This window comes from Niallia sp. FSL W8-1348 (assembly GCF_038006745.1).
Taxonomy (GTDB): domain Bacteria; phylum Bacillota; class Bacilli; order Bacillales; family Cytobacillaceae; genus Niallia; species Niallia alba.
Genome location: NZ_JBBOVV010000001.1, coordinates 288357 through 346027 on the forward strand (window position 1 = coordinate 288357; position 57671 = coordinate 346027).

The following is a 57671-nucleotide window of genomic DNA, read 5'->3' on the forward strand; positions in this document are numbered from 1 at the left end:
GCAATCGTGATTTGACCTGCATTTTGTGTATTTCCATCTGCGTCTACATAAGTAATACTTCCATCTGTACCGATACTGAAACTTTGGGCAGTAGCTGGGATGATATCTGCTCCTGCAAGCTTCAATCCACTAGAAGTAACAATGTTTCGGTTTTCATCAAAATAGAAGTTTCCAGCTCTAGAATAGAATTCTGAACCTGCACCATCTTCTAATACAAAGTAGCCTTCTCCAGAGATAGCTAAGTCAAGCACTCTACCTGTTGTTTGCATACTTCCTTGAGTATGAATTGTATCGATGGAAGCTACCTGTGCCCCAAGACCTACTTGTTTCGCATTAATCCCACCATTCCCGTTAGCTGGAGCAGTTGCACCAGATGTTGTTTGGCTAATTAAATCACTGAATGTAGTACGACCTTTTTTAAAGCCATACGTATTTACGTTAGCAATATTATTCCCAATAACATCTAATTTTGTTTGAAAGTTTTTCATTCCACTGATTCCTGAATATAGTGAACGTAACATTTATAATTATCTCCCTTCGAATGAACTGCCTCTATCGCTCAGCAGTTTTTGGCCTCCATTTTTGGTCCAGCCCTTTTAATTCATAATGATTGTTCCATTAATATTCGTAAAAATTTGATCTATTGCTTCCTCACGATCCATTGCCGTGATTACTGTATTATTTTTCGCGCTTACGATTAATGCAGCATTATTTAAAAGTACTAACGATTCTTTAATTCCCATTTTCTTTGCCTGGGTAACTTTTTCTTCAATCGCTTTCCATTTATCATCATCTATCTCAATTCCTCGCTGCTGAAGTCTCTCATTTGCATGTTTGCTAATATTCAGCGTATTTAAAGAAGAAATCGACTTTTGTAAATGGGTAGAAAACGATGTAATATTTTGCGCATTATGCGCAGTCGACTTTGATTTAATCGCCTCAATACCATTTTTAATAGCAGCATGTGATTTTATTGAAGGATAAATGGACTTATCCATCCAATCACTTCCTATTCAATTTTTATAATTTGTCCTGAGGTAATTTTGCTCCCTGCCTCATCGTCTAATGTTAATTGTATTTGTCCATTCTTTAATGATACAGATTGAACTTTACTATTTACTTCTTCTTCGTTTTGATTCAGATAAGAAACGGTTTTGCCAATTAATTGGCTTGCTAGCACGAGATTATTTTCCGATGAATTTGTACTCATGCTTGATATATTAGCAGGAGTAACTTTTGTACCGTCTTCTAGTGTGAATACTACACTGTCTTCTGTATAAGCAATAGAGTTTACTTTTCCGTTACCAGACGTTACTGTACTATTTCCAGCATTATCTGTTTCTATCTTACTCCAATTCACCTCTTGTCCAATAAATTGTCCATAAGAGATTAAATTGGATTGTGTTTGTAATGAAATTAAGTTTGTCATAGATGTATTTAAGTTCTGCATTTGTTCTAAGCTTGAGAACTGAGCCATCTGTGCAATAAATTCTTTATCATCCATCGGACTTGTTGGATCTTGATTTTGTAATTGCGTAATTAAGATTTTTAAGAAATCATCTTTGCCTAAAGCAGAACTACCTGTAGAAGCAGTTGATTTCTGATAGTCTGATAAATAAAGAGAAGAGTCATTTATTGTATTTGCCATCGTTATGTGCTCCTCTATACTTCAATATTTAATAGTTCCTCGATAAAGGACGTTTTTCGTTTATTATCATTATCCTCTGCATCTTTCTTGTCTCTTTGAGCATCTGATTGCTGTTGTTCTTGTTGCTGCTGTTGCTCTCTTTGAAGCCTCTCCTGTGGCTGAGAAGAAACAACAACATCCATTTTATCTATTTGCAGATTTTGTGCTATAAAGCCATGTTTTAAGCTATTAAGCTGTTTATCTAGAACTTCTTTCGCTTCTGCAGTTGTCGTAATAATTCTTGCAATCATACTACCTTCATTTTGCGTAATTTCGATTCGAATAGATCCTAAATGATCTGGTGCTAGACGAATGGAAAGCTTTTGCATGTCTCCTGTTTTCGTAAATGTGCTGTTAGCTAATAGTTTTACAAACTGCTCTTCCACATTTTTAGGTTGCACTGCTTCTCCACCATCAGTCAGTAACATAAATGGATGTTGCTTAACAAAAGTATTTTGTAGCGTATTGAATACTTTTGGATCCGTATCTCCCTGACTCACTTCGCCTGTTTCCTTTATTTCTGTACTTAATAAGGACATTTCTCCAGATTTCCTTAGAGAACTAACCATTATTGGATTGATTACTTTCTGAACAACCGTCGTACTCTTTTGCTCCAGTTGCTTATCTATTTTTGAAAGAATAGAAGAAATGATCGATTTAAGTTCCAAAGTAGCTTCTGTTACGCTATTTTCGGCTTGAAAAAGATCTGCTTGAAGCAATGGTGAAGCAGCAGGCTTCAGATTTGTTGTATTTGTTTCTTGTACTACTACATTTCTATTTTCTTGTAATATCTGATTTTGAACGGCTAATAGCTTCAGATTTATTGCATTTGTTTCTTGTACTATTGCATTTCTATTTTCTTGTAATTCCTGATTTTGAACGGCTAATAGCTTCAGATTTATTGCATTTGTTTCTTGTACTATTGCATTTCTATTTTCTTGTAATTCCTGATTTTGAACGGCTAATAGCTTCAGATTTATTGCATTTGTTTCTTGTACTATTGCATTTCTATTTTCTTGTAATTCCTGATTTTGAACAGCTAATAACTTCGGATTTGTTGCATTCGTTTCTTGTACTATTGCATTTCTATTTTCTTGTAATTCCTGATTTTGCATAGCTAATAGCTTCGGATCAACTGTAGAAACTCTGTTTTTGCTACCTCTACTTTCCGCGCTTTGCTCAGTTTTATTTAACAAAACTGTATCTTCTGGTATAGATTCACGCATGCTATTTTCCGAAGATAAGCTATTGTCCTTTTCACTTTCCAAATCATTTTTTGAAAGTTTTGTCGTCTGTGATAAAGGAATACCATCTTTTACTACTTCACTCGCAGATGATAACTTAGTAATTACTTCCCTATCGCTTTCCGTACGTGAAACTGCATCGATTGGTAAGTGATATTCTTTTTCAGAAGAATAACTAGAAAATTCTTCTGCCCCTGATTCAGAACTTAAATAATTATTTTGATCTCTTTCCGGGTTTTCAGCTACAAATGATATCTTAGAAACGTCCATTTCAGCCACAGTTTCCGGATTTGTTGCTGCTTCTTGTGATGTAGTTTTAGTCTTTTGTCCAAATCTCTGCTCTAGATTTGTTAACATAAATGGAATGACACTTTCTTCATTCATGGAAAAAACGCGCAAATCTTGTTCTTCTCCAGTAACTTGCTCTTTATCAATCTGTAGCATAGAATTCCTTGATGAAGATTGCTTATCAAAGCCGATGATAAAATTATTATTATTCATAAAAGCTTTGTTTACTTTTGTATATACGCCTTTTTCCACCGTTTTGCTATCATTAGAGGAATTTAACTCCAAGAATTGGTTCAATGAAACCATGAAACCTTGCAAATCTTGGATAGATTCAGCAATTTTTTCATTAATAGAATGATCCAATAACCTATTTCCTGTGTACTCTAGTAATTTCAAATCAGCAAGCAAGGAAGGTAACTTTGTATCATTAAACATATCCGGCTCTATCTTCATATTGATTGCTTTCTTTAATTCTTGAGTGATTTCATTCTCTAAATTAGCAAATGAATCAGCTAACATGGCGTCTATGTTGGATTCATCTAACACTACTATCTCTTCTCCATCCAAAAATTGATGGTAAGTGTTCACTAGATATTCAAGATTTATTCGGACTTGATTAGCGTTTATCCCGTCATTTATTGTTTCCATGTCCATATTTGGCTGGAGACTATCATCCGAAGAAGCATTAGACAATATAGCTAAAAGCCGATTTAAGCCTTCTTTATTTTGAACGTTCACTTGTATAGAATTACTTTGCTGATTAGTCGTTTTTAAGTCATTTATCATCAATAAAAACTGATCATTCATTTTTCCCCTTGTTATCCCTTGACTACCACTTGTTAACTCCATTTTCCTCAATGAATTCATCAGTCCTACTTGCAATTTTTCACCCCCTTTCAGATAATTAAATGTTATGTTAAGGATTCGATGCAGTAGATAATAGCTCGGTATATTTGGATGCTACAGATGGTTCCATTTTCTCTAATATCGACGCAAGTTTTGCAGGTTTAAGCTCTGCCAAAATTTTCAATGTTTCGCTTTCACTCATCTCTGACAGAATTGCTGCAGCGTTTTTTGCAGACATTGTCTCATATGTTTTTACTATCTCATCAACTGCCTTTTTTGTTTCCTCTTGGGCTGATTGAAGAGATTGTAACTCACTCTGTAATTTTTCCTTTTCTGAATTAACAGATTGGAATCTATTTTCACTATTTTCCAACTGTGACTCCAGTGTCTTTATTTGTTGATCGCGTTCCTTAAGCTTTGTTTGTAAAGAGCTGATTTTATTTTTATTATTTTCTAGCAATTGATCCGTCGTTCTTTTTTCTTCACTTAGAAAAGGAATGGTATTTAGTAATTCTTTCCCTTTCTCTGCAACGTCCACTCCAGAATACATAAGCAAAAGGACAAGAACTATAATTGCAAAAATGGTCGGAATAACTGCAACCATAAGAAAACGTTGAACAAAGTTAAATGGCTTCTTTTTTTCTTCCCATGAATTTTCCATTTAGCCACCTACCTTTTCATGTTGCATGTATTGTTGAAGCGAAATATCATCCATTTGTTTAGCTTCTTCTGCTCTTTCTATCGCTAAATAATTGGAATGATCTTTTTCCTTTATTTTCACAAATTTTTTCACTTCAAGATTTTTTTCTAACATTTTCTCTTGAAAATAAACCATAGAATTCCGAGCATTTTGGACCATTTTTTGAGCATGCTCAATCGTTTTTGTTAAATTGCCTACGAATTGCTGATGATGTCTAATTTCTTGAACAGATAATCCTGTCGTCATTTTTTCTGCTTGATAAGTTTCAAGATCTTCTTTTCTTTTTAGCAGTTCATATAGTTTTTCAGCAGCCTCTTCAAATCTATTTACTGATTGATTATAGTCAGAGCTTGCTTCTTCTTTTTCTCTTTCTCGAATGGTTAAAATTTTCTCAAACTTAAATTGATAGCTCATCTTTTTATCCCTCTGTTCCAACTAAAGTTAATAAGGAATGGAGGCTCTCCTCAATTGAAACCTTTTCGTCTGTTGCCTGCTTTATATAGGAAAGAATACTAGGATATAGCCTAATTGCCGTATCAATCTCTTTAGAAGAACCTTTTTTATATGCACCTATGTTAATTAAATCTTCCGAATTCATATAGGTACTCAATAGATCTCGTAATCGCTCTGCTGCTTTTACATGTTCTTTGGGTACTATATGATTCATCACACGACTGACACTTTTTAAAACATTTACAGCTGGGTATTGCCCCTTATTTGCAAGGGTCCGATCTAAGACATAGTGCCCATCTAAAATTCCGCGTACTGTATCTGCAATTGGTTCATTCATATCATCCCCATCAACCAACACTGTATAAAAGGCCGTTATACTTCCTAATTCATTTGTACCAGTTCTTTCTAGAAGTTTAGGTAGGATAGCAAATACTGACGGTGTATAGCCTTTCGTCGTTGGCGGCTCGCCAATAGCTAGTCCCACTTCTCTCTGTGCCATTGCTACACGGGTTACAGAATCCATCATTAACATGACGTTTAACCCTTTATCTCGAAAATATTCTGCAATTGCAGTTGCGGTGTATGCTCCTTTGATTCTCATTAAAGCTGGCTGATCGGATGTTGCGACCACAACAATCGATCTCTTCAACCCCTCAGGACCTAAATCACGTTCAATAAATTCTCGCACTTCTCTTCCGCGTTCTCCAATTAATGCGATAACATTTAAATCTGCTTTCGTATTTCTTGCAATCATTCCTAGTAATGTACTTTTCCCAACACCACTACCTGCAAATATCCCAAGTCTTTGACCTGTCCCAACAGTTAAAAGTCCATCAATTAGCCTTACGCCTACTTCCATAGATTGAGAAATTGGAGGTCTTGTCATCGGATTAGGAGGTTCTTGGTCAATCGGAACAGACTTTAACCCTTTTGGTAAGACTGAACCATCTAAAGGCATTCCTAAAGCATCGATAGCAGTTCCAATTAACCCTGGTCCTACCTTTATTTCCAACGGTTCAGAAGATGCTTCTACTAAACAGCCTGGTGAAATATCTTGCACTGTTGTATACGGCATTAAAATAATATTTCCATCATTAAATCCTACAACTTCTGCCTTGATGCTTCGCTTATGCTTTGTACCAATATGAATATTACAAACATCCCCAATAGAGCTTTCTGGTCCTTGCGACTCTATCATTAATCCTACAACTTTTTTCACACGGCCAAATTGCTTATAGGTATCAATGGACGATATGGAGCTCAGCAACTCTAGTGCTTTCAACCTTCCTCACTCTCCAATATTTCAAGTAACTTATTTTTAATCATAAGTAATTGTGTATCAACACTTGCATCTAAACGTCCATTTGCCGTTTCAATGATACAGCCATTCTCTTCTATTGTTTCATCAGGAAAAATAAATAGGTTCGGCTTAATCGGGAATAATTGCAATAATTCTTCTTTTTCCGCTACGACCATTTCGTAATGGATCGGATTCACATGTAACTGTATTTCTTTTTGTTTTCTGACTTCTTTTAAAGCCTGTTGTACGAGATGAATGAAATTTTGTTCGTCTTCTTTTATTTTGGTATTGATAATTTTTTCTGCCACTTCAACAGCCAACTCTAAAATAGTGCTTTCAGCAGATTGTAAATACTTAGCATAATCAGTCTTGGAAGCAACTACAATATCTTGCGCTTGTTGAATAAAATTCTGCATCTCCTTGTACCCATTACTTTGGCCTTCTTTATAACCTGCTTGAAAACCACTTTTCTTCGCTTCTTCTACTAAATTAGTTTTTTCTATATCCCAATTTTGTCTTTCTTCCGAAAGCTGAACTTGTAAAAGTTCAGCTTCTGCCTCAGCTTGGTTTTTAATTGTTTCTGCTTCTTTGTAAGCTGTATCTATAATCTTGTTGTACTCATCTTGCATAACTTCCTTTGAAGGATCCACTTCCGAATTAAAGGTATCAATATATTTTATTGAAATAACTTTCTCTTGCGTATCATCCGGCTTCGAATATCTTGACTTAATCAACCTAGACAATGATATCATCTCCTCCGCCACGGGCTACCACAATTTCTCCCGCATCTTCAAGACGTCTGATAATCGCAACAATTCTTGATTGTGCTTCTTCTACATCTTTCAAGCGAACTGGTCCCATAAATTCCATTTCTTCCTTAAAGGACTCAGCCATTCTAGTAGACATATTGCTATAAACAATTTCTTTAACTTCATCTCCAGATACTTTAAGAGCAAGCATAAGGTCTTCATTTTCACAATCACGAATAATTCTCTGGATTGCTCTATTATCCAATGTAACAATATCTTCAAAGACAAACATTCTCTTCTTAATCTCTTCTGCTAATTCTGGATCTTGTATTTCAAGTGCGTCTAAAATGGTACGTTCTGTTGCTCTATCGACCCCATTAAGCACTTCAACAACCGCTTCTATTCCACCAGTTTGTGTATAGTCTTGCGTAACTGTGCTTGATAGTTTTCTTTCTAAAATTTGCTCGACTTCATTTATAATTTCTGGAGAAGTACTATCCATTACAGCTATTCTTCTTGCTATGTCTGCTTGAACTTCCTGTGGCAGTTCGGATAGTATTTGTCCAGCCTGTGTTGGATCTAAATAAGACAAGATTAAGGCAATTGTCTGTGGATGTTCATTTTGAATAAAATTTAATATCTGGTTTGGATCTGCTTTTCTAGCAAAATCAAAAGGTCTTACTTGAAGAGAAGAAGTCAATCTATTTAAAATAATCGATGCTTGTTCTGCTCCTAGAGCCTTTTCTAATACTGTTTTTGCATACCCAATCCCACCTTGAGAAATATAATCTTGAGCAAGTGCGATATTATGAAATTCTTCTAATACGTTTTCTTTAGAAGTATTCTCCACTTTTCTAACTCCTGATATTTCTAGTGATAATCGTTCAATTTCTTCCTCACTTAAATGTTTATAAACCGAAGCTGCAACATCAGGACCTAGCGAGATAAGGAGAATGGCCGCTTTCTGTTTCCCAGATAACTCATTTGATTCTTTTCTTGCCATTTAACAACACTCCTTAATCTTCCGTAATCCATGTACGAAGTAATTTTGCAAATTCCTCTGGTTTTTCTTTTGCCATTTTTTCAAGCTGCTTTCTTCTAATTGTTCCTTCTGATTCTTGGTGTTCCTCATTGATATCAGCTACAGGAACAACTGGTTGGATAATTTCTTCTGCTTCTTCTTGTTTTTTCTTTCTCGCTCTCATAAATAAGAAGATTAATAGAATAATAATCGCAAGTAAACTTCCACCTACAGCGTAAACCCACCAAGGAATTGATGTTTGAACTATCTCTGTTGCTTGTTTTTTCCCATTAAACGGTTGAACAGACACAGCAATCTTACTTTGGATATCCTCAGCTGTCAGTTCTCCACCTGTTGATGTTTTATCAATCGATGTTCGAACGATCGTCCCAAGTATATTGGAAATATCATCAATACTTTCCTGCGGTATGGAAGTAGTATCATTAGCATCAGGTGGCTCCACCATTACTTGGATACCTAAATCACGAATTTTATATGGACTTTCAACAATTTGCTTTTTAATACGATTTACTTCACTATTAACGGTTTGTTCTACTTTTTCATAGTCACCATTCCCAGACCCTGTTTCTGAATTGTACGTTGTTGTATCTGTACCTTCTTCCGCCTGTACAACTCCACCAGCAGCATTTTCACCTGTATATGTTTCCGTGATATTTTGTGCACTTATTTCAATTCCCGCCATATTTTCTTCATCTACTGGCGTAACTAGGTTTTCTTCTCTGTTTTCTTGGGTAAAGTCTATATCAGCAGTTACAGATACAACGACTTTATCTTGCCCCATTAACGTTCCTAGCATTGTTTGTACTTGCCTTTGAATATCACGTTCAATTTGTTTTTTAACATTGTTTTGCGCAGTAAAAGTATCTGTCGCAGAATTATTTGAAGAATTTAAGTCAAAATACTCAAAGTTTTGATTCGTTATGACGATATTATCTGTAGGAAGGTTTGGTACACTTTTGGACACGAGTGTATATAACCCTTTTATTTGATTTTCTGAGAAGTTATAGCCAGGCTTTGTATTTAATACAATGGAAGCTGTAGCTTCTCCACCTTGATCAGAAACAAAAACACTTTCTTCAGGCAAAGTGATAACAACATCAGCGTTATTAATCCCATCAATGCCTTTTATTAAGTTAGCAATTTCTGTCTGTAGGGCATCTAATTTTAAAACATTAAATTCATTATCTGTCATTCCAAAACTTGCATTTTCACTGAAAAAGGAATAGTCTATGCTACCAGACTTCGGTATTCCTTCTGCTGCTAATTCTACTTTTAATGTATCGACTACTTCCTCTGGAACACTAATAACAGTGCCTCCACCAGAAATTTCAGAAGTTATACCTCTACTATCAAGACTCTCTTTAATAGCTCCTGTTTCAGAAGGAGTTAAATTACTATATAGCGGCACAAGCGTTACTCTCGTAAAAAAATAAGCTGCCAATACTCCAACCAGAATAAGCAAAAGTCCGCTACCTGTTATCACAGTCTTTTGCTTTTTAGAACGACTTTGCCAATACTCTTTTAAAGGATTAAATATTTTATTTAGATTCTCTTTCATTCTCTTCCCCCGGCTACCGTAATTTGTTAGGTAAAAACCGCCTATCGTTACTATTACTTGTTTTTAAATCAAGCGCGTGATTGCATGGACACTTGCATTCACGGAGAAGTAAATAAATTCCTACTCGTAAACAAGCAAAAATTTTTGAAAACTGTCTTTATGTTAAACGGACATTCTCATTATTTCTTGATAAGCTTCTACTGCTTTATTGCGAATTTCTAAAGTAGTTTGCATCGTAATACTTGCTTTTTGAGAGGCAATCATCACTTGAGATAAATCGACATTCTCTCCTCTTGCTAACTTATTTGTTAGCACATCTGATTCATTTTGCGCTTGATTAACATTGTTAATCGATTCTTTTAAAAATGAGGCAAAGCTATTTTGTGTATTTGCAACAGATGTCGCTTTACTATTAGCTGTCGTATTTGATAATGGCAATGCAGAAGAAACTGCAGAAAAACTTAATGGTTCCATTTAGATTGCTCCTTTTTGCTTTATTTTCCGATTTCTAATGTTTTCATTAACATACTTTTTGAAGCATTTAATACTGTGACATTGGCTTCATAAGATCTTGAAGCACTCATCAAATCTACCATCTCACGTAATGGATCTACATTCGGCATACGCACATATCCTGTTTCATCCGCCTCTGGATTTTCCGGGTCATAAACCATTTCGAAAGGTGTTTCGTCTTCTACAATCCTCGAAACCTTCACGCCTCCTGCTTGGTTCGATGTATTCCCTCGTGCAGTATTTAAATGAGAAGCAAACGAACCTTCTTGTTCTTGAAAAACAACTTGTTTTCTTTTGTAAGGCTCCCATTCACCATTTACTAGTCTTCCTCTCGTTGTATCAACGTTTGCCATATTAGATGAAATGACATCCATTCTTAGCCTTTGAGCAGTTAAAGCAGAGGCCGTAGTATTGATACTATTAAAAATAGTCATTCTTACTTACCTCCTCTTATTACATTTTCTAGCGAACTAAATTTTCCGCTAATCCGATCAATTAATGCATTGTAATATATTTGGTTTGTTGCTAGATCCGTCATTTCCTTTTCCATATCCACACTATTTCCGCTGTTATTGTATGTCACTCCATTTTTTGTAACAACTGCTGTCGAAGCATTGTTAGTAGCTGAAAAAGGAATATGTTTATTATTTGTTACATTTGCATTCATCGCAGAAGATAACGAATCTTTGAAAGTTACAGTTTTCGCTTTATAATTCGGCGTGTCGACATTTGCAATATTTTGGGCGATAACCTTTTGTTTCTGATTCGAATAATTTATTGCATTTTCTAAGGTAGTAATTGTATTAGAGAAAAGTTTCACTTGCCACACCTCAAGAAATCATATTTGGGAAATTTGTTGAATTTTGTTTTTTAATGACGTTTTTTTTACATGATAGGTTTAATTTTAATTAATTTGTAATAATATGTCCATGGAAAAGAGGAAAATTTTAATAATCCTTTTTACCTATTTTAGTTAACATTCGGTTTAAACCATCTTAATATTGGGTAAAAACAATAATTTCGCGCCAAAACTTGCTACTATTTACATGGTTATTACTTACTAATTTATGAAATATTTATTGGTTATGTGAACTAATATACCTTTTTTAATCTCTGTAATGTAAATGAAAAATAAATGGTAAATACGCAGTTTTTGTCGAATGAAATGTACATATTTTGTCCATTTCTTTTTATAACAAAAAAACTTTTCCATTGCTGGAAAAGTCAGACTATATACAAACTCCTGAATTCTAAAAATAAAAGTTTGTATATAGTATATTTATTGATCCCTTTGAATAGAGATGTTGCTTTCCGCTCCAGGGGTTCGCTTTCCGTGGGACGAGCGCCAAGCCTCCTCATTCCTGCGGGTCTTGGACTTTCTCGCAGCTCCCATAGGAGTCTACGTGTATTCAGGCTGCGGGTGATCACCACAAACCTTCTTTCTTAAAATGAATAAAACCCCAAACAATTGTATGAACTTTTCTTAGCATGTTCATATAATCGTTCGGAGTTATTTGGCTAAAAATACTTATGTCCCATTATTTATTTGTTTTTAGTTTTTCAAGCTCTAATAAAAATTTGTCATTAAGGACTTTGATATACGTACCTTTCATCCCTAAAGAACGAGACTCAATCACACCAGCACTTTCTAGTTTACGTAATGCATTAACAATAACAGATCTTGTTATACCAACACGGTCCGCTATTTTAGAAGCTACTAACAAGCCTTCACTTCCATTTAACTCTTCAAAAATATGTTCAATTGCTTCTAATTCACTATAAGAAAGAGAGCTAATTGCCATTTGTACAACTGCTTTGCTTCTTGCTTCTTCTTCGATTTCTTCTGCTTTTTCACGAAGAATTTCCATTCCAACAACTGTAGCTCCATATTCAGCAAGAATTAAATCATCATCATGGAATTGCTCTTGTAATCTTGCAAGAATAAGTGTTCCAAGTCTTTCGCCACCACCGATAATAGGAACGATTGTTGTAAGACCTTTTGCAAATAATTCTTTATTTTCAACTGGGAAAGCAGTATACTCACTTTCAATTTCCAAGTTACTAGAAGTTGTTTGAATGTTGAACAAGCTGTTTGTATATTCCTCAGGGAATTGGCGATCTTCAAGCATCTTTTTCATACGATCATTTTCTATTTGCTGATTAACAGCAAATCCTAATAATTTCCCTCTTCTGCTTACAACGAAAATATTTGCTTCAATAACATCACTTAGTGTTTCTGACATTTCCTTGAAGTTAACTGGTTTACCAGCAGCTCTTTGTAACATCGCATTTATTTTTCTTGTTTTTGTTAATAAATCCATTTTTATTCCTCCTGTTAACTAAAACCAATACTAGAAATAATCTATGTCTACTTATACCTTTACCATTTCAGGAGTTAAAATTCTGATTGAACTAAATTATAGTATAAATTGACTTAAGTCTTTATTTCTTGAGATGGCTCCTAACTTCTCCTCCACATATGCTGGAGTAATTGTTATCTTTTCCATTGTTATTTCTGGTGCTTCGAAAGACAAATCTTCCAGTAATTTTTCCAGAATAGTATGAAGTCTTCTTGCACCGATATTATCTGTATTTTGATTTACTTCAAAAGCCACTTCAGCTATCTTACGAATAGCTTCGTCAGAAAATTCAATTTCTATACCTTCTGTTTGCAATAGCGCTTGATATTGCTTAATCAATGCATTATCTGGTTCTACAAGAATTCGATAAAAATCATCCACTGTTAATTTCGTAAGTTCCACGCGAATTGGAAATCTACCTTGCAGTTCTGGAATTAAATCAGATGGCTTTGACATATGGAATGCTCCAGCAGCAATAAACAATACATGATCAGTTTTAACAGATCCATATTTTGTAACAACTGTTGAACCTTCCACTACAGGTAAAATATCTCGTTGAACTCCTTCTCGTGAAACATCCGCAGAAGAGCTGCCATTTGACTTGCTGGCAATTTTATCAATTTCATCGATAAATATCATACCCATTTGTTCTGCGCGAACAACCGCTTCTTGTGTAACCTCATCCATATCAATTAGTTTTTGCGCTTCCTCGTTCGTTAAAACAACTCGAGCTTCCCTAACTGTTAATTTTCGTTTTTTCTTTTTTTTCGGCATAAAACTACTTAAAGCATCCTGCATATTCATTCCCATTTGTTCCATACCAGAACCTTGGAGCATGTCAAACATAGAAGGCTGTTGCTCTTCCATTTCTACAGAAACTACTTCCTCTTCTAGTTCCCCGAGGGCAAGCTTTTCTTTTACTATTTTTCTTTTTTCAGACTTACTAGTTTCTTCTACTGTAGACTCTTCCTCATCTGTGTCCACAGCTCCGCCGCCAAAAAGCATTTCCAGAGGATTTTTGTAGTTGGATGTTTTCTTTGCAGTAGTAGGAACTAACAATTCAACAAGACGATTATTTGCTGCAATTTCCGCTCTTTCTTTTACTTGAAACATCTTTTCTTCTTTTACCAAGCGAACAGATGTTTCTACAAGATCTCGGACCATTGATTCCACATCGCGACCAACATACCCTACCTCTGTAAATTTTGTAGCTTCTACCTTAACAAATGGGGCATTGACAATTTTTGCAATTCTTCTTGCAATCTCTGTTTTCCCGACACCAGTAGGACCAATCATCAAAATGTTTTTCGGACTAATTTCATCTCTTAGCTTTTCATCTAGCAAGCCTCTGCGAAAATGGTTTCTTAAAGCGACAGCCACAGCTTTTTTTGCATCCTTTTGTCCTACAATATATTGATCAAGTCGCTCTACAATTTGACGAGGTGTTAAACTAGCACTTTTTTGCATAATAAAAATCCTCCCCTATAATTCTTCCACGATGATATTATTATTTGTATAAACACAAATTTCACCAGCAATCTCTAGAGCCGCTTTCGCAATGTCGTATGCAGAAAGATTATCTCCAGAATAAGTTTTCAACGCTCTACCAGCAGCCAAAGCATAGTTACCGCCAGATCCGATTGCAAGTATACCATCATCTGGTTCAATTACTTCGCCTGTTCCAGATACTAATAAAAGGTCTGTTTCATTCATCACAATCAACATTGCTTCAAGCTTTCTAAGAACTTTATCACTGCGCCAAAGCTTCGCAAGCTCTACTGATGCACGTTGTAAGTTCCCGTTATACTCATCTAATTTCCCTTCAAACAATTCAAAAAGAGTAAAGGCATCCGCAACTGATCCCGCAAATCCTGCAATTACTTTCCCGTTAAAAAGCTTTCTTACCTTACGGGCAGTATGTTTCATCACTACAGCATTCCCTAATGTGACTTGACCATCACCAGACATTGCCGACTTCCCTTTATGTTTTACCGCAAAAATAGTTGTTGCATGAAATTGTGGCATTTCAGACATGTTACTTCCTCCTTATCCAATTGACTATGCCCTAGGGTGATAAGACATATACGTCTTTTTTAAATACTCGTTTGTAACATGAGTATATATTTGCGTTGATGTTAAAAATGCATGACCTAATAATTCTTGTACCGTTCTCATATCTGCACCATTTGCCAACAAATGAGTTGCAAAGGAATGTCTTAATTTATGGGGATGAATTTTTCCTTGTGAGGATGAAGTATTCATCATTTTATTTAAGATATCACGAACTCCGTTATCTGTTAAAATTCCTCCGCGATAATTAACAAACAAATAAGAATGAGTCGAAGCATTCTTCATCAACTTATTCCTACCTGCTTTTATGTACGCTTCAAGAGCATTATGTGCAAAACTGCCAAATGGAACATACCTTTCCTTTTGACCCTTTCCCCTAACTAATACGGTAGAAACACTAAAATCAATATCACTTAATTGAATTTTTGTACATTCCCCAACACGAATGCCAGTGGCATACAATAATTCAAGCAATGCTTTATTTCTTAAACCAAGGGGTGTATTTGTGTCACATGATAAAAAGAGTTGCTGCAATTCTTCCTCGTAGAAAAAATCAGGTAATCTCTTTTCTAGCTTCGGGATCGATACAGCAGAAAACGGATTGTTCTCTACTACTTTTTCCCTAAGCAAAAAACGATAAAAACTTCTCAAACTAGATATTTTTCGCGCAATTGTTTTTCTCGCCAATTGCTCTGAAAAAAGTTCTGTTAAGTATATTCTTACATCAGATGGACTTACGTCTTCTAACTTGTCTATTACTTGATCTTTCATAAAGTGAAAGAATTGATTAATATCTTGCGTATAAAATTCTATTGTATATGGTGAGTAATTTTTTTCAATCTGCAAATAAGTAATAAATGCTTGAACATGATTGTTTAATTCCTGTTTCATAACCCCACCTCACAACGGCTACATCATATTATCATACTTTTTATCTACAATCAATAAATTTACATATTTTTCACAAAGTTCCGAATTGTTCGTGACAATTCTTTCCTTTCCTGTTATTTCTTCTTTTTCCCTCTTGCTCTTATTACTAATCCTATTTAATTGTCATACATTCTAAAGAGGACAAATAACTGTGATTACAAAATGAAATCTTAAACAAAAATGCAAACTATTGTCAATCGTATTTCTTTCCACAAAGTATGTATGATGTTCACTCATAGCATTTTACTATACGAGTGAAAGAATGAAAAGTTTCTACTACAAGAGATTTAATTATTTTTTCGAAGGCTGTTTTCGTAAAGTTTGTTGCGATTACCCGCAGCAATACACTTCACTTTCCGTTGGGCTAAGCTTAAGCCTCCTCACTTCAGCCTCCGGGGTCTCACACTCACACTGTCTCACTAATCCCCGTGGCGTCTTCGTGTATTCCGGCTGCTCCATTTTTCCAACTAATTCTTTTTTCCTGTTGGAAAAACTTTTACTTCCATTATATATAATCACTAGTGTTGCATAAATGTTGTTAGAATATTCAGTTTAAATATGTCCCCTGTTAAGAGCCAAAAAAGTAAATACCCAACTAAAGGTGGATCCATCCATTTGGAAATTTTTTTACAATTAGACTTAAGAGACGACGACAATTTGTTTATTAAGGAATGGTTTTTCCTTCAATCTTTCGAAGCCAAATATGTGCTGGTTTCCACAAAGCTGCCCGTAAATATCGGCTAATTTGTAGGGTTTTTCGTTTACTTTTTGTCTCGATTTGTGCGAGAACATGCAGGCAAAAAACAATAAGTGCGATAAACACTTGATTCTGAATTGCCCATTCGCTTTGGCCGTAAAACTTTTTGATATGGAGATGTTGTTTAATCCATTTGAAAAATAACTCAATCGCCCAGCGTGATTTATACATCTTTGAGATTTCTTCAGCACTTAAATCAAAACGATTTGTGATTAAATGAAGCTCATTTCCTTTTGAATCAATCACTTTTAGAAGACGAAAGTAATTTTCGGCACGGTTTTGCGTCGTACCAATCAACACCATTTGATCCGACAAAACAGATGTATTCTCGGGTAGTTTAAAATCGTAAACCTCCCGTATGACTGCGTTTTTTCGCAGCCTAGAAAGGAAAAAGTAGCCGTCATCTGTCATCCGATCAAAGCGTTCGTAGTCTAAGTAACCACGGTCAAACACATACATACATTCCTTGTCATCAACCATTACTTCAAGCTGACCGCGGTCATGTTCTTTGGCCGTTGTCATAATGGCCTTTTCGGGATAGGATATACCTTTTTCCATAAACACAAGGCGTAAGTGCAATTTAACACCCGCTTTTGTTTTGCGGAATTTTGCCCATTTATGATTAGTCAAATTGAGAGGCAATGTGCTTGAATCAATGATTTTTAATGGCATCACAAGTTTCGTGTTGTGCGTTTTGGCATGAATTTGTGAAACTAAATCAAGGAAAAGCTTTTGGAATAAGTCTGGATTCATGCCATTTAAACGGCGTGAGAGTTGGGAAATACTGATAGAATCAAGATCAATGCCCTTTTGCAGTTGATCATCGAAAAGACAATCGCTCAGCGCATGCAGACTTTCGACTTCTTCTAGCTGCGCAAAAAGTAATAATTTTAGAAATGACTCTGTCGTTAGTTTTTTCGTATAGAAATCTAATTTCAACGTTTTCACGTTTTCTTCAAATAATTGAAGATTTATTGGTGAAAACCATTGTCCAAATGAAGTTTTTCGTGTAATCTTGTCCATGCGATAGTCCTTTTTAGTGGATTTGGACGGGTTACCACCTAACTTATCCATTATAAAGGACTTTTTCTTTGCATAAAATGATAAAATTGAACATTTCAAGTATTTTTAATAGTTAAATTAAATTAACGCAACACTAGTGATATATAATATTTAGTTGATATAATGAGTGATAAAGTGAACTTCCATCAGTGGGTTTTCTTTCATCCCTCACTGATGGATAGTTGAACCAATCGGACCTTTACAGACAGTTGATCTCCTATCTTCCTCGTATTTCCATAAGCTTTTAGGGAGTCTACTGCCCGTTAAGAGTTGGGATAAACTTTGGTAGTAACGTGACAAGAGAGTGAGCATAACGCTCACCCTCAAAATCTATTTTTATCCTATTCATGTTACTCTTTATAAAGATATACCTGTTAGCTTTGTGGTTCTTCTTTATAATCGCAGTTTACACACTGAACTTGAACACCTTTTTTCAATTTCTTCTCTACTAGCATGCTCTCACACTTAGGACATGGTCTTTGTAGTGGCTTATCCCACGAAATGAAATCACATTCTGGGAATCGGTCACATCCATAAAAAATTCTTCTTTTTTTACTTTTTCTTTCAATAATATTTCCTTCGTGGCACTTCGGACATTTCACACCAATATCCTTCACAATAGCTTTCGTGTTTCTGCAATCTGGGAAATTACTGCACGCCATAAATTTACCATATCGACCCATTTTAAAAACCATTGGATGACCACACTCTTCGCAATCTTCTCCAGCTGGTTCATCTTTAATTTCGATTGTCTGCATTTCTTGTTCTGCTACTTCCAGCCTTTTCTCAAACGTTTTATAAAAGTCATCGATAACCTTTACCCAATTGACCTCCCCTGCCTCAATATTATCTAAATCTTGTTCCATATTTGCAGTGAACTCAATATTTAATATTTCAGGGAAAAATTCTAAAATTAACTCTAAAACAATTTCACCTAATTCTGTAGGGACAAAACGTTTGTTATCAAGAGCAACATAGCCTCTTTTTTGAATGGTATCAAGAGTTGGAGCAAAGGTAGACGGTCTTCCTATCCCTAACTCTTCTAGCGTTCTAACTAATCTCGCTTCCGTATAACGTGGAGGCGGCTGTGTAAAATGCTGCTTTGTATCAATATCTTTATTTAATACCGTATCCCCTTCCTTTAAATCAGGAAGCTGGCGATCTTTTTCATCAACATTATCATCTGTGCCTTCAACATATACTTTCATAAAGCCAGGGAATTTAATTTTTGAGCCATTAGCACGGAAAACAACGTTACCATTGGATAAATCAACACTCATCGTATCCATTACAGCTGGCGCCATTTGACTAGCAATAAATCTTTCCCAAATTAGCTTATATAATCTAAATTGGTCTCGAGATAAGTATTCCTTCATCTTATTTGGTTCGCGAATAATGCTAGTTGGACGTACTGCCTCATGGGCATCTTGAACTTTTGGATTCTTTTTCTCTTTTTTCTTATCTTCTTTCGTATACTCTTTCCCATAATGACTGGTTATATAGTCAAATGCTTCGGTTTGCGCAACTTCTGAAATTCTTGTTGAGTCTGTTCTCATGTAGGTAATCAAACCGACCGTTCCTTCTTTACCAAGATCAATTCCTTCATATAATTGTTGCGCTAGCATCATTGTTTTCTTCGCACGGAAATTTAATTTACGGGCCGCTTCTTGTTGTAGGGAAGAAGTTGTAAACGGAACGGCAGGATTTCTCTTCCGCTCTTTCTTCGTTACTTTATCGACAGTAAATTTATTCCCTTTTAGTTGGCTTGTTATTTTCTTAACATCATTTTCTGAATGAAGCTCGATTTTTTCGCCATTCATACCATAAAAGGATGCTTCAAAATTATTTTTACCTTTAATAAAACTTCCTTCAATAGACCAGTATTCCTCTGGTATAAACTCTTTAATTTCTTGTTCTCTTTCAATTATAAGACGAACAGCAACAGACTGTACTCTTCCGGCGCTAAGTCCTTTTTTTACTTTTTTCCATAATAAAGGGCTTATATTATAACCCACTAATCGGTCTAAAATCCTTCTAGCTTGCTGAGAATCTACTAGGTCCATATTAATCGCTCGAGGATGCTTGAATGACTCTTTAATGGCATCTTTCGTTATCTCATTGAATACTACTCGACAATCTGACTCGATATCAACATTCAAACTATTTGCCAAATGCCATGCAATTGCTTCCCCTTCGCGATCCGGGTCAGCCGCTAAGTAGATTTTTTTCGCTTTTTTCGCAGCTGTTTTAAGTTCCTTTAAAACGGGACCTTTTCCACGGATTGTTATGTACTTCGGTTCGAAGTCTTTTTCTATATCAACACCCATCTGACTCTTAGGTAAATCCCTAATATGCCCCATCGATGCTCTCACTTTATATTTTTTTCCTAAATATCGTTCTATTGTCTTTGCTTTCGCTGGTGACTCAACGATTACTAAAAAATCTGACATCCACTGTCCTCCTTAAGAGGGATTTAAATATTCACTATTATTGTATACTATGTTTTGATTTGTCAAACATTCCGATAACTAGCAAACGTTTTCACTCTCTTTATTTACGTAATTTTATCAGTTTAAATATCTATACGTTGCAAAATGTATAACAAATTGCTAAAAATAGCAACACTTTTTTGAAGTTTCATGAAAAAAATCCAAATTTATGGAAAGTTTACGAACACAACAATAAAAAAGCATTAAACTCTCAATAAAAAGATAATTCCCTATATAATTTTATGCTTATAGCGTAACACTTTCCTTTTATATTGAAAACTAATTTAAATTGGGAATCTGTAAAAATAATTATTTTATCTTGACAAATTTGTTATGAAAACTGTTGGTATATAAGAAATACGGTACTTTTTACTTTTTTTCTTACTCACATTAAATGCTTCCATTCTTCGAGTATATCCTTTGCTTCAAGTACTGGCTTTGCGCCTTGTTGGATTAATTCATTGGGACCATCTGAATAGGAGCTAAATATATTGCCTGGCACAGCGAATACATCCCTTCCTTCGTTTACGGCGAAGTTCGCAGTGATTAAGGAGCCGCTTTTTTTCTTGGCCTCTACGATCAATGTTCCATTGCTTAACCCACTAATAATTCGATTTCTCATCGGAAATTGCCACTTTTGAGGTTTTGTTAACGGGGGATATTCAGATAATACTAGATGATGTTTCATCATTTCTCCTGCTAACTCCCTATTTTCTTTCGGATAGATATGAAAAATTCCTCCAGCAATAACGCCGATCGTTTTACCGCCATTTTCGATAGCAAGCTTATGGGCAATCGAATCTACTCCATGCGCAAGACCACTTACAATCACGATTTCTTCCGCTACTAATTCTTTCATAAGCTTTTGAATCACTTTGGTACTATACAGAGTAGCCATACGCGAACCAACAATTGCAAGTTTTTTTTTCGATTGAAGCAAAGAAAGATCTCCTTTCGCATAAAGGACCCAAGGGGGCTGATATATCTCTTTTAGAAATGGAGGGTATAATGGATCAAAAAAAGTGATTACGTGGATGTGATTGTATCGATACTGATTCAATTGCTCTTCCACATGGTTAGAACGGATAGTTTCAACGATTTCCCTCTGCATAGTAGGAGATAATGAGGTTGATATAAAGGAAGGGATATTATCCAACTGAAGAGTAGGATCTACTTTTAGAAGACTATCAATCATTTTCCAACTGATTCCTCGACAATGGTGCAATTTAATTAATGATTCATTTGCTATTTCCATCTTTTCTTCCTTTCGCTTATCTACTTTTCCACAAAAATTCAGCTTAAAATACAGAAAGGAAGGTGAAAAAACACATGTTAAATAAGGAATTATCTTCCTTCATTATAAATAGTTTTTTCAAAAATGCCTAGTATTCATGCGCTCTATCCATTTGTAAATCTGTAGATTGCCTATTCCTTACGCTATCCCCTTGAAAAATCACGAAAAAACCTAGCCTTATTTTGTAAAAACAAGGCTAGATTTGTTTCTCTTTTATTTTGTTACTACTTCATGCGTTTTACATTTTTCATATAATGACTGCTCTTTTAATACTTCAATTAGGGTGGCTCCCATGTCAGAAGGTGTTGGAGCTACTTTAATGCCACATTCAGTTAGAACATTAATTTTTTCATCTGCTGTTCCTTTTCCACCTGAGATAATCGCACCTGCATGACCCATGCGCTTGCCTGGAGGAGCAGTACGTCCACCGATAAATCCTACTACAGGTTTTGTCATATTTTCCTTAACCCATCGTGCCGCTTCTTCCTCTGCAGTACCACCAATTTCTCCAATCATAATTACTGCATACGTATCTTCATCTTCATTAAACGCTTTTAACGTATCAATAAAATCTGTTCCATTTACTGGATCTCCGCCAATTCCAACAGCTGTAGATTGGCCAATTCCAGCCTGGGAAAGCTGATGAACAGCCTCATATGTTAGGGTACCTGAACGAGAGACAACCCCTACATGGCCTTTCTTATGGATATATCCTGGCATGATTCCAATCTTACATTCTTCTGGCGTAATAACACCTGGACAGTTCGGGCCTATTAATCTAGTCTTTTTCCCTTCCATATAACGTTTTACTTTCACCATATCAAGAACTGGGATATGCTCTGTAATACAGATTACCAAATCAAGTTCTGCGTCAACTGCTTCCAAAATGGCATCTGCAGCAAATGGTGCAGGTACATAAATAACAGATGCATTTGCCTCTGTTACATCTACTGCATCCTTTACAGTATTAAATACTGGTACACCTTCTACAGTAGTACCGCCTTTGCCGGGCGTTACACCGCCGACAATCTTTGTACCATACTCCAGCATTTGTTTTGTATGAAAAAGTGCTGTTGCACCTGTGATCCCTTGGACAAGGACTTTTGTATCTTTATTAATAAAAACACTCATTATTCGTTCCCTCCTTGTTCTACTAAGGTTACAATTTTCTCAGCACCATCAGCCATTGATTCCGCTGCTACAATATCTACTCCTGATTCACGAAGAATCTTTTTGCCAAGTTCAACATTTGTTCCTTCTAGGCGGACAACTAGAGGTACATGAAGACTAACTTGCTTTGCTGCCTCCACAATCCCTGTTGCGATAACATCACATTTCATGATACCGCCAAAAATATTGACAAAAATACCTTTCACTTTTGAATCAGAAAGAATGATTTTAAATGCTTCTGTTACTTTTTCAGCTGTAGCACCGCCCCCAACATCTAAGAAGTTCGCGGGCTCGCCGCCATAATGCTTTACAATGTCCATGGTTGCCATAGCAAGTCCAGCCCCGTTTACCATACAGCCAATATTTCCATTTAAAGCAATATAACTTAAATCATATTTAGAAGCTTCTAATTCCTTTTCGTTTTCTTCATCTAAATCTCTGTATGCAACAATATCTTTATGTCTATACAAGGCATTTGCATCAAAATTCAGCTTCGCATCTAGCGCTATAATGTTTCCATCCTCTGTTAGCACCAGTGGATTAATTTCCGCAATTGAGCAGTCTTTGTCTACAAACACTTTATATAAGCCAGTCATAAATGCAACTGCTTTATTTACTTGCTTACTTGGAATATTAATCGCAAACGCAACTCGTCGTGCTTGGAACGGAGTTAAGCCAGTCACTGGATCAATGACTTCTTTCACAATTTTCTCTGGATACTTCTCTGCAATCTCCTCAATTTCTGTACCGCCCTCTTCAGAAGCCATTAGTACAATTCGAGATGTTGCACGGTCAACGACAAATCCTATGTAATATTCCTTTTTGATTCGGCAACCTTCTTCAATTAATAATCGTTTTACTACTTTTCCTTCTGGACCAGTTTGATGTGTAACCAATGTGCTGCCTAAAATTTCGGATGCATAAGTCTCTACTTCTTCCAAACTTTTAGCAACCTTTACTCCGCCAGCTTTTCCACGACCACCTGCATGAATTTGGGCTTTTACTACCCATACGTCACTGGTTAATGTTTCTGCAGCTCGTACTGCCTCTTCTACTGTAAAAGCTACTTTTCCTTTTGGTACTGAGACGCCGTTTAATTCTAAAATTTCTTTCCCCTGATATTCATGAATATTCAAGCTTCCACACCCCTTTAATTTCCCTTTTTGTGTAAAATTGGAGACAACTGCATTATTACATTTTATAACGAAAGAACGAAATTTATTTCTTTCTTTTTTTGTTTTCTCCTTTGACATTAAAATCGTTATCACTGTATTAATAGGCTTTTTGAAGCGATTTACGATTTGTTTATGTTTTTAGAAAAAACAAAAATATGGTCACGCTTTCATTTTAAATGAAAAAACCTTTCTTTGTCTATAAAAAAGGCTTTTATCTTTAAATATTTTACATTTAAAAATATTTTTTCTTTATTTCCACTATTTTTCCTCATCTTTTTTAGTCGTTTCCTTCTCTAAAGAATAAATAAACGCAAAAACCTCAGCTACTGCCATATATAAATCTTCAGGGATTTGTTCATTAATATTTAATTTACTTAAAAGTTCGACTAGAGAAGGATCTTCTTGAATCGGGATATTTTCTTTTCGGGCGCGCTCAAGAATTTGTTCTGCCACAAGCCCTTTCCCTTTTGCAATAACAGCAGGAGCAGAATGTTTATGCTGCTCATATGTTAACGCAATCGCTTCTTTTCTCTTCAAAGGATTTGGTTTAGTCATATTTTAATATCAACCCCTTTGTAGGTACTCGCACTGATTGATTGTGGGGAGCTCCATAGCGGCTTATCCTCTTTTGTCAAAGCTTTCACATGAACTGACATTAACATATAATCTAATTCCCTAAGCTTTTCCTTTAAAGGTTCTTCCGCCTTCTTAATCAAAGGCATTAGTTCTAGTGCTCGATCATTTAAGACACTCATATTCATGATACGATTTTGAATGTTTATATCAATAACTGTATCCTCTAAATGAGCAAGTTCCAAGTAAAATAGAATTCGACAATAACTACTGTCCACTTTCCCATCCGCTTTTTTTCTCCCAGTATACTGCATCGTAACATCCACTTGTTGATTAAAAAACCGAAGCGGAATTTCAGTTATCATTTGCATAATTGGACCTGTCTGCTGAGATATTAGCTGATAACCTGTTACTTTATCAATCAATTGTCCTGCTGTCTCTTTCACAACAGCTGGAACGTCTTTCCCCATTAACTCTAACAGCATCGGCTTTAACATTTCCTGAGATGATCGCTCCTCTATCTGTACCTGTTTTAACAATTCGGCTTCAAACGAATAGCCTATTTTATGAAAAATCTCTTTAAGTGAAGCAACAATATTATCTTGAGCAATTTTTCCCCCTTCCCTTAAACTAGCAAGCAAATTAGATAAGGTTGGTTCTTTGACGTTGTTGGTAGAAAGCTGATATTGCAGTTCCTCTATCAGTACACTAACTCCTTTGCCCGTTTGCAAGGATGAAATACTCGAAAAAACTTCTTTCGTTAATGGAAGCTCTCTTTCAATCATAAGGCCAATTACAGAAAGCTCTTGCTTCCCAATCGAATGTGGCAGCCATTCACTTAATGCTTTCATTGATTCTTTTGTAATAGGCAGATTATGAGATAGTAGATAACTAGTTAACAGTTTATTTTCTTTCGTATCAGGAAGATGCAGCTGATGAAATAATCCCCTAATATCACCTTTTTCAGCTAGTACTTCTTGTGATTGGGGGAGCACTTTTAATACTGGTTTATCATCTGTTACAGAAACTTGGAACCAATGACTTTGATCCACAGTTAATGGTATAGTTAGGTTTGCTAGCATTTTTTGCGAACCTATTTGCACCTCTGCCATTTGATGAGGAAATAGTTTAGTTAATTTCCCATATACTAGTTGTCCGTCTCGTAATTCAAGAGCTTTATTGCTTGTAAGATTTTCTTGAAATAAACTTTGGACAATATGGTTAACATTCATCTTTTATTTCCTCCTCCATTCGAACATAACTATTCACTGCAAAAACTATCTATTTTCTACCATTTCTTTTATTGGGGAAAAACTTTTACGGTGATGGATCGTAATTCCACATTCCTTCAGGGCAACTAAATGCTCTTGTGTCCCATAGCCCATATTGCTTGCGAAATGATAATCTGGATATTCTTGATGTAACTCTTTCATCATCCGATCCCTTGTCACTTTTGCGATAATACTTGCTGCAGCAATCGAAACACTTTTACTGTCCCCTTTAATTAAAGACTGACTTGGGTAGGGAGTTGCCAGTTTCATTGCATCAATAAGCAAATAGTCTGGGGTTTGAGAAAGTTCTTGGACTGCCTCGAGCATCCCCTTTTTTGTCGCCTGATAAATATTGATTCGATCAATTTCGGCGGGCTGGATAATACCGACCCCAATAGCAATTGCTTCCTGTTGAATTACTTCGTAAAATAATTCTCGTTTTTTCTCGGACAATTTCTTAGAATCATCAATGCCAGGTAAATAAAAATCCTCAGGAAGGATGACAGCTGCAGTGACAACCGGTCCTGCCAACGGACCTCTGCCTACTTCATCAATTCCAGCAATATATGTATAACCTTGATTTCTAATTTCTTTTTCATAGTGATTCATCGTTACAAAATGATCATGAAGCCTTTGTTCCTTGTCTATGCGCTTTAGCCATGCTTCTAAAAGCTTCTGAGCCCCTTTTCTCTCGTCTTTTTGTAATTCGAGGATAAATGGGTCGTTTTTTTCATTTATTGCTTCAAGCGCCTCTTTTATTTCTTTCATTGTTGCTAATTTCATCTTTTACACCTCGTTACTTATATCGGTTAATAGATCGTTTTTTTATTATATTCCACTCTTATAATGGGCAGTAAGCTCCTTATTTCAAGCTACGAGAAATCAAGGAAGCTAGGTGAGGGATGAGGAAAAACCTTCACTGATAGAAACTTTCTTTATATTTTTTTGTTTTTCCCATGAGTATCTTCCTTCAAAAAACATTTGAATTTTAGATAATATTTTTATTCGGTTCGTTGATACCAACAGAGGATTCTATTAACAAAATAAACCTATAGCCTTTCCATAAAAAAGAGAAGTGTCTGTTTTTAGCCACTTCTCTTTTAAGCTTTATTGCATATCCTCTGTTTTTTCAAATGTTAAAGGTCCGAATTTTTCGCCTCTAATGTCTCGGATAATCAGTTCTGTTACTTTATCATAGTCTATCACGCCGCCGCCTGATAGCGCTCCTCTAAACGTTCCGATACGATCAAACAACTCTACTGTATCTTCTGGTATCGTTTCTAGCTGATATCTTTCTTTTAATCGTTCTGGATATTCTTTTTCTAAAAAGCGAAGTCCAAAGATAGCGATATCCTGTAAATTTAAAATGGTATCCTTTATAGCACCCGTCAAAGCAAGCTTTAAACCAACTTCTTGGTCTTCGAATTTCGGCCATAATATTCCTGGTGTATCCAATAGCTCTAGTTCTTTTCCCACTTTAATCCATTGCTGTGCCTTCGTAACACCAGGGGTATTTCCGGTTTTCGCAATATTTTTTTTCGCTAATCTATTGATTAAAGTCGATTTACCTGCATTCGGAATCCCAACAATCATCGCTCGAATCGCTCGCGGTCTAATTCCTTTTGCTTTCATCCGATCAAACTTTTCCGCTAATACCTCTTTCGCTAAGGCCGTAATTTCCTTCATTCCAACCCCAGCGTGTGAATTAATCGCAAGTGCTTGAATGCCTTGCTTTTTGAAATAACTTATCCATTCCTTTGTTCGTTCTTTATCTGCCATATCTGCTTTATTCAATAAAACAATTCTCGGCTTATGCTGGATAATTTCATCGATCATTGGATTTCGAGATGATTGCGGAATTCTCGCATCCACTAATTCAAAAATAATATCTACCAGCTTTAATTTTTCCGTTACTTGCCTTCTAGCTTTTGCCATATGGCCTGGAAACCATTGTATAGTCATGCATGCACCTCTGTTTCTTCCACTTACATTATTCTACTATTTTCAAATCCGATATTGGCCAATATACTACACTAGTACTGCCGATAATTTTATCAAAGCCAATTGTACCGATATGACGACTATCTTTACTGTTACGACGGTTATCTCCCATCACAAACAATTCCCCTTCTGGTACAGTTGCTGTAAAGTCTTCTGTTAAGGAACCAATTATTCCTTCTTTATTATGCTCTAAATACGGTTCTTCATAAGCTTGTCCATTTACATATAATACATCATCTCGATACTCAATCGTATCTCCCGGAAGGCCGATTACTCTTTTTATGTAGTCTTTACCTTCTGGTGCGTGAAAAACAATAATATCAAAACGCTTCGGTTCACTTATTTTATAGTTTATTTTGTTTACAATCATTCGATCTTGATCAAGCAATGTATATTGCATGGATTCGCCATCGACTACTATTGGTGCAAATAAAAAATACCGAATCACAAAAGCAAGTAAGACAGCAATAATGAGTGCTTTACTCCATTCCCATACTTCATTTTTCTTCTTCTTTTCAGTTTCCATGCCTTTCACCAATCCTTAACTGAACCAATATAGGTATTTTTTTATGTATGAATGAACGCTTATCTAACATGATATATTTTAGCGGAATTTCTGGATGAAGTAAAATTGGAAAGTTTGTCAGTTGTTGATCTATCGAATTATTATCATTGAATGTTCTTTTACCTTCTGAAGGAAGCCCGTTGTTTTCCACTCCAATCAACTCAGGTGGTTAACTTTAATTACATATTTAAAAGTACAAGCTTGTGATAATAAGATATAAAAAAGAGCTTGTTACAAGAACAGGCTCTTTTTTGGTAACAATTATCGAATTTCTTTAATACGAGCTTTTTTACCACGTAGGTTACGTAGGTAGTAAAGTTTCGCACGACGTACTTTACCGCGACGGATAACTTCTAGCTTCGCAATTTTAGGTGTGTGAACAGGGAATGTACGTTCAACGCCAACTCCATAAGAAACTTTACGAACTGTGAAAGTTTCGCTAATTCCTCCACCACGACGCTTAATTACAACACCTTCATAAATCTGAATACGCTCACGAGTACCCTCAACAACTTTCACGTGTACACGTACAGTGTCACCAGGACGGAACGCAGGAAGATCAGCACGAAGTTGTTCTTTTGTAATTTCTTCTATTAATTTTTGCATCGTTTTCAACTCCTTCCAACAGACGCTCTTGCACTCTAATTTGAGACCTCTTGCAGCGGAACATCGTTATAAGACCCTTCACAGAAATACATCTGCTTAAGTCACAAGTGTTATATTAACATAAAAGTAGAATAACAGCAATATTTTTTTAAAAATAATAGGACTTTGTTGTTTCGGATAAGACTATGTTAACATAATCAAATTATGTCAACTTGGATGATGCTGTTTTTTTAATTCCGTTACTAGCTTTTGCTGCTTCTCTGTTAGCGGATAATTTTCTAGTAAATCAGGTCGTCTTTCAATCGTTCTACGAAAGGATTCCCTTTCTCTCCATTCATCAATATGCGCATGATTTCCAGATAATAAAGTGTCTGGCACCTTCATACCGCGAAAATCCGCTGGTCTTGTGTAATGGGGGTGTTCTAGTAAACCAGTGCTAAAGGAATCATTTACATGGGATGCTTCTTTTCCAAGCACACCTGGCAATAACCGTACTACACTATCAATAACGACCATAGCGCCTAATTCGCCGCCAGTAAGAACATAGTCACCAATAGAGATTTCATCTGTTACTAAATGCTCTCTAATTCTTTCATCATAGCCTTCATAATGTCCACAGATGAAGATTAAATGCTCCTCTTCTGCTAATTCTTCCGCTTTCGATTGACTGTATCTTTCGCCTTGAGGGCACATAAGAATGACACGAGGCTTTAATCCTTCTTCTTTTGGTTTTAAAGCATCGACAGCATCAAATATCGGCTGAGGTTTTAACACCATCCCAGCCCCGCCTCCGTATGGATAATCATCAACGGCTTGATGTTTGTTGTCGGAGTAATCACGAAAATTAATAACATTGTAAGCTACTTTTTCCGCTTCTTGCGCTTTTTTTAAAATGGAACTATGGAGAACCCCTTCAAACATCTCTGGAAATAAAGTGAGTACATCGATTTTCATTAAGACAACAGCCCTTCCATTGGCTCAATTACAACTACTTTTTCTTTTACATCTACTTTCATTACCACATCTTCAATATAAGGAATCAATATTTCATTTCGATTTTTTCCTCTAACAACCCAAACATCATTTGCACCTGGTGTTAGAATCTCTGTTATTTCACCAAGCTCGTCTCCTTCAACCGTTACCACTTTACAACCAATGATTTCATGAAAGTAGTATTCATTTTCTGCCAGCTCTCCTAGAAAGCTTTCCGGCACTTTTAAGAGACCGCCCTTCATAAATTCCACATTATTTACATTATCGTAGCCTTCAAACGTAAGTAGATTAAAATTTTTATGTTCGCGATGGCTTTTAATTTTCAGCTCAAGGGGATCCGCTTTATCTGTTTGAAAAAAATAGATCGTATTGCCAACCTTATATCGTTCCTCTGGAAAATCAGTTCGAGAAATTACCCGAATTTCCCCTCTAATTCCATGTGTGTTCACAACTTTTCCGACATTAAACCATTTTTCCATTACTTTCACCTCTATCGAATATCAACCACTATTCCATCTTTCACAATAATCGTCTTATTAGCACTTTCCCAAACCTGTCCGATCTCCACATCGACAACAGCCGTTACTTCCTGTTCTTTGATTTCTGTCTCTAATGGTAGTATATGTAATTGATCTAATTGAAACTCTATCAATTTTTGTTTCTCTAGTTTATTTATAACTTCCTTACGAAAAAAACTTTTTATTTCCGAACCAGAAGGATGATTTTTTAATTGTTTTCTTTCTTCAAATTGAAGCTGCTGCACTTCTTTTTCTAGTTGTTGTATTTCTTGCATGTATCGATTGGAAATCGACTTTCTTGTAGCCTCGGTTAAGACTTGTTTTACTGTTACAGACTGAAGAATCTTCATACACTTCCTCCTAACAGATGACAGCTTTAGTACTTACTACTAACAAGGTAACATATATTGCTGTTTTCGTCTAAAAGCAGGGAGGAATTGATTTTTCAAATCAAGTGCGTTTATCAACCAAAATCTCAATTTATCAGCCAATGTTGCTCCTTTATCAGCCAAAATCTCGTTATATCAGCCAACTCTGCACCCTTATCAGCCAAAATCTCGTTATATCAGCCAACTCTGCACCCTTATCAGCCAAAATTCCAATTTATCAGCCAACGGCTTCTGTTTTTTCCTAAAAAACAAAGGAAGGAGGGTTCCCCCTCCTTCCTTTCATTTAATCTCTAATATCAACAATAATTCTCTTTTGTTGTAATGATCCTGCTGCATAAACAATCGTTCGAATTGCTCTTGCAACTCGCCCTTGCTTCCCTATTACCTTTCCGATGTCATTCTCGTTGACAGAAAGCAAGTAAGTGATACGATTATCCTCTTCTGTTACAGTTACAGCAACTTCCTCTGGAAAATCAACAAGGGGCTTAACAATCGTTTCTATAAGCTCTTTCATTGCATCAAAAATTATTTACCGTTTTTGATATTATGGAATTTTTCCATAATACCTTGGTTAGAGAATAGGTTACGAACTGTATCAGATGGTTTTGCACCATTTTGTAACCATTGTAGAGCTTTATCTTCGTTGATTTCTACGATAGCAGGGTTTGCTACTGGATTGTAAGTTCCTACTGTTTCAATAAAACGTCCATCACGTGGTGAACGAGAATCTGCTACTACGATACGATAAAAAGGAGATTTTTTTGCTCCCATTCTTTTTAAACGAATTTTTACTGCCATTTAATATTGCACCTCCGAATAGTTTCACACAAGATAGTATATTATCAGATACTCCAACACTTTGTAAAGTGTTTTTTCTTGTCAGTGTTAAAAATCTTTATTTAACGCCTTCTAACAGACTGTTTTTACGCATTTTCAATAGACAAATAAAGCCACTTCCATACAAAAAACGTCGTTAAAAAGGGTTGAATGGTAATTTGAATTTACCTTTTTTCTTGCCTTTTTGACCCATATTGGTCATTTGCTTCATCATTTTTTTCATGTCATCAAACTGTTTTAAAAGTCGATTAACTTCCGGAACGGTTCTTCCGCTTCCTTTAGCAATACGCTTTCTTCTGCCAGCATTGATGATTTCTGGATGTTCTTTTTCTTGCTTTGTCATGGACTTAATTATTGCCTCGACATGTGCAATTTGTTTTTCATCCACTTTCATATTGTTTAAGCCTTTAATTTTGTTCGCACCTGGCATCATTTTTATTAATTCGTCAAGTGGCCCCATACTTCTAACCTGGCTTAGAGAATCAAGAAAGTCATCAAAAGTGAATGAATCTGACTTCATTTTCTTTTCTAGCTCTCTTGCCTTTTCTTCGTCCACGTTAATTTGTGCTTTTTCAATTAAGCTGAGAACATCGCCCATCCCCAAAATTCTGGAAGCCATTCTTTCAGGATGAAACGTTTCAAGCGCGTCCATTTTTTCTCCCAAACCAACAAATTTAATTGGTGTGTTTGTGACAGAACGAATGGAAAGCGCAGCTCCCCCACGAGTATCACCATCAAGTTTTGTTAAGACAACTCCCGTTAATCCTAACTGCTCGTTAAAGCTACCAGCTACATTAACAGCATCTTGCCCTGTCATAGCATCGACAACAAGTAATATTTCTTCTGGGTTTGCTAGCTCTTTGATTTGCTTTAATTCATCCATAAGCGCTTCATCTACATGAAGACGACCTGCAGTATCAATTAAAACATAATCATGATGATCTTCTTTCGCTTTTTCAATCGCTTGCTTCGCAATTTCAACTGGACTAACTTGGTCTCCTAATGAAAACACAGGAAAATCAAGTTGTTTACCCAATGTTTGCAATTGCTTAATCGCAGCAGGGCGATAAATATCTGCAGCTACCAATAATGGATTACGATTATGTTTTTTACGTAGTAAATTTGCAAGTTTACCGGTGGTTGTTGTTTTACCTGCCCCTTGAAGTCCGACCATCATAACAACAGTTGGAGGACGTTTACTAACGCCAATTTTACTTTCTTCTCCACCCATTAATTCGGTAAGTTCCTCTTTTACTACTTTAATAACTTGTTGTCCAGGAGTTAAGCTTTTTAGCACTTCCTGTCCAACTGCACGTTCACTTACTTTTTTTACAAAGTCTTTTACCACTTTAAAGTTAACGTCTGCTTCTAGGAGCGCAAGACGAACTTCACGCATCATTTCTTTAACATCCGCTTCGTTTACTTTCCCTTTTCCACGGATTTTTTGCATCGTGTTCTGCAGTCGGTCAGCTAAACCTTCAAATGCCATACGTCAGCCTCCTTAATCTAATTTCTCTAGTTCCTCTACTGCTTCTTGCAACGCAGATATAGATAAGGTATCATGTTCTAGCATTTTTTTCATCTTTTCAAAAAGAACTTGGCGTTCCTGAAATTTCTGAAGTAACAATAACTTATTCTCATATTCTTCTAGCATTGCTTCTGTACGTTTAATGTTGTCATACACCGCTTGACGGCTTACATTGTACTCAGCAGCAATCTCCCCAAGAGAGTAATCATCCAAATAGTAAAGAGACATATAGCTTCGTTGCTTCGGTGTTAACAACGACTGATAGAAATCAAATAAATAATTCATTCTCGTTGTTTTTTCAAGCATCGAATAATACCCCCGTGTTAAGTCAAAAGCCTTTACAACGACTATTTTACACACCCAAAAAAAAGATGTCAAGAAAATATCTTTACAAATCGAAAAGCGGAAGCGCCTTGGTCATCGTTGTACAAACTGGAAGGTATCTGACTGAGATAAAGGAAACACGGTGAACGGTAGGGAATACAAACAACATTCTTGTGAATCTGCTTCCTTTGCCACAAGGGCATTAAGCCCACTCACGAGTTAAAAATACAATCATAAAAAAACTACAGACAACTAACTAAGTCGCCTGCAGTCTATCACGAAAAACAAAATCAAAAGTAAATTTAGCGCTTTTTCTTTCGCTTCATTTCTAATAATTGATCCAAATGATTTTCGCTCTCTGTTTTCTCTTTATCTACCTTCGCCTTTTTCAGTGGTTTCTCTTGCTTTTTACGCTTCTCTCTAATAGGCACTTGCTGTTGTACATCTTTCTTTTGAACAACTGCTGCCTCTTTCTTTTCCTTAGTGACGAAACGATCCTTTTTATCCTTCACATTTCTCCGCTTATCCAAGGAAACAAGTAATGTCACCGGCAAACCAAATCTTCTAATCGCTATTTCTATAAATAACAAAAGAAAGCTAATGAACAGTAAGACTTCGGTAATTTCCTGCTTTTGCTTAGCTGGGTCCTTTAGTGGACGGAATGCTTGTGATTCCTTTTGCAATTGGATACCACCTGTAATAGCAAGAAGTTCTTCCATTTTTTCTTCATTTATTCCAGTAATTAAATATTCATCTGAGTACGGAATGGTAAAACCGGATTGGTAAACAGATATGTTTCCATCCTCATCTGTTTGTTTAACATGAATAAAATAAAGCCCAGGATCATTTCCAATATCTACCTCATATTTTCCAGGCGCAATCATTTTTGTGTTTCCTTCAATCGTTTCTCCTCTTTCAGAGGTAATGGTTGTTTCAATTGGAAGCATCGATAATTGATCAGCGGAAACAGAAAGATAGGTTCGATCCTTCTCTTTTTCTACCGTCAATGAATACGCCTCAGAATCGTATTGCGGTAGCGTATTTGCGACCATTTTTGTTATAAAGTTGCTCCATTGATTCCAGCGGGCCCAGTCTCCTGCCCATGCGCCATTAACATCCGAGGTAAACGCAATCGTCTTTCCTAAACCGTATTGCCATTCTGCTAAAATCGGATCCTCCTTTGTACTAACAATCGGAACGGTGCTTTCGGATTTCGCACTTGTCGCAATATAGGCATTCATTTCTGGAACCCCTTGATTAAATAAAGAATCCCATCCATAGCCAGATTTTATTTGAGGATAAAATGGAGTATCCTCAATATAGGTTCTTGTAGCCATAACCGTTTCTCTTGATAAAATGGAGGGAATTACCGTAGAGTCTTGCACATCATAAAAACGCCCTGCTCCAAACTCTGCTAATTCCTCTAAGAGATTTCTATCTGCATCGGCACCTAGAGCTACCGTTGAAAGGGTGACATTTTTCTTACTTCCATTATTAATTAGCTCTTCATAATTGTTATTCGTTGCAGACTGTCCATCTGTTAATAAAATAATGTGTTTTCTTTTTACATCTAAATCACTAATTTGATCATATGCTTCCACCAAAGATCCATAAATTTCTGTACCGCCACCAACAGGCACAGAACGGATTTTATCCACTACTTCTTCTTTATTTTTCAAAGGTTTTGGTTCTACAATTACCCATGGCTTATCGTCAAAAGCAATAAAACCTAAAGTATCTGATTCTTGAAGTAGTTCAACCGAACGTGCCGCAGCCTCTTTCGCTAATGAAAATTTAGATCCGTCCATACTCCCAGACCTATCTAGTACAATCATTAATGCTAGAGATGGCATTTCCTTTTTCCCTTTTATATCCATATCAACAGGCAACAATTTTTCAATAGGCGTTTGGAAATAACCACCTAGTCCAAAACTATTTTCCCCACCTGTCATGAGGAAGCCAATTCCAAAGTCTTTCACACTTTTCTCGACAAGATTCATTTGGTTTTCTGTAATATCCGTTGCTGCAATATTATTAAAAATAATGGACTGATAGTTTAAATAGCCAGAAAGGACGGTAGGAAGCTGAATGGAGGAACGAACTTCTACTTTGTATCCTGCTGCTTCCAAGGCTTGAACAAGCGCTTCATTCGGGCTATTTTGCACTAATAATATTTGTGGAATTGTCTTAACCATATTAACAACCTGGAGTTTATTATTTTCCGCGTAAGCATCATTTGTTAACTCTACTTCTGCTTTAAATGTTACCAATCCAGCTTGTTCCACTGTAAACTCGATTGGAACGATATTTGTTCCTTCACTAATATCAATCGGTTTCGATATTATTTTATTATTATTTTCATAGAAATGAAGCAACCCTGTTTTGGCTGTATTACTTTCAATAGTTACAGAAACTGCTGCTTTTTCCCCTTCATACAAAGTCGATGGTACCTCCACTTCTGTTACAGCAGTGTCTTCATATTGATGGGGGTCGAGTAATACCGTATCCAATTCAATAGAGCGATTTTTTAATAATTTTGCTGCTTCAGTCAGATTCCCCATTGTTTCATTGCCGTCCGTGAATAATACAATTCTACCTCCACTATTATTCGAAAATACACTGCTGGCAAGATTAATGGCACCCTCTATATTTGTATGATCTTTGCCTGTCTCCTCATCCCATTTAGGAAAACGAAGACCTTCTTTTCCCATCATCTGTTCAATGGTTGCTTTTTCTCCAAAGGAAAGGATACTATATTTATCTTTTTCATTCTTATTTTGCAGGCTTTTTTCCAGCCACTCCAGTTGCTGTGCTCCTGAATCCTGCACACTTGCACTACGATCCATTACAAAAACAACCGGTGTTTCTTTTTGTGGCAGAACAACTTGAGGTATGGCTAGTGCCACAATTAGCAAAAGAAAGATACAGCTTCTTAGAAAAAGAATGAGATACCTTTCCTGACGATTTGTTACTGTTCTCGTCTGTTTCCAATATCGATATAGAAGAAATGCGATAGGAAGGAAGATTAATAGAATGAATGGGTATTTAAACTCTATTTGCACGTCGATAAACCTCCCATTCTATACATAAAATTAGAAAAGCAAGCATACATAATAGGTACCAGAGCCAATCACTTTGTGTTTTGGTTATTTCATTCTCCTTTAATTGATCTTCATTTAGGATAAACGATTTTTGGGAGGCAATCATCTTTTCGCGATCATCTAAATTTACGGAAAAATACATCAGGTCTGAATCATTTGTTAGCTGATAAACGCCAGGTAGTTTGGGTGCTTGAAACCCATCCCCTTCCATCGAAAACGAGCCGACTAGTTGATCACTTTCATTATAAATATCCCAATCTGCTGCTTGATTCGTTAAGTGAATCGTTCTCGATTCTAAAGGCTGAAAATCCCCTATATAATTTGATTGAGAGGAAAGCCATTGATACATATTATATAAAAAGATTGGAAAACTAGGATGCAATGGCCAATCACTGTCCTTCAAATCAAAGTGAATTAGAATGGCTGGCTGATTATGGACCATACCTTTTTGAATTAATGGCAGGTCTCCACCTTTAACAATTGGTTTTACCCCTTCTATTGTTTGATTCATTGCACTCGCAATAAAAACATCCTTCATATCTACATGTAATAACAGCTCGTCTTCACTTGCTTCTACAGCTGTTTGTACTTCGGCCTTTTTCCCATCAACAAAAAAGAAGACAAATGGCGCCTCAATATTTTTTGGCAGTGTGGAACCAGATAAGAGAAAAATACTATCCTTTTTATTTAAAAATTCCTCTTTATTCTCCATTTGAATCACACGAAGACCAATCGCTTCAAATCCTTTTATTAAAAATGGATTCATCTCCTTATCTGTATACATCGTCGTTGCCTGTTTATTAAATACAGCTGTTTGCCTATTGTCCACTAAATAGTTATCGCCTACGTCGATCTTGGCATTATAATAAGATTTCTCTGGAAGATCATTTATCGCTACTATTTTTCTCTCTTGTGGCTGCAGTTCCACTTCTTGTTGAAAGAGCACGATTTTTTCACTTTCTACAAGTAAAGGTACTTTTTGGAGGGAATCTGTTTGATTTTCCAGCATTGCTATACCTGCCACTTTTTTATCTTTTTTTGATACACCAAAAGATAAAATAGAAAGATTTTCTTCTTGGCCCTGCTCTTGATTATGTACTTCCACATAGAAGGAATCGAGATTATTCATCTTTTCCTCCTCCAGTCCGTCAGAAAAAATATGAATAGCACTCTTGCCTTCTTTTGCAAGACTTGCCGTAAGCTCTGTAGCACTTTGCCAGTCTTCGTGAGTATAAGAAAGATCTATGTCTTTAATTGCACGACTTATTTTGTTTCGATCTGACTCGCCATGAAGAATTATTTTTGGACGATCATTTACCTCTAAAATCGTGACTGTTTGGTTTTGCTGGATACCTTGCACCATTTCAACTGCCTCATTTTTACTATCTTCCAAACGGTTAAAGTCTTTACCTTCCGCTGCCATAGATGCCGAAGTATCAAAAAGAAGAATAATTTGTTCCCCTTTCATCGTCTCTTTTGAAAAATATGGTCCAACTAGTGCAAACATTAATAAAAGGAGACATAGAAGCTGTAGCCAAAACAATAGATTATTTTGCCATTTATGAAACCAGGATGTTGCCCTCATTTCCTTTAGAACTTCTTCCCACAGTAAATTAGAAGGAATAATTTGTTTTGTATATTTTTTTCGAAAAAAATAAAATAGGATAAATGCCACAATAAAAATTAGCAGCAAAAAATAGTACGGATTTGCTAAGTGCATTTTTTCTCTCCTTTTTGCTCGGTTAAGAAAGATAAGAACACTGAAATGAGATATCAGATAGACTTAAGAGACTTATACTTTCTTAACCAAAAAAATATTATTGAATCAATCCAGCAAACGCTAGTTCACGCAAAATAATCGTTTGTATATCTAGTTTATCGCTTATTCGGCAATAGTGGATTCCATATGTGGCACAAAGAATTTCAAGATTATCATTATGATCATCTAGCCTATTTTTATATAGCGTTTTAATCGAAGGATTCAAGCTTACATCAACCATTTTTCCATTTTCACTATCCACTAGCTGGATATCTCCCGAAAAGGGAGGATTTATCTCTGTTTCACTTAATAATTGAATCAGCCATATTTGCTGATTACGATATTTTAATCGTTTAAAACTTTCTTCAAATAACGTTAATGGTTCTAAACCATCTGTAATCAAAATAACCAGTTGCGTTGGCGCTGTTAAGGAGTTTGCTAATGATTGAGTAAAGCTTTCATCCTGGGTATCGTTCCTTACACCGACAATTTCATAAAAGGTCCGTTTATTATGAACTGATCCTTTACGGTGAAAGGAAAAATCTGTAGAAACGGCAGCAAAGCTTAGACGATCTTCATGAGATAGCGTAATATAGGCTAAGCTTGCAGCTAATTCTCGCGCTAACTCCCATTTCACAGGAACCTGTTTCATGGAAGAAGTAGCATCTAGAAATATACTAACTGAAATCTCTTTTTCATCTTGAAATCTTTTAATATAGGGCTTATTTGTACGACCATATACATTCCAATCGATTTGCCGGATATCATCGCCAGGATGATAGACTTTATAGTCAGCAAAATCCAAAGAGGTTCCATGAATATGGGATTTTCTTCTGCCGTTTTGCATCCCTGCTCCTTTTGTAGAAACTTGCAAGCTTCTTCGATTCATTCGAGCCAATAATTGATGATAATCCTTCATCGTCCTTTCCCTGCTTCAACCCGCAACGTTTGATCTAAAATATCGTCAATAATTTGATCTGGCGTTATTCCTGCTATTTCTCCTTCAAAATTAAGTAAAATTCGATGTCTGAACACAGGAAGAGCAGCATGTCGTAAATCCGCTATAGAAACATGATATCTACCAGAAGCTAACGCTCTTGCCTTGGCCATTGATACTAATGACTGCAAACCCCTCGGTCCGCTGCCTGCCTGAATATATTTATTTCCTAATTCCGTTGCATCCTCTGAACTAGGATGAGTCGCCGAAACAATGTTAACTGCAACCTCTAAAATTTCGTCAGCTAAAAGAATTTGTTTGACAAGACTTTGTAAGTAAATAATATCTTCGACAGATGCTACACGTGTTAATAAAGTTGTTTCCGTTCCTGTTGTCCTTCTAATAATTGCTTTTAATTCCTCTTTCGATGGATACGTGACATGTAATTTACAGATGAAACGATCGAGCTGCGCTTCTGGCAATGGATAAGTTCCTTCCATATCAAGAGGATTTTGTGTAGCTAGTACAAAAAACGGCGCTTCTAATTTTTTCGTTTCTCCCATAATTGTGACGGTTTTTTCTCCCATTGCTTCTAATAACGCACTTTGCGTTTTCGGAGTCGCCCGGTTTATTTCATCGGCAAGGACAATATGATTGAATAAAGGTCCCTCATGAAAATGAAACTGCTGTTTCCCGCTTTCATCAGGCTGCAGCACCATCGTACCCGTAATATCTGCTGGCATTAGATCTGGTGTAAACTGAATTCTAGCAAAGGATAAATCCATTACTTCGGAAATTGTTCGAATCATCATTGTCTTCCCAAGACCTGGCAACCCTTCTAAAAGCACATGCCCCCCTGCCAACATACTCCAAAGAACCTCATCGGTAATTTTTTCTTGGCCGACAATAAATTTTCCAATTTCATCTTTCACCTTTTTAAGTAATGCTTCTGCTTGGATAAAATCCTGTTCCATTAATTCTTTTTTCATCATTTCCCCTACTTTTCATTTGGTTTTATTTCGGTAAAATAATTTTTTACTATGTTTTCTAAATCATGTGGTAATTTATATCGAGAGGTACTTTCCCGGTAAGCAGTTTCATAGTCTGAAAACACTTGTTCATATGGTCGAACATTCCCTTTTAGGATTGGACCTTCTCCTTCTGTCATCTGACCTTGCTTACCTTCGCCTAACTTTCCTGCATCCACCTCTGTATTTTGTTTTCCATCTAGTTTTTCCGGCACCGTTAGCTCTCTGCTTCCGCTCCCAAAGCCGGCTCCTGTTCCGTTGCCATTTCCTGAGCCACCGCCACTACCACTTCCTGTTCCAGAACCAGAGCCGTTACCTGAACCAGAGCCTGTTCCTGATCCGCTTCCTGAGCTAGAGCCATTACCGTTACCTGAGGAAGCACCATCATCTCCGCTATCTGAGTCATTCTGACCTTGCTGACCATTGGAATTGGAATTACTAGAAGAATTAGATTCCGTATTATTGGAGCCACTGGCAACTGTATTAGAATTAGGAATGGCAATTCCATTTGCGAGACTTTCCTTTTTAAGGATATTTTCTAGCTGTGCAAGTTCTGTTTGCATCGTTTCTAATTGTTGTAAAAGCCCCTCATTATTAAGTAATTCATCCATTTTCTCTAGAAGTTGCTTTAATTGTTCTTCTGAAAGCTGCTGATTTCCTCCTGTTAATTGATTGAGCGCCTCTTTTTGCTTATCTGTTAACTGTTCATATTGTTCGTTTGCTTTTTGTAATTCCTTTTTTAAGGCTTCTTGATCACCCTCTGATATAGCTTTAGAAAGAGACTTTAAACCTGCCTCATTAAGCTTTTCCTCTGCTTTTTGGCGTTCGCTGCTTTTTTCTTGAAGCTTTCTTTTTTTAAGCTGCAACTCTTTTGCTTGCTTTTCGAGTTCAGCAAAGGTTTTTTCTACTGTATCCTTCTTTTTGACTTCCTTTTGCAGCTTTTTCAACTCTTTTTGAACTTGTTTATCTGTTTCTTTTTTGATCGCTTTTTCTAATTCCTTCTCCGTCTTGGCTATTGTTTTTATTTCATTTTCTTTTTTCTTAGCAGCTTCCATATTGGCAGATGGGAATATCTGCAAGAGAACAGTGATAAGAAGACAAACAATGCCTGTAAAAATGGGAATAGGGTAAACTAATTTTTTCTTTCGCTTTAATACATACGTTTGATTACGTCCCATTTCTGCGATTGCCTGCTTTACAACTAATTGTTCCACCGCCCCCTCACTCTCTAAATAAGAATAGGCAGCTGTTGCATAGTCATCTGACACAAACTGATTATATAGCCTTACTGCCTGCTTTTCTGTTGGCCATTTTCTCCATAATCGAAAGAGAAAGAACAATACAGAAAGACACGTAGCTATTAATAGAAAGTAAAACAAAAACGGAAGAATAAAAAGACTAGCACTAATAGAGAGGAGGAGAAATCCTCCTCCTAAAAGTGCAAGTAATAAGCATAGCTCTTTTGCAATCAATTCTCTCGCAATGGACCTTCTTACTGGTTTGATTAATTCCTTGTATTGTCGGAGATTTTCCATAGACCTATCAACTTCCCTTTTTCATATTGGCACGTAAATTACGAACACTAATTGTTAATGAAAGCACAATAACAATGCAATAAGTAATAAGGTGAGCAGCCCATATTGGAAATTTAATTCCTGTGATTTCTTTTATTTGTTCAGAAACAGTCGGTTCAAAGACATCAGCTAAAACAATGCCAGGATTAAACATGGCACTAAAATACACAGATGGAACCTTTTTTGGCGTGGCAACAGCATAGATATCCGCAATTTGAAAAAGAATTAGGGAGATAACTGCCGTTCCAGCAACAATAAATAAAGCAACACTATATGTTGTGACCATACTTACAATTGTTTTACGTATAAGGGTAGAAAACAAAACACCAAAGCTGCCAATCACAAGCATCGTAAACAAGCTAAAGAAAAATACTTGCGCTAACTGAGTCGGCGAAATTCCACCAAATAAAAACACAAAACTATAAATCGGAAGACTTGCTAAAATTAACAAAACTAAATACGAAATGGACGAGAGCAATTTACCAATAACAATTGTAAAGCTGCTTTGGGTGGTTGTTAATAGAATGCTTAGTGTTTGTCTTTCTCGTTCACTACTAATAACTCCGCCTGTCAATCCTGGGGTAATAAATAAAACTAATCCTAATTGAAAAAATGCCAAAAACATAAACATCAATCTACTTTCTTGCGGCTTAAAAAATCCGCTTGGACTTGATGTTCTGAGCACATACATTAAAGCAACCATCAACAAGGTGAGTGCAAGCAGATAAAACAGGATCCCGACAAACGTTTTCCCTGAACGAAAGCGCAGTTTTAGCTCTTTGTTTAATACGGGGTTCATGAAATAAGCTTTCAAGAGAATTCAACCTCCTTTGTGATCTCCATAAAGACATCTTCTAGATTGCTCTCCATTTCTGAGAAACTAATAATCGGAATCTCTTTTTGAATCGCTGTTTTTAATAAAGCTTGCTGTTCCTCATCTCCACCTTTAAAGAGGAACTGAATGGCTTTTCCTTCTTCTAAAACTTCTATTTTTGTAATCCGTGGATTTTCTTCAAAAAACGCAATCGTTTTTTGCATATCAAATGTTTTTACACTTATAATTTTTTCACTTTGTAATTGCTGTTGAATAGCTGATACAGTTCCTTGTGCCACTAATTTTCCTTGATCTAAAATTCCAATGACATCACACATTTCAGCTAATTCAGGTAAAATATGGGAGGAGATAAGAATTGTTTTTCCCATATTCTTTAATTCTTTTAAAATCTCACGCATTTCAATCCTCGCACGTGGATCTAAACCAGATGCTGGTTCATCGAGAATTAGGACAGCAGGATCATGGATTAAACTCCTCGCAAGGCATAGTCTTTGTTTCATCCCTCGCGACAATAAATCTACATAATCTTTTCGCTTATGCGAAAGATTAACTAGCTCTAATAGCTGAGGGATTAATTTTTCTCTTTGTGCTGCTGGGATACCATAACTAGCACCATAGAAATCTAAATATTCTTCTGCTTTTAATTGATCATAAACACCAAAGAAATCAGGCATATATCCTAATTGTTTTCTTACCTCTTTCGGTTGCTTTATGATATCTGCTCCATTAATGGTTGCTGTACCCGATGTCGGTGCTAATAGAGTAGCAAGAATAGAGAATGTCGTTGATTTACCCGCTCCGTTTTGCCCAACAAACCCAAACACACACCCAGCATCGATTTGAAGATCTAATGGCTGTAGTGCTGTAAACTTTCCATACTTTTTGGAAAGACCTTTAATTTCTATCATTCTTTTATCTCTCCTTTGACCTTAACAGATGGCAGTTGCATATATGGATCTCCATTCGTTGCTTTATCCACCTTAATAGTGATTTTTCTATTTTTATCAACATAATCGCCAATTTTTTCTTTCTCCACTTTAAAAAGACTTTTCACTTCTTCATAATCATCCGTGCGTTTATTATAAATACTATATTTCACACCCATATTTCCCATTGGTTGTACGGTTAAAGAATCCAAAGCAATGGAGCTTTCTTCATAAGATTTAGGAATACCAAGCGTATATAGATACTTCCCATCTTCTAAGGAAATATCATTATATTGGAAGTTCTCATTATAGATAGCCCCCTCGATTACCGTTAATTTCTGTTCCATGTTCCCTTCATTTAAGGTAAACGGCCCAGGAAAATTATTTGCTATTGTAATAGGCTCCATAATTAAGTTAGTGCTATTCTTCGTTACCTTTCCACTTGTTAATTCAACCTTGACAATATCCTCATTCGTAATTCCAATTAACAACGGATCTCCAGTTGACACATTCTTAAAGTAATCCGTATTTAACACCATACTTGACGCAGCTAATTCCCTATACTCATTTAAATCTTTGCCATTATAATCATAAAGATAATAGCCTTGATTTGTATCAGTTGGTCTGGAAAAATACTTATGTTTATGGGTAGCCTTAACTTTTTTTGTTTCTCCAGCAGCTAGGGAGCCTAAGTCGATTTTTTCCGTCCCAGACCATATAAATACTCTTGCAAAGTCATATGGATAATGATTGGTTATCGTCCCAGAAATTTCTTTCTCTGTTGTGTCAAATTCATGACCAAATCCGCCTTCTAGCGGTATGCTAGATTTGCCGAACATAGTACGACTAGACCAATACTCTACTTCTGGAAAAATAATTTCATTCTTTTTTATTTTTTCACTTGTAATGGCCTTTACTTGCAATTCTCCATATCCTAAATACGGAATTGGCGTATATGCATTCTTATCATACGTTAACGTAAAATCACCTGATTTATTCGATAAAAGCGTAGTTGCTTGATATCCAGATAAATAGTTATCGTTATATTGATAGATGCCCATTTCATTGAATTGTGGATTTTTTATTTTATCCTTTGCACCTGTAAAGAACACTCCAATTGATAAAAGAATGGATAGACACGGAATAATCCACCAAGCATGTTCACGCTTGTCGATCTTTTTTAACATAAAATATAAAATCGGCACAATAACGAGCAAATATCCTGCTAAAATAATTAATAAGATACTTGTTGATATAGTAGAATTTTTAAAATACTCATTCGATTCGACAAAGTTATAATAAAGATTACTGATTGGACTATTACTATACTGATAATTAGCGGAATGTTGCGTATTCTCTGCTAATAGTATTTTTTCCATCCAACTATTGAATCCTTGCCAGCTAAGAAAAGCCGGATCACTTAGTGAAAAGGAAGTTTGCATTACTTTTCCTCCACCAAGTGTCTTTTTAGCAATAATAGGCTGGTTATTATGTAAAACAATTGCTTCAGCTCCATCTGTTAGCGAAGATTGAAAACCATTTATTTTCTCTTGTTGTTTGCTTTTTGAATCAATTGCCTCCAAGGAAATCGTTTCTTGATCACCAAGTGCTAACGGCATGAATGTTTCTAAATTGCCGTATACCTGCTTACCATTTGTTGAGGCACCAGTGATTAAAATACCTCCATTTTCAATCCAATTTTTAATCGCTTGTTGCTGCGCATCTGTTAATTCTGTAAGCGAAAACTGATCAACGAGTAAATAACTTACAGTTTCAAGAGCTAACGCTTGATCTGGTAAATCTTCTTTTAAAAGTTCTGTTGTATAAATTGAATTACTTGGAAACTTTCTTAAATCTTTAAATTTATCATATTGATCAGTTAGAATACCTAAGGTTTGTTGAGAAATAAAATTAACTCTCACTTCTTTTACTCCAGCAAAAGTTACCTCATCACCCTTCTTCCAACTCCCGCGATATAATTTCATTTTATTATTAGCATAGTTAGAATCAGAAGAAATCCCTGGCATTGTGACCATATAGGTCTTCTTACTATTCGCCGGAATATCTACAGACACTAATGTTTGTCCTCCCACTTCATAACTCGGAGAATAAGGAACTAATAAATCACCTTTGAAATCTTTACCACTATTTTCAATGGTAACCTTTAATAAAAATCCCTTTCCGTCGATTACTTTTCCAGCTAATCCAGCTTCTGTTGTAATTTTTATTTCGGCTGTAGATGTTGCTGCATTTGCTTCTTTTACAATAAAAGTAGTGGCCAAAAATAAAATAAAACATATGATTATGACTTTTTTGACATTTCGCAAACTCTGTTTCCCCCATTTTTTATTTTTGGCTGTTTTCATAAAGTTTGTTGCTATTACCCGCAGCCGGGAATACACTTCGCTTTCCGTGGGGCTCGCGCTGAGCCGCTTCGGCTCACAGGAGTCTACGTGTATTCCGGCTGCTCCATTTTCCAACTAATTCTTTTCTCCTATTGAAAAAAATAATCTTTTAGAAAACAGCCTTATTTTTTATTCTATTTAATAGACGTCTGTTAACTGTTTCCCCCCTACAGTAAATTAGAAAAAATTTCATAATGTAATTTTACATTATTATATACTTTTTATACATATATTTTTTTGTAATTTCATTATGAGTTTCTATATTTTATTAGACGAGGGGAATGTTGGAAATGTTTTATGTGTTAGCAACTATTTTTTTACGCGTAAAATTTAAAAACTCCTGTTTTGGTATGCTTACAGAAGTTTTGGTGATTAGTATGGATTATAAAATTGTTCGTTTTAACATTTTGTTGTGAAAGATTAATTTATATTTCATTTATCAGCAGTCTTATCAGTTAAAATTTTAATATATCAGCCAAATTTTCCTTCTTTTCAGCCAAACTTTTTATTTATCAGCCAAATTCTCCTTCTTTTCAGCCAAACTTTTTATTTATCAGCCAAATTCTCCTTCTTTTCAGCCAAACTTTTTATTTATCAGCCAAATTCTCCTTCTTTTCAGCTAAACTTTTTATTTTTATCAGCCAATACCACATCAATCTCCTAATTTAAGTGAAATAATATAAGAACGCTAGCTGGTATTGCTATTAAAAGTGCGCCAATTATTTTCATTCGCATACCTGTTAAACTACTTAGGAAAAGATTTTCTTCTTCTATAGTGAGTAAACTTTCTAATTCTGCTTCCTCGTATTTTTTAGCAGGCAAAGAGTCGCCAAGTCGAGCATAGGCATGATGCTGAACAAGATGTCCTTTAACTGTTAACACAATACCTCCAATAAGAATAAGTAATACAGCGCATTGAATAATCAAACATCTTCCCTCCGAAATAAATAGATAATGTTATTTTTTAGTATTCTACTTATCCTTATTTTTATAACGTCTTCGCAATAGTTTAACAATAATTTACAAAAAAAAGATGTCGTAAAGTTTCTTTTACGACATCCGACTTCCATTTTCTTTTATTCTTCGCTTTGCTCCACTAAGTTAGAAAATAAACCATATACATATTTTTCTGGATCGAATCCTTGAAGATCATCCATTTTTTCCCCTAATCCTACAAACTTAACTGGAATATGTAGTTCGTTACGAATCGCAAGAACAATTCCACCTTTAGCAGTCCCGTCTAATTTCGTTAGAACAATTCCACTTACATTTGTTGTTTCTTTAAATGTTTTTGCTTGCACTAATGCATTTTGTCCAGTCGTTGCATCTAGCACAAGTAACACTTCATGAGGAGCCCCTGGAACCTCTCGTTCAATTACTCGTTTAACTTTTTCTAATTCCTTCATTAAATTAACTTTATTCTGCAGTCTTCCAGCCGTATCACATAAAAGGATATCAGCTTGGCGAGATTTAGCAGCTTGAACGGCATCAAACATAACAGCTGCTGGATCAGATCCTTCTGTATGTTTAATGACATCTACTCCAACCCGATCTCCCCACACTTCCAATTGTTCGATTGCTCCAGCACGGAACGTATCTCCTGCAGCAAGTAACACTTTTTTACCTTCTTCTTTATACTTATGAGCAAGCTTACCTATTGTCGTTGTTTTCCCTACTCCATTTACGCCTACAAAGAGAATGACTGTTAACCCTTCTGCTTGCATATTAATCGTAGAAGATTCTTCTTCACCATTCTCATAAATAGCAACCAATTTCTCGGAAATTACATCTTGGACTTCTTTTGGATCTTGGATGTTTTTTCTTTTCACTTCTTTTTTTAGCTCATCAATTAACTCCATTACTGTTTCAAAGCCAACATCTGCTCCAATTAGGATTTCTTCCAGCTCTTCGAAGAAATCTTCATCCACTTTTCGGTAGCGAGAAACGAGATCATTCACTTTCTCTGAAAAATTATTTCTTGTTTTTGTCAGACCTTCTTTAAACTTCTCGGTTACCGTATTCGTCTGTTGAGACATTTTTTCTTTTAACTTTTTAAAAAAACTCATTAATATCCCTTCTTCCATTTCAAAAATACTGGTTATGTAAAAGATCTAATGTTTTAATAATATTGCCTAGAGAGCGAGCAATAAAATCTTCCAAGACCTACTGCCTAACCTTCGTAGAAAACAGTAAGCCTCAGAAAACGGGGCCTTAATATTTTAGATCACTTGTAGCTCATAGCTAAAAGACTTATCCATTTGCAACTAATTCATTGGTTTCACTTAGACGAACCGAAACTAGCTTTGAAACACCAGATTCTTGCATTGTTACCCCATAAAGCACATCTGCTTCTTCCATTGTTCCTTTACGGTGGGTAATAACAATAAACTGTGTCTCATGGCTATAGCGTTTTAAATAGGAGCTAAAACGAAATACGTTTGCTTCATCCAATGCTGCTTCAACCTCATCCAAAATACAGAACGGAACAGGTCTTACTTTCAGAATAGAGAATAATAGAGCAATTGCTGTTAGCGCTCTTTCCCCACCAGATAATAAACTTAAATTCTGTAGTTTTTTCCCTGGTGGTTGGGCAACAATCTCTACTCCTGTGTTTAAAAGATCTTCTGGATTCGTTAATACTAAATCGGCACTACCTCCGCCAAATAAGCTTTGAAAAACTGTTTCAAAATGAGCTTTTATTCCTTCAAAAGTTTGCTCAAATCGATTTTTCATTTCCTCATCCATTTCATCGATTACTTGGTAAAGGGTATCCTTTGCTTCTTCTAAATCTGTTTTTTGCTCTAGAAGAAACTCGTATCTTTCAGAAATTCGCTCATATTCCTCAATGGCACCAAGATTGACTGTTCCTAGTTCTTCCATTGCTAATTTAATTAGTTTCACCTTTTTACGTGCTTCATCTACTTCTAGTGTTAAAGGATAATCTAGTTTCGCTCCTTCATACGTCAATAAGTATTCCTCACGCAAATTAGTTAATCGAGTATCTAATTCTACGTCTACACGGTTTAATTTTACTTCTTCATCCTTTAAAGCTTGAACGATTCCTCGATGAAGTCTACGTTGCTCCTTCGTTTCCAGTTCAAGCTCTTCTAATTGCATTTGCTTCTGCAATCTTTCCTCTCTGCGTAAAGAAATCAACTGGATGGTTTCTTGCTTTTCCTGCTGTTTCTGCTCGGCAGCTTCTTCTAATGTCGCTTCTCCGGAATGAGAATTACTCATTTCAGAAGATAGCAAACGAAGGTCTTCCTTTACAAGCTCCCACTTTTCTTCTGTTGTTTCATGTTCTTGAATAATGGTTGCTAGCTTATCCTTTTCATGTCGAAGCTGTTCTTTTTTAGCTGCAGATTGAATTCGTAAATCACTGATAACATTTACTACAGATTCCTTGGAAACAGTTTGTTTATTTTTCTGCTCCGTAAGCAAAGCAATCTCTTTATCTAATTCAGACAGTTTTTTATTTTGTTGTTCAAGCTTTTGTTGCAAATCAGTACGCCTCTTTTGGAGAAGCTCTTGTTCTTGGTGAGAGTCAGCCTTGTTGCGGTCATATAGAGACAATTTATCATTCATTGCTCTTTCTTCGAATTCAACCTCTTTTAAATCGTCTTTCCATGTTTGAATTTGGAAACGAAGATCCTCTATTTTTAAGCGTGCTTCTTCAATCGATAACTCTTCCGTTTGCAAAGCTGCTTTGCCTTTTTTCAGTTGCTCTTCAAGCTTTAGGGACGTTTTATCCATCTCAAAAATCTTTTTCTTAAGCTCTTCCAATTCACCTTTTCGGGTAATAATGGAGGCTTGCTTTTGCTTAATTGCTCCACCAGTCATCGAACCACCAGGGTTAACAATTTCTCCTTCTAACGTCACAAAACGAGAACGATACTGAAGGATTTTCGCCATTTCATTAGCACCCTTTAAGTCCTTAGTAATGACAACATTGCCTAATAAACTACGCATAATTTCACTATATTGACTATCATAGTTAATCAAGTCTGCAGCTATACCAATAAATGCAGGATGCCCTTGAATTAACCGTAGTTGAGAATCAGCAAGTGTTTTTCCCTTAATAACATTCATTGGTAAAAACGTAGCTCGTCCAAAACCATTTTTCTTTAAAAATGCAATTGCTTCGCGACCATTTTGTTCTGTTTCTACTACTATGTGCTGCATCGATCCACCTAAAGCAATTTCCAAGCTAACACTGTATTCCTTTGGAACATGCATTAATTCCGCAACTGCGCCTCTAATACCATGCAAAGACTTACCTCTTGCTTTCAGCACTTCTTTTACCCCTTGGAAAAATCCAGAATAGTCATCTTCCAATTCTTCGAGCATTTCTTTCCGAGACTTTGCCTGCTGTGCATACTGGTAGGATTGATAAAGAGCTTTCTCCACCTGTTGAACTTTTGCTTCTATTCCTTGAAAATGGGTGCGCTTTTCATTCCATATAGTAGACCATTTCTCAAGTATGTCAGAAAGCTCTGTTAGTTTTTCCGTAATCTCACTTTTTTTCTCCTGAATGCGGTCACGTTCATTTGTAAAATTAGCATTTTCCTCATCAAGCTGAGACGTTCTTTTTTCTTGATTCTCTAATTGCTGGATAACAGAATTCAATTCATTTTTTGAAGCTGCTTGGTTACTAACAATATCGATATAGTCACTTTTTAACATTTCGATTTTTTCTTCTAAATTCTCGTTAAAAAGGGCAAGATTTTTCTCATTAACTTTTAATGTTTCTTCAATTTCTTTTGACTCTGCTTGTAATTCGTGAACAAGCTTTTGTTGTGTTTCTTTTTGCGAAAGAAGGGCTGCTACTCTTTCTTGCAATTCCACTTTGCTTTTTTCAAGTTGATCACGATTTTGTGTTGCATTCTTTTTTCGTTCTTTTAATACTTCTTTTCGACCTTCTAGTTTTTCTAATTCTTCACTGACTAAAAGAAGAACTTGTTGGAGATCATCGATAGATTCATCTAGAGCAGCTACTTCATTTTTTACTTCTTCCATCTTTGCTTCTTTACTTTGCAGCATGGAGGATAGCTTTAGCTCCTCTTGTTTATAAGCTTCTAGTTGTTTCGAGATTGCTTCAAATCGTGCGTGCGCTTCTTCAATATCATGAACCATTAGGGCAACTTCAATCGATTCAAGATTTTCTCGATGATGTAGATATTCCTTTGCCATCGAGCTTTGAATCTTTAATGGTTCCACCTGACTTTCTAATTCATGTAATATATCGTTTACACGATTAAGATTATCTTGTGTTTCCACAAGCTTTCCTTCTGCTTTTTTCTTTCGCGTCTTATATTTTAGCACGCCTGCTGCCTCTTCAAAGATGGACCTACGATCTTCTGCCTTACTATTTAAGATTTCCTCGACTTTCCCCTGACTGATGATCGAAAAAGCCTCTCGTCCCAATCCTGAATCCATAAATAAGTCAACAATATCCTTAAGACGACAAGATTGCTTATTGATTAGAAACTCACTTTCTCCTGAACGATAAACACGCCTTGTAACACTTACTTCATGGAAATCCAATGGAAGGAAATGATCTTCATTTTCTAAAGTCAACGTTACTTCAGCAAAGTTGACTGCTTTCCTGGAGTCACTTCCTGAAAAAATAACATCCTCCATCTTACTTCCACGCAAGGATTTTGCAGATTGTTCTCCAAGCACCCAGCGAATCGCATCGGTTATATTACTTTTCCCACTTCCATTTGGGCCAACGACTGCCGTTACACCTGGCACAAAATCGACAGAAATTCGATCTGCAAATGACTTAAAACCGATGATATCTAACCGTTTTAAGAACATACCCTCACCCCGATTCTTCCTTGTTTTCCTCTAGTTGTTTTTCTTTGTTTGCTTTTTTAAGCATTTATTTTTCACTATCCGCCTTTAACATTAATAATGATTTTTGCGCAGCCTGTTGCTCTGCTTCTTTCTTAGAACGTCCCATTCCAGTTCCAAGTTCTCGATCATTTAAAAAGACTTGTGAAATAAACTCTCTATTATGTGCGGGTCCTTTTTCAAGTAGTATTTTATACTCAATTGTTCCAACAGCATCTCTTTGTACATATTCTTGTAGTTGACTTTTAAAATCCATCACATGAGAAAAAGCACCGTTATTTATTTTTGGAAAAATAACTTCCTCTAAAAATGCTACCACTGAATCTAATCCTTGATCTAAATAAAGAGCACCAATAAACGCTTCGAATACATCAGCAAGCAGCGCGGGTCTTGTTCTTCCTCCAGTCATTTCCTCTCCCTTTCCTAAGAGCACATATACACCAAAGGAAAGTTCATTGGCAAAGGAAACAAGAGATGGCTCGCAAACGATTGCTGCTCGCAATTTGGTTAGTTCCCCTTCACTCATCATTGGAAATTTCTTAAAGAGAAATTTAGAAACCGTTAATTCTAAAACGGCATCACCAAGAAATTCTAATCTTTCATTATCTTCGTGTGGTTTTCTTCGATGCTCATTCACATATGATGAATGGGTAAAAGCCTGCTTCAATAGTTTTTCATTCGTAAAATGAATCCCTAATTTATCTTGAAGTTCCTTCATTTTTTTCTCATTTGGTCGAACAGTTCTTTTGTCTTTTCGATTGCCTCGCATTTTGCCTCCACCTTAGCACTAAGTTTACAATTCATTTCAAGTTTAAGTAAAAAAGATAAAAAACGCAAAGAAACTTGGAAAGTTTTTTCTCTCCAAGCCTTTTCTATTACAGAAATCGGGCTACCACTAGGGGGGAAACCCCACTTCACATAAGAAAAACTATTTCTATCTATTTATTGCGCTTTTTAAGCGCCGTATATAATATCCCTTTGAACGACGATGATCTTGCCGTTCATCAACCATTACTACATTCCTATTTATTATAGGCATTTAGTTATTAGTATACATCAAACAAACAGAGATTGTCATCTATTCTTCAGGCCTTTTCACAATCAATATAGTAACTTTTTCTACTGTAATAGTTTTCTCCTAAATAATCGCTCACATACAAAATTAAAAGCCCCGTGGATAACGGAGCTTTTAAACAATGACTAGCGATTACTTATGTAATTCACAGCATCACCAACTGTAGAAATCTTTTCAGCATCGTCGTCAGAAATTTCCATATCGAACTCATCTTCTAATTCCATAACAAGTTCAACTACATCAAGAGAGTCAGCGCCTAAATCATCTTTGAAAGAAGCTTCTAAAGTAACCTCAGATTCTTCCACTCCAAGACGATCTACAACGATTTTTGTTACACGCTCTAATACATCTGCCATTTATTTCACCTCCCCTCAAATGCATTATAGAGTATTTTAACGAAATAATAAATGAGAACTTTATCTAATGTTTGTTCTCTTACTATTCACACTCTTTCCTTTTCATAAAGGAATCATTACATATACATTCCACCATCAATATGCAATGTTTGTCCCGTAATATAACTGCTGTCATCCGAAGCTAAAAAGACAACGGCATTGGCAATGTCTTCAGGTCTGCCAAATTGGCCTAGAGGGATTTGCGTAAGCATGCTATTTTTTACTTCTTCTGTCAGTTTATCCGTCATATCTGTTGTAATAAATCCAGGAGCGATTGCATTTACCGTAATATTTCGTTGTGCAAGTTCTTTTGCTGTCGTTTTCGTAAAACCAATCACACCTGCTTTTGCCGCAACATAATTAGCTTGTCCAGGATTTCCTGTCACGCCAACGATGGAAGTAATATTAATTATTCTTCCTTTTCTTTGCTTCATCATCGGTCTTGTTACAGCTTTCGTGCAAAGGAACACACCTTTTAAATTTGTATTTATAACGTCATCCCACTCTGAATCCTTCATACGCATTAACAGATTGTCCCTTGTAATCCCAGCATTATTAACTAAAATATCAATGTTGCCAAACGATTCAAGTGCCTCTTTCATCATCGCATTTACAGAATCGGTATTGGATACATCACATTGAATGCTAATTGCTTTTCTGCCTAGAGCTTCAATTTCCTTTACCACTTCATTGGCACGATCTACACTACCAGCATAGTTAACAACAACGTCTGCGCCTTGCTTCGCTAACTCAAGCGCGATCGATTTACCAATTCCTCGAGATGCTCCAGTAACAACAGCAACTTTACCAGCTAACTTCACTTACAAATCCCCCTTTAACTCTTCTGCAACTTTAGTACTTGTTTCCATATCATTTACAGCATACACTTTCGCTTTTCGATCAATTTTCTTAATTAAACCAGAAAGAACTTTACCAGGTCCGATTTCAATAAAAGTGTCTACCCCTAAATCAAGCATGTTTCGAACAGAATCTTCCCAAAGAACAGATGAATATAATTGTTCTACTAGCTTTGTTTTAATATCTGCCTTATCTTGGATTGGAGCAGCTGTAACATTAGCAATGACAGGGATTTTTGCATCTACTAAGTCCAAGTCATCCAATACAGAAGCAAATTTATCTGCAGCTGGCTTCATTAGTTCTGAATGGAAAGGACCACTCACTTCAAGAGGGATTGCACGCTTTGCCCCTGCTTCCTTAGCTTTTTCTCCCGCTAATTCTACGCCCTTCGTTGTTCCTGAGATAACAATTTGCCCAGGACAATTAAGATTCGCTAGCTGTACGGAATTACCTGCATCAGAGACCTCAAGTGTCACGGCAGTCAATTGCTCTCGATCTAGCCCGAGCACAGCTGCCATCGCTCCTTCACCTGCTGGGACCGCTTCTTGCATGTATTCTCCACGCTTACGAACTGCATATACACCATCTTCAAAAGAAACCACGCCTGCTGCTATTAACGCAGAATACTCACCTAAGCTATGTCCCGCCACATAATCTGGCTGTATATCAAATTGCTTAAAATGTTCTAAAATGGCGATACTCGTTGTCAGTAAGGCTGGCTGTGTATTGTGTGTAAGTGTAAGTTCTTCCTTTGGTCCTTCAAAAATTAAGTCTGTTAGAGAAACGTTTAATTTTTGATCAGCTTTTTTGAATAAATTCGCTGCCGGTTCAAATTGTTCAAATAAATCTTTTCCCATTCCGACTACTTGTGAGCCTTGTCCAGGAAAAACAAAAGCAATTTTACCCATTTGTTTTTACTCTCCTTTTCTTCCCATTAGAGTTGAATTTGCCGTTTCTGTCTTTATTCCTCATTTTACTCCATTGCGTCTTTTATTTGAGCGACCACACCTGATTGCACAAACTCTCTTGTTTGTCTAATTGCGCTAAATATCGCCTGGCTATCAGATGAACCGTGTGCTTTAATAACAGGTGCATTTAAACCAAATAAGGCTGCACCGCCATACTCTGAATAATCCAATTTATTTTTTATTTGTTTTAAATTTGGCTTTAGGACTGCAGCAGCCATTTTGGAAGTAAAGCTGCTCATTAACTCAGCTTTAATCATTTTAAACATAGACATCGCTGTTCCTTCAACCGTTTTTAAAATCATATTGCCTGTAAACCCATCTGTCACAGCAACATCACATACTCCGTCAAGCAAATCACGTGCTTCTACATTTCCTATAAAATGAATATCGGTATTTTGGAGAAGTTCAAAGGTTTTCTTCGTTAATTCATTCCCCTTTTTCTCTTCTGTCCCAATGTTCAATAATCCAACTCTTGGTTTGGCAACGCCTCTAACCTTTTCGGAATAAATGCTTCCCATCATTGCATACTGAACTAAGTTTTCTGGCTTGGCATCCACATTTGCGCCAACATCAAGTAGAAGAAAACCTTCTCCGCCGATTGTCGGTAAAGTTGGGGCTAATGCCGGACGGTCAATTCCCTCCATTCTCCCAACTACAAACAATCCAGTTGCCATTAAAGCACCTGTATTTCCAGCAGAGATAAACGCATCTGCTCTAGCCTCTTTTACTTCTGTTGCACCAAGGACCATACTAGCTGTTTTTTTTCTGCGTACTGCCCTTACTGGTTCATCTGTTGCTAAAATTTGCTCTTCTGTATGTAAAATATTAATTCGTTCTTTCGTAGTTAGGAAAGATTGAATCTGTTTTTCGTCTCCAACGAGAAGTATTTCTAAATCTGAAAAAGCTTCTACTGCTTTTTGGGCACCAATAACTATTTCTTTCGGGGCATTGTCTCCACCCATTGCATCAATGGCAATTTTCATCATACTAATTACTCCTTTATCTTTTGGCACGGTACATATCAAATTCACCTTTAAAAACTAATTCCGTGTTCACATAACTATTAACTTCTACCGTTGTTCTGCCGGTTATACTATCTATATGAATTACTTTTGCTTTTGCAATAATACGTTCACCTAATTTAACCGATCTAGTAAAGTGAATATTGGCTTTTGCTGTTAGTGCAAGTTCGTCGTTGATTAAGGCTACCGCAAGAGAATTCGCTTGGGCAAAGAGATGATGTCCCCTTGCAATTCCATTTCGTTTAAAGACATGTTCTTGTTTTACTTCAAAGATAGATATAGCTGAATTATCTAATTCCATATCGATTATTTCCCCAATAACTTCTTCGATAGGCAATGCTTTCACTTCGTCTTCAAGTGATTGTTTTGCGACGTTTTTAATTCGCTCTCTAAGCTCTGGAATTGATAGTTCTAACCGATCTAGTCTTATTGTCTGTACACTAACAGAGAATTTTTCCGCCAATTCCTCGTCTGTAATAAAAGGAGTCTCTTTAATTGTCTCCACTAAAAACTGTTGACGTTCCCGTTTAGTTCTCTTCATTTATTAACACCACCGCACTATTAAGACTAGGTACTAATAGTAGTATATAATTTATATAGTTGGAATGCAAGCCGAAGTTTTGTTCCAACTGCTAGCTATTAATGATTGATAGTAGCCAAGTTTGTGTACGCTCGCTTTCTATGGGGCGAGCGTACACTTCTTCAAACCAATCTTCAAATATGATTGCACTTAATTTCATTCGAAATTAAGTGTTTTTTAATAGCCTCACAATTGCCTGCTCAGTGTTTAAACTCATATTTCCTTGTTTACCATTGAGAAGTATTGAAGGCTATCAATCAGCTTGTTATTTACTGGGAAATATAGTCGGGATTAGTCTAGTTTTTCTCCGTTTAGGACACCTGTTTCCTTTAGCGTATCTCGTAGGGCTTTGTAGTCGTCATTTTGCCAGAATGCGGCTGATTCGATTAGAATGGTTGCATCGTTTCTTGCCGTTTCTAAGATGCGGTAGTCGTGAATCATATCGCCCATTTTAAATTCAGGTAAACCACTTTGTTTTTTTCCGAAAAAGTCTCCTGGTCCTCTTAACTCTAGATCTTTCTCACTTAGAACGAATCCGTCGCTTGTTTCGGTCATGATTTTCATTCTTTCTTTTCCAACATCTGTTTTTGGGTCTGCGATTAAGACGCAATAAGATTGAGCGTCACCTCGCCCGACTCTTCCTCTAAGTTGATGGAGCTGTGATAATCCGAATCGTTCTGCATCATACACAAGCATAAACGTCGCATTTGGAACGTTCACACCTACTTCGACAACCGTTGTACTTACTAGAACTTGAATGTCATTTTGACTAAACTGTTTCATCATGTTGTCCTTCTCATCTGCATGAAGTTTTCCGTGCATCAGGCCAACCTTATATCTTCCGTCAAAAAAGGTAGATAACATCGCATGGACATCCATTGCATTTTGAACATCCAACTTTTCCGATTCTTCGATTAATGGACAAATAACATAGGCTTGTCTTCCTTGATGGAGTTCTTTTTCCATAAATTGAAGGATCCTTGTTAACATATCGTGCTTTACCCAATATGTTTCAATATTTTTTCGTCCTGCTGGCATTTCGTCAATGATACTAACATCC

At 36.2% G+C, this 57671-nt stretch carries 53 protein-coding genes (2 of these 53 cut by a window edge); all 53 read right to left on the bottom strand.

Translation table 11 applies throughout. From position 1 onward, the window contains the following. On the bottom strand, positions 1 to 521 hold the 5' portion of the coding sequence (gene flgG, locus NST60_RS01555; protein ID WP_101730023.1) for a flagellar basal body rod protein FlgG. It extends 262 nt beyond the left edge of the window; the window shows 521 of its 783 coding nt (coding positions 1-521); its start codon is at positions 519 to 521; the stop codon falls past the left edge of the window. Positions 522 to 596: 75 nt separating this feature from the next. Then, positions 597 to 998, bottom strand: coding sequence for a TIGR02530 family flagellar biosynthesis protein (locus tag NST60_RS01560; RefSeq protein ID WP_016201127.1), 402 nt, complete (start codon positions 996 to 998; stop codon positions 597 to 599). 11 nt (positions 999 to 1009) lie between these two features. After that, positions 1010 to 1648: a flagellar hook assembly protein FlgD gene (flgD, locus tag NST60_RS01565; RefSeq protein WP_016201126.1), complete on the bottom strand. Its 639-nt coding sequence runs from the start codon at positions 1646 to 1648 to the stop codon at positions 1010 to 1012. Positions 1649 to 1662: 14 nt separating this feature from the next. Continuing rightward, entirely contained in the window at positions 1663 to 4101 is a 2439-nt protein-coding gene (locus tag NST60_RS01570; protein ID WP_341098027.1) for a flagellar hook-length control protein FliK, read from the bottom strand. A 34-nt stretch (positions 4102 to 4135) separates the two neighbouring features. Further along, positions 4136 to 4726, bottom strand: coding sequence for a MotE family protein (locus NST60_RS01575; protein ID WP_016201124.1), 591 nt, complete (start codon positions 4724 to 4726; stop codon positions 4136 to 4138). Next, entirely contained in the window at positions 4727 to 5179 is a 453-nt protein-coding gene (gene fliJ, locus NST60_RS01580) for a flagellar export protein FliJ (RefSeq protein WP_016201123.1), read from the bottom strand. A 4-nt stretch (positions 5180 to 5183) separates the two neighbouring features. Then, on the bottom strand, positions 5184 to 6500 hold the full coding sequence (fliI, locus tag NST60_RS01585; protein ID WP_341098029.1) for a flagellar protein export ATPase FliI: 1317 nt from the start codon (positions 6498 to 6500) through the stop codon (positions 5184 to 5186). Continuing rightward, positions 6497 to 7261: a flagellar assembly protein FliH gene (gene fliH, locus NST60_RS01590; RefSeq protein WP_016201121.1), complete on the bottom strand. Its 765-nt coding sequence runs from the start codon at positions 7259 to 7261 to the stop codon at positions 6497 to 6499. Before fliH ends, fliI begins: the two co-directional genes overlap by 4 nt. Next, the gene (gene fliG / locus NST60_RS01595; protein ID WP_016201120.1) at positions 7254 to 8270 is read right to left on the bottom strand and encodes a flagellar motor switch protein FliG; all 1017 of its coding nucleotides are present in this window, start codon (positions 8268 to 8270) and stop codon (positions 7254 to 7256) included. Before fliG ends, fliH begins: the two co-directional genes overlap by 8 nt. Positions 8271 to 8283: 13 nt before the next feature. Next, positions 8284 to 9867 (bottom strand): flagellar basal-body MS-ring/collar protein FliF, encoded by a 1584-nt coding sequence (gene fliF, locus NST60_RS01600; protein ID WP_341098031.1) that lies wholly within the window; start codon positions 9865 to 9867, stop codon positions 8284 to 8286. A gap of 162 nt (positions 9868 to 10029) precedes the next feature. Further along, positions 10030 to 10341 carry a flagellar hook-basal body complex protein FliE gene (gene fliE, locus NST60_RS01605; protein WP_016201118.1) on the bottom strand — a complete coding sequence of 104 codons (312 nt, stop codon included), beginning with the start codon at positions 10339 to 10341 and terminating at the stop codon, positions 10030 to 10032. Between the two features lie 20 nt (positions 10342 to 10361). Continuing rightward, complete coding sequence (flgC, locus tag NST60_RS01610; protein ID WP_016201117.1) at positions 10362 to 10814, bottom strand: flagellar basal body rod protein FlgC; 453 nt, start codon at positions 10812 to 10814, stop codon at positions 10362 to 10364. A 2-nt stretch (positions 10815 to 10816) separates the two neighbouring features. Further along, entirely contained in the window at positions 10817 to 11200 is a 384-nt protein-coding gene (gene flgB, locus NST60_RS01615; RefSeq protein WP_016201116.1) for a flagellar basal body rod protein FlgB, read from the bottom strand. A gap of 718 nt (positions 11201 to 11918) precedes the next feature. Further along, the gene (gene codY, locus NST60_RS01620) at positions 11919 to 12701 is read right to left on the bottom strand and encodes a GTP-sensing pleiotropic transcriptional regulator CodY (protein ID WP_047939996.1); all 783 of its coding nucleotides are present in this window, start codon (positions 12699 to 12701) and stop codon (positions 11919 to 11921) included. A 96-nt stretch (positions 12702 to 12797) separates the two neighbouring features. Then, on the bottom strand, positions 12798 to 14207 hold the full coding sequence (gene hslU, locus NST60_RS01625) for an HslU--HslV peptidase ATPase subunit (protein ID WP_341098033.1): 1410 nt from the start codon (positions 14205 to 14207) through the stop codon (positions 12798 to 12800). Between the two features lie 15 nt (positions 14208 to 14222). Continuing rightward, positions 14223 to 14765 (bottom strand): ATP-dependent protease subunit HslV, encoded by a 543-nt coding sequence (gene hslV, locus NST60_RS01630; protein ID WP_016201113.1) that lies wholly within the window; start codon positions 14763 to 14765, stop codon positions 14223 to 14225. Between the two features lie 33 nt (positions 14766 to 14798). Continuing rightward, the gene (xerC, locus tag NST60_RS01635) at positions 14799 to 15701 is read right to left on the bottom strand and encodes a tyrosine recombinase XerC (protein WP_016201112.1); all 903 of its coding nucleotides are present in this window, start codon (positions 15699 to 15701) and stop codon (positions 14799 to 14801) included. Between the two features lie 703 nt (positions 15702 to 16404). After that, positions 16405 to 17520 (bottom strand): IS4 family transposase, encoded by a 1116-nt coding sequence (locus NST60_RS01640; protein WP_100525938.1) that lies wholly within the window; start codon positions 17518 to 17520, stop codon positions 16405 to 16407. Between the two features lie 413 nt (positions 17521 to 17933). Continuing rightward, the gene (gene topA / locus NST60_RS01645; RefSeq protein ID WP_101730026.1) at positions 17934 to 20009 is read right to left on the bottom strand and encodes a type I DNA topoisomerase; all 2076 of its coding nucleotides are present in this window, start codon (positions 20007 to 20009) and stop codon (positions 17934 to 17936) included. A 424-nt stretch (positions 20010 to 20433) separates the two neighbouring features. Continuing rightward, positions 20434 to 21303 carry a DNA-processing protein DprA gene (dprA, locus tag NST60_RS01650; protein ID WP_016201110.1) on the bottom strand — a complete coding sequence of 290 codons (870 nt, stop codon included), beginning with the start codon at positions 21301 to 21303 and terminating at the stop codon, positions 20434 to 20436. Positions 21304 to 21555: 252 nt separating this feature from the next. Continuing rightward, positions 21556 to 22473, bottom strand: coding sequence for a succinate--CoA ligase subunit alpha (gene sucD / locus NST60_RS01655; protein WP_169188372.1), 918 nt, complete (start codon positions 22471 to 22473; stop codon positions 21556 to 21558). Then, a complete protein-coding gene (gene sucC, locus NST60_RS01660) occupies positions 22473 to 23648 on the bottom strand; it encodes an ADP-forming succinate--CoA ligase subunit beta (RefSeq protein WP_169189650.1) in 1176 nt (391 codons plus the stop codon). Before sucC ends, sucD begins: the two co-directional genes overlap by 1 nt. Positions 23649 to 23945: 297 nt before the next feature. Then, positions 23946 to 24242, bottom strand: coding sequence for an EscU/YscU/HrcU family type III secretion system export apparatus switch protein (locus NST60_RS01665; protein ID WP_016201107.1), 297 nt, complete (start codon positions 24240 to 24242; stop codon positions 23946 to 23948). Continuing rightward, a complete protein-coding gene (locus tag NST60_RS01670) occupies positions 24239 to 25492 on the bottom strand; it encodes a hypothetical protein (RefSeq protein WP_212116801.1) in 1254 nt (417 codons plus the stop codon). Before NST60_RS01670 ends, NST60_RS01665 begins: the two co-directional genes overlap by 4 nt. A gap of 45 nt (positions 25493 to 25537) precedes the next feature. Next, entirely contained in the window at positions 25538 to 26314 is a 777-nt protein-coding gene (locus NST60_RS01675; RefSeq protein WP_169188371.1) for a ribonuclease HII, read from the bottom strand. Positions 26315 to 26638: 324 nt separating this feature from the next. Then, positions 26639 to 27493, bottom strand: coding sequence for a ribosome biogenesis GTPase YlqF (gene ylqF, locus NST60_RS01680; RefSeq protein WP_016201104.1), 855 nt, complete (start codon positions 27491 to 27493; stop codon positions 26639 to 26641). A gap of 28 nt (positions 27494 to 27521) precedes the next feature. Then, a complete protein-coding gene (gene lepB, locus NST60_RS01685) occupies positions 27522 to 28058 on the bottom strand; it encodes a signal peptidase I (RefSeq protein ID WP_101730032.1) in 537 nt (178 codons plus the stop codon). 300 nt (positions 28059 to 28358) lie between these two features. Continuing rightward, positions 28359 to 28703 (bottom strand): 50S ribosomal protein L19, encoded by a 345-nt coding sequence (rplS, locus tag NST60_RS01690; RefSeq protein ID WP_016201102.1) that lies wholly within the window; start codon positions 28701 to 28703, stop codon positions 28359 to 28361. A 207-nt stretch (positions 28704 to 28910) separates the two neighbouring features. Next, entirely contained in the window at positions 28911 to 29657 is a 747-nt protein-coding gene (gene trmD, locus NST60_RS01695) for a tRNA (guanosine(37)-N1)-methyltransferase TrmD (RefSeq protein ID WP_101730033.1), read from the bottom strand. After that, a complete protein-coding gene (gene rimM / locus NST60_RS01700; RefSeq protein ID WP_016201100.1) occupies positions 29657 to 30175 on the bottom strand; it encodes a ribosome maturation factor RimM in 519 nt (172 codons plus the stop codon). The genes trmD and rimM overlap by 1 nt, the downstream gene beginning before the upstream one ends. 11 nt (positions 30176 to 30186) lie before the next feature. Next, entirely contained in the window at positions 30187 to 30564 is a 378-nt protein-coding gene (locus tag NST60_RS01705; protein WP_016201099.1) for a YlqD family protein, read from the bottom strand. 322 nt (positions 30565 to 30886) lie between these two features. Further along, positions 30887 to 31117, bottom strand: a complete 231-nt coding sequence (locus tag NST60_RS01710) for a KH domain-containing protein (RefSeq protein ID WP_016201098.1) — start codon at positions 31115 to 31117, stop codon at positions 30887 to 30889. Between the two features lie 11 nt (positions 31118 to 31128). Next, a complete protein-coding gene (gene rpsP, locus NST60_RS01715; RefSeq protein ID WP_016201097.1) occupies positions 31129 to 31401 on the bottom strand; it encodes a 30S ribosomal protein S16 in 273 nt (90 codons plus the stop codon). A gap of 175 nt (positions 31402 to 31576) precedes the next feature. Then, complete coding sequence (ffh, locus tag NST60_RS01720) at positions 31577 to 32929, bottom strand: signal recognition particle protein (RefSeq protein WP_016201096.1); 1353 nt, start codon at positions 32927 to 32929, stop codon at positions 31577 to 31579. A gap of 12 nt (positions 32930 to 32941) precedes the next feature. Then, the gene (locus NST60_RS01725) at positions 32942 to 33274 is read right to left on the bottom strand and encodes a putative DNA-binding protein (protein WP_016201095.1); all 333 of its coding nucleotides are present in this window, start codon (positions 33272 to 33274) and stop codon (positions 32942 to 32944) included. 320 nt (positions 33275 to 33594) lie between these two features. Beyond that, entirely contained in the window at positions 33595 to 36354 is a 2760-nt protein-coding gene (locus tag NST60_RS01730) for a VWA domain-containing protein (protein WP_341098040.1), read from the bottom strand. Next, a complete protein-coding gene (locus NST60_RS01735) occupies positions 36338 to 38113 on the bottom strand; it encodes a vWA domain-containing protein (protein WP_328022551.1) in 1776 nt (591 codons plus the stop codon). The genes NST60_RS01730 and NST60_RS01735 overlap by 17 nt, the downstream gene beginning before the upstream one ends. Before the next feature lie 97 nt (positions 38114 to 38210). Further along, a complete protein-coding gene (locus tag NST60_RS01740) occupies positions 38211 to 39071 on the bottom strand; it encodes a DUF58 domain-containing protein (RefSeq protein WP_016201092.1) in 861 nt (286 codons plus the stop codon). Then, a complete protein-coding gene (locus NST60_RS01745) occupies positions 39068 to 40078 on the bottom strand; it encodes an AAA family ATPase (protein WP_341099773.1) in 1011 nt (336 codons plus the stop codon). Before NST60_RS01745 ends, NST60_RS01740 begins: the two co-directional genes overlap by 4 nt. A gap of 8 nt (positions 40079 to 40086) precedes the next feature. Then, positions 40087 to 41652 (bottom strand): hypothetical protein, encoded by a 1566-nt coding sequence (locus NST60_RS01750; protein WP_169188367.1) that lies wholly within the window; start codon positions 41650 to 41652, stop codon positions 40087 to 40089. A gap of 7 nt (positions 41653 to 41659) precedes the next feature. Next, positions 41660 to 42505: an ABC transporter permease gene (locus tag NST60_RS01755; RefSeq protein WP_169188366.1), complete on the bottom strand. Its 846-nt coding sequence runs from the start codon at positions 42503 to 42505 to the stop codon at positions 41660 to 41662. Then, complete coding sequence (locus NST60_RS01760) at positions 42502 to 43434, bottom strand: ABC transporter ATP-binding protein (protein WP_016201088.1); 933 nt, start codon at positions 43432 to 43434, stop codon at positions 42502 to 42504. Before NST60_RS01760 ends, NST60_RS01755 begins: the two co-directional genes overlap by 4 nt. After that, entirely contained in the window at positions 43431 to 45779 is a 2349-nt protein-coding gene (locus tag NST60_RS01765) for a hypothetical protein (protein WP_101730035.1), read from the bottom strand. The genes NST60_RS01760 and NST60_RS01765 overlap by 4 nt, the downstream gene beginning before the upstream one ends. Before the next feature lie 738 nt (positions 45780 to 46517). Next, positions 46518 to 46784, bottom strand: coding sequence for a hypothetical protein (locus tag NST60_RS01770; RefSeq protein WP_016201086.1), 267 nt, complete (start codon positions 46782 to 46784; stop codon positions 46518 to 46520). Between the two features lie 149 nt (positions 46785 to 46933). Further along, a complete protein-coding gene (gene ftsY, locus NST60_RS01775; RefSeq protein WP_016201085.1) occupies positions 46934 to 47923 on the bottom strand; it encodes a signal recognition particle-docking protein FtsY in 990 nt (329 codons plus the stop codon). A 184-nt stretch (positions 47924 to 48107) separates the two neighbouring features. Beyond that, on the bottom strand, positions 48108 to 51677 hold the full coding sequence (gene smc, locus NST60_RS01780; protein ID WP_016201084.1) for a chromosome segregation protein SMC: 3570 nt from the start codon (positions 51675 to 51677) through the stop codon (positions 48108 to 48110). 64 nt (positions 51678 to 51741) lie between these two features. Then, the gene (rnc, locus tag NST60_RS01785; RefSeq protein WP_016201083.1) at positions 51742 to 52482 is read right to left on the bottom strand and encodes a ribonuclease III; all 741 of its coding nucleotides are present in this window, start codon (positions 52480 to 52482) and stop codon (positions 51742 to 51744) included. A 431-nt stretch (positions 52483 to 52913) separates the two neighbouring features. Continuing rightward, positions 52914 to 53144 carry an acyl carrier protein gene (locus tag NST60_RS01790; RefSeq protein WP_016201082.1) on the bottom strand — a complete coding sequence of 77 codons (231 nt, stop codon included), beginning with the start codon at positions 53142 to 53144 and terminating at the stop codon, positions 52914 to 52916. 116 nt (positions 53145 to 53260) lie between these two features. After that, positions 53261 to 54004: a 3-oxoacyl-[acyl-carrier-protein] reductase gene (fabG, locus tag NST60_RS01795; RefSeq protein ID WP_016201081.1), complete on the bottom strand. Its 744-nt coding sequence runs from the start codon at positions 54002 to 54004 to the stop codon at positions 53261 to 53263. Further along, a complete protein-coding gene (gene fabD / locus NST60_RS01800; protein WP_341098045.1) occupies positions 54005 to 54949 on the bottom strand; it encodes an ACP S-malonyltransferase in 945 nt (314 codons plus the stop codon). 65 nt (positions 54950 to 55014) lie between these two features. Further along, positions 55015 to 55992, bottom strand: coding sequence for a phosphate acyltransferase PlsX (plsX, locus tag NST60_RS01805; RefSeq protein ID WP_016201079.1), 978 nt, complete (start codon positions 55990 to 55992; stop codon positions 55015 to 55017). Between the two features lie 16 nt (positions 55993 to 56008). Then, positions 56009 to 56572, bottom strand: coding sequence for a transcription factor FapR (gene fapR / locus NST60_RS01810; RefSeq protein WP_016201078.1), 564 nt, complete (start codon positions 56570 to 56572; stop codon positions 56009 to 56011). A gap of 330 nt (positions 56573 to 56902) precedes the next feature. Continuing rightward, a protein-coding gene (gene recG, locus NST60_RS01815; RefSeq protein WP_224427323.1) for an ATP-dependent DNA helicase RecG crosses the window boundary here: on the bottom strand, positions 56903 to 57671 show its 3' portion. Its footprint extends 1280 nt past the window's final position; only the last 769 of its 2049 coding nucleotides appear in the window; its start codon lies beyond the right edge, outside the window; it ends in the stop codon at positions 56903 to 56905.

Coding starts and splice junctions, on each gene's coding strand:
- NST60_RS01560 (WP_016201127.1), bottom strand. CDS start 998: ATGGATAAGTCCATTTATCCTTCAATAAAATCACATGCTGCTATTAAA.
- flgD (WP_016201126.1), bottom strand. CDS start 1,648: ATGGCAAATACAATAAATGACTCTTCTCTTTATTTATCAGACTATCAG.
- NST60_RS01575 (WP_016201124.1), bottom strand. CDS start 4,726: ATGGAAAATTCATGGGAAGAAAAAAAGAAGCCATTTAACTTTGTTCAA.
- fliJ (WP_016201123.1), bottom strand. CDS start 5,179: ATGAGCTATCAATTTAAGTTTGAGAAAATTTTAACCATTCGAGAAAGA.
- fliG (WP_016201120.1), bottom strand. CDS start 8,270: ATGGCAAGAAAAGAATCAAATGAGTTATCTGGGAAACAGAAAGCGGCC.
- fliF (WP_341098031.1), bottom strand. CDS start 9,867: ATGAAAGAGAATCTAAATAAAATATTTAATCCTTTAAAAGAGTATTGG.
- fliE (WP_016201118.1), bottom strand. CDS start 10,341: ATGGAACCATTAAGTTTTTCTGCAGTTTCTTCTGCATTGCCATTATCA.
- flgC (WP_016201117.1), bottom strand. CDS start 10,814: ATGACTATTTTTAATAGTATCAATACTACGGCCTCTGCTTTAACTGCT.
- codY (WP_047939996.1), bottom strand. CDS start 12,701: ATGGATTTATTAACAAAAACAAGAAAAATAAATGCGATGTTACAAAGA.
- hslU (WP_341098033.1), bottom strand. CDS start 14,207: ATGCAAAAAAGTGCTAGTTTAACACCTCGTCAAATTGTAGAGCGACTT.
- hslV (WP_016201113.1), bottom strand. CDS start 14,765: ATGCCACAATTTCATGCAACAACTATTTTTGCGGTAAAACATAAAGGG.
- xerC (WP_016201112.1), bottom strand. CDS start 15,701: ATGAAACAGGAATTAAACAATCATGTTCAAGCATTTATTACTTATTTG.
- NST60_RS01640 (WP_100525938.1), bottom strand. CDS start 17,520: ATGGACAAGATTACACGAAAAACTTCATTTGGACAATGGTTTTCACCA.
- topA (WP_101730026.1), bottom strand. CDS start 20,009: ATGTCAGATTTTTTAGTAATCGTTGAGTCACCAGCGAAAGCAAAGACA.
- dprA (WP_016201110.1), bottom strand. CDS start 21,303: ATGGAAATAGCAAATGAATCATTAATTAAATTGCACCATTGTCGAGGA.
- sucD (WP_169188372.1), bottom strand. CDS start 22,473: ATGAGTGTTTTTATTAATAAAGATACAAAAGTCCTTGTCCAAGGGATC.
- NST60_RS01665 (WP_016201107.1), bottom strand. CDS start 24,242: ATGACTAAACCAAATCCTTTGAAGAGAAAAGAAGCGATTGCGTTAACA.
- NST60_RS01670 (WP_212116801.1), bottom strand. CDS start 25,492: ATGAATGTTAACCATATTGTCCAAAGTTTATTTCAAGAAAATCTTACA.
- NST60_RS01675 (WP_169188371.1), bottom strand. CDS start 26,314: ATGAAATTAGCAACAATGAAAGAAATAAAAGAGGCGCTTGAAGCAATA.
- ylqF (WP_016201104.1), bottom strand. CDS start 27,493: ATGACTATACAATGGTTTCCAGGCCATATGGCAAAAGCTAGAAGGCAA.
- lepB (WP_101730032.1), bottom strand. CDS start 28,058: ATGGAAACTGAAAAGAAGAAGAAAAATGAAGTATGGGAATGGAGTAAA.
- rplS (WP_016201102.1), bottom strand. CDS start 28,703: ATGCAAAAATTAATAGAAGAAATTACAAAAGAACAACTTCGTGCTGAT.
- trmD (WP_101730033.1), bottom strand. CDS start 29,657: ATGAAAATCGATGTACTCACTTTATTTCCAGAGATGTTTGAAGGGGTT.
- rimM (WP_016201100.1), bottom strand. CDS start 30,175: ATGGAAAAATGGTTTAATGTCGGAAAAGTTGTGAACACACATGGAATT.
- NST60_RS01705 (WP_016201099.1), bottom strand. CDS start 30,564: ATGAAGATTCTTCAGTCTGTAACAGTAAAACAAGTCTTAACCGAGGCT.
- NST60_RS01710 (WP_016201098.1), bottom strand. CDS start 31,117: ATGAAAGAGCTTATAGAAACGATTGTTAAGCCCCTTGTTGATTTTCCA.
- rpsP (WP_016201097.1), bottom strand. CDS start 31,401: ATGGCAGTAAAAATTCGTTTAAAAAGAATGGGAGCAAAAAAATCTCCT.
- ffh (WP_016201096.1), bottom strand. CDS start 32,929: ATGGCATTTGAAGGTTTAGCTGACCGACTGCAGAACACGATGCAAAAA.
- NST60_RS01725 (WP_016201095.1), bottom strand. CDS start 33,274: ATGCTTGAAAAAACAACGAGAATGAATTATTTATTTGATTTCTATCAG.
- NST60_RS01735 (WP_328022551.1), bottom strand. CDS start 38,113: ATGCACTTAGCAAATCCGTACTATTTTTTGCTGCTAATTTTTATTGTG.
- NST60_RS01740 (WP_016201092.1), bottom strand. CDS start 39,071: ATGAAGGATTATCATCAATTATTGGCTCGAATGAATCGAAGAAGCTTG.
- NST60_RS01745 (WP_341099773.1), bottom strand. CDS start 40,078: ATGAAAAAAGAATTAATGGAACAGGATTTTATCCAAGCAGAAGCATTA.
- NST60_RS01750 (WP_169188367.1), bottom strand. CDS start 41,652: ATGGAAAATCTCCGACAATACAAGGAATTAATCAAACCAGTAAGAAGG.
- NST60_RS01760 (WP_016201088.1), bottom strand. CDS start 43,434: ATGATAGAAATTAAAGGTCTTTCCAAAAAGTATGGAAAGTTTACAGCA.
- ftsY (WP_016201085.1), bottom strand. CDS start 47,923: ATGAGTTTTTTTAAAAAGTTAAAAGAAAAAATGTCTCAACAGACGAAT.
- smc (WP_016201084.1), bottom strand. CDS start 51,677: ATGTTCTTAAAACGGTTAGATATCATCGGTTTTAAGTCATTTGCAGAT.
- rnc (WP_016201083.1), bottom strand. CDS start 52,482: ATGCGAGGCAATCGAAAAGACAAAAGAACTGTTCGACCAAATGAGAAA.
- NST60_RS01790 (WP_016201082.1), bottom strand. CDS start 53,144: ATGGCAGATGTATTAGAGCGTGTAACAAAAATCGTTGTAGATCGTCTT.
- fabD (WP_341098045.1), bottom strand. CDS start 54,949: ATGGGTAAAATTGCTTTTGTTTTTCCTGGACAAGGCTCACAAGTAGTC.
- plsX (WP_016201079.1), bottom strand. CDS start 55,992: ATGAAAATTGCCATTGATGCAATGGGTGGAGACAATGCCCCGAAAGAA.
- fapR (WP_016201078.1), bottom strand. CDS start 56,572: ATGAAGAGAACTAAACGGGAACGTCAACAGTTTTTAGTGGAGACAATT.